At 70.3% G+C, this 56994-nt stretch carries 47 protein-coding genes and 1 riboswitch (2 of these 48 running past the window's edge); of the genes, 20 read left to right on the forward strand and 27 right to left on the reverse strand.

Features of this window, described 5'->3' with window-relative positions:
- A protein-coding gene (locus ACFSOX_RS11930; RefSeq protein ID WP_378478034.1) for a hypothetical protein crosses the window boundary here: on the reverse strand, window positions 1-251 show its start. 340 nt of this gene lie to the left of the window's left edge; the window shows 251 of its 591 coding nt (coding positions 1-251); its start codon is at window positions 249-251; the stop codon falls past the left edge of the window.
- 289 nt (window positions 252-540) lie between these two features.
- Between ACFSOX_RS11930 and ACFSOX_RS11935 the strand changes: the two genes are divergently transcribed.
- From ACFSOX_RS11935 to ACFSOX_RS11955, 5 genes are all read left to right on the forward strand, one after another.
- A complete protein-coding gene (locus ACFSOX_RS11935; protein WP_378478035.1) occupies window positions 541-1068 on the forward strand; it encodes an EF-hand domain-containing protein in 528 nt (175 codons plus the stop codon).
- Between the two features lie 160 nt (window positions 1069-1228).
- Window positions 1229-2326, forward strand: a complete 1098-nt coding sequence (locus ACFSOX_RS11940) for an NADH:flavin oxidoreductase/NADH oxidase (protein WP_378478036.1) — start codon at window positions 1229-1231, stop codon at window positions 2324-2326.
- 54 nt (window positions 2327-2380) lie between these two features.
- Window positions 2381-3805, forward strand: a complete 1425-nt coding sequence (locus ACFSOX_RS11945) for a TIGR03808 family TAT-translocated repetitive protein (protein ID WP_378478037.1) — start codon at window positions 2381-2383, stop codon at window positions 3803-3805.
- A 343-nt stretch (window positions 3806-4148) separates the two neighbouring features.
- Window positions 4149-4385: a hypothetical protein gene (locus tag ACFSOX_RS11950; RefSeq protein ID WP_378478038.1), complete on the forward strand. Its 237-nt coding sequence runs from the start codon at window positions 4149-4151 to the stop codon at window positions 4383-4385.
- A gap of 434 nt (window positions 4386-4819) precedes the next feature.
- A complete protein-coding gene (locus tag ACFSOX_RS11955) occupies window positions 4820-8221 on the forward strand; it encodes an acyl-[ACP]--phospholipid O-acyltransferase (protein WP_378478039.1) in 3402 nt (1133 codons plus the stop codon).
- Between the two features lie 206 nt (window positions 8222-8427).
- On the opposite strand, the gene ACFSOX_RS11960 is transcribed toward ACFSOX_RS11955, so the two are convergent.
- Both ACFSOX_RS11960 and cutA read right to left on the reverse strand, forming a co-directional pair.
- Window positions 8428-10617 carry a TonB-dependent receptor gene (locus tag ACFSOX_RS11960; protein WP_378478040.1) on the reverse strand — a complete coding sequence of 730 codons (2190 nt, stop codon included), beginning with the start codon at window positions 10615-10617 and terminating at the stop codon, window positions 8428-8430.
- 202 nt (window positions 10618-10819) lie between these two features.
- Window positions 10820-11027: riboswitch (cobalamin riboswitch) on the reverse strand.
- 215 nt (window positions 11028-11242) lie between these two features.
- Complete coding sequence (cutA, locus tag ACFSOX_RS11965; protein WP_378478041.1) at window positions 11243-11578, reverse strand: divalent-cation tolerance protein CutA; 336 nt, start codon at window positions 11576-11578, stop codon at window positions 11243-11245.
- Between the two features lie 89 nt (window positions 11579-11667).
- On the opposite strand from cutA, the gene ACFSOX_RS11970 reads away from it, so the two are divergent.
- The 3 genes from ACFSOX_RS11970 to ACFSOX_RS11980 all read left to right on the forward strand — a co-directional run bounded on the left by ACFSOX_RS11970 (window position 11668) and on the right by ACFSOX_RS11980 (window position 13895).
- Window positions 11668-12450: an NAD kinase gene (locus ACFSOX_RS11970; protein ID WP_378478042.1), complete on the forward strand. Its 783-nt coding sequence runs from the start codon at window positions 11668-11670 to the stop codon at window positions 12448-12450.
- 208 nt (window positions 12451-12658) lie between these two features.
- Complete coding sequence (locus tag ACFSOX_RS11975; RefSeq protein WP_111358567.1) at window positions 12659-13207, forward strand: response regulator; 549 nt, start codon at window positions 12659-12661, stop codon at window positions 13205-13207.
- Between the two features lie 13 nt (window positions 13208-13220).
- A complete protein-coding gene (locus ACFSOX_RS11980; RefSeq protein WP_378478043.1) occupies window positions 13221-13895 on the forward strand; it encodes an Hpt domain-containing protein in 675 nt (224 codons plus the stop codon).
- A 96-nt stretch (window positions 13896-13991) separates the two neighbouring features.
- On the opposite strand, the gene ACFSOX_RS11985 is transcribed toward ACFSOX_RS11980, so the two are convergent.
- A complete protein-coding gene (locus ACFSOX_RS11985) occupies window positions 13992-15158 on the reverse strand; it encodes a DUF2336 domain-containing protein (RefSeq protein ID WP_378478044.1) in 1167 nt (388 codons plus the stop codon).
- Between the two features lie 195 nt (window positions 15159-15353).
- Window positions 15354-16697 (reverse strand): transglycosylase SLT domain-containing protein, encoded by a 1344-nt coding sequence (locus ACFSOX_RS11990; RefSeq protein ID WP_378478045.1) that lies wholly within the window; start codon window positions 16695-16697, stop codon window positions 15354-15356.
- A 150-nt stretch (window positions 16698-16847) separates the two neighbouring features.
- Between ACFSOX_RS11990 and ACFSOX_RS11995 the strand changes: the two genes are divergently transcribed.
- On the forward strand, window positions 16848-17333 hold the full coding sequence (locus ACFSOX_RS11995; RefSeq protein ID WP_378478046.1) for a MaoC family dehydratase: 486 nt from the start codon (window positions 16848-16850) through the stop codon (window positions 17331-17333).
- Window positions 17334-17346: 13 nt separating this feature from the next.
- Complete coding sequence (locus tag ACFSOX_RS12000) at window positions 17347-18231, forward strand: HpcH/HpaI aldolase/citrate lyase family protein (RefSeq protein WP_378478047.1); 885 nt, start codon at window positions 17347-17349, stop codon at window positions 18229-18231.
- A gap of 142 nt (window positions 18232-18373) precedes the next feature.
- On the opposite strand, the gene ACFSOX_RS12005 is transcribed toward ACFSOX_RS12000, so the two are convergent.
- The 5 genes from ACFSOX_RS12005 to ACFSOX_RS12025 all read right to left on the reverse strand — a co-directional run bounded on the left by ACFSOX_RS12005 (window position 18374) and on the right by ACFSOX_RS12025 (window position 24173).
- Window positions 18374-19264, reverse strand: coding sequence for an SMP-30/gluconolactonase/LRE family protein (locus ACFSOX_RS12005; protein ID WP_378478048.1), 891 nt, complete (start codon window positions 19262-19264; stop codon window positions 18374-18376).
- Window positions 19265-19273: 9 nt separating this feature from the next.
- On the reverse strand, window positions 19274-20254 hold the full coding sequence (locus tag ACFSOX_RS12010; protein ID WP_378478049.1) for a Bug family tripartite tricarboxylate transporter substrate binding protein: 981 nt from the start codon (window positions 20252-20254) through the stop codon (window positions 19274-19276).
- Between the two features lie 252 nt (window positions 20255-20506).
- Complete coding sequence (locus ACFSOX_RS12015) at window positions 20507-22426, reverse strand: hypothetical protein (protein WP_378478050.1); 1920 nt, start codon at window positions 22424-22426, stop codon at window positions 20507-20509.
- 4 nt (window positions 22427-22430) lie between these two features.
- Entirely contained in the window at window positions 22431-23213 is a 783-nt protein-coding gene (locus ACFSOX_RS12020; protein ID WP_378478051.1) for a hypothetical protein, read from the reverse strand.
- A 15-nt stretch (window positions 23214-23228) separates the two neighbouring features.
- Window positions 23229-24173, reverse strand: a complete 945-nt coding sequence (locus ACFSOX_RS12025; protein ID WP_378478052.1) for a VWA domain-containing protein — start codon at window positions 24171-24173, stop codon at window positions 23229-23231.
- Window positions 24174-24450: 277 nt separating this feature from the next.
- Here ACFSOX_RS12025 and ACFSOX_RS12030 point away from each other — a divergent pair, with 277 nt between their 5' ends.
- The 4 genes from ACFSOX_RS12030 to ACFSOX_RS12045 all read left to right on the forward strand — a co-directional run bounded on the left by ACFSOX_RS12030 (window position 24451) and on the right by ACFSOX_RS12045 (window position 26436).
- On the forward strand, window positions 24451-24984 hold the full coding sequence (locus ACFSOX_RS12030; protein WP_378478053.1) for an isochorismatase family protein: 534 nt from the start codon (window positions 24451-24453) through the stop codon (window positions 24982-24984).
- Window positions 24985-25182: 198 nt separating this feature from the next.
- Window positions 25183-25488 (forward strand): hypothetical protein, encoded by a 306-nt coding sequence (locus tag ACFSOX_RS12035; RefSeq protein ID WP_378478054.1) that lies wholly within the window; start codon window positions 25183-25185, stop codon window positions 25486-25488.
- A 79-nt stretch (window positions 25489-25567) separates the two neighbouring features.
- Window positions 25568-25957 (forward strand): aspartate 1-decarboxylase, encoded by a 390-nt coding sequence (gene panD / locus ACFSOX_RS12040; RefSeq protein ID WP_378478055.1) that lies wholly within the window; start codon window positions 25568-25570, stop codon window positions 25955-25957.
- Between the two features lie 347 nt (window positions 25958-26304).
- Window positions 26305-26436: a hypothetical protein gene (locus ACFSOX_RS12045; RefSeq protein ID WP_378478056.1), complete on the forward strand. Its 132-nt coding sequence runs from the start codon at window positions 26305-26307 to the stop codon at window positions 26434-26436.
- Between the two features lie 80 nt (window positions 26437-26516).
- Here the strand turns inward: ACFSOX_RS12045 and gyrA are convergent, their stop codons facing one another.
- Window positions 26517-29348 carry a DNA gyrase subunit A gene (gene gyrA, locus ACFSOX_RS12050; protein ID WP_378478057.1) on the reverse strand — a complete coding sequence of 944 codons (2832 nt, stop codon included), beginning with the start codon at window positions 29346-29348 and terminating at the stop codon, window positions 26517-26519.
- Between the two features lie 294 nt (window positions 29349-29642).
- Between gyrA and ACFSOX_RS12055 the strand changes: the two genes are divergently transcribed.
- Both ACFSOX_RS12055 and ACFSOX_RS12060 read left to right on the forward strand, forming a co-directional pair.
- A complete protein-coding gene (locus tag ACFSOX_RS12055; protein ID WP_378478058.1) occupies window positions 29643-31043 on the forward strand; it encodes a hypothetical protein in 1401 nt (466 codons plus the stop codon).
- Window positions 31044-31145: 102 nt separating this feature from the next.
- Entirely contained in the window at window positions 31146-31766 is a 621-nt protein-coding gene (locus ACFSOX_RS12060) for a MarC family protein (protein WP_378478059.1), read from the forward strand.
- A gap of 136 nt (window positions 31767-31902) precedes the next feature.
- Here the strand turns inward: ACFSOX_RS12060 and ipdC are convergent, their stop codons facing one another.
- Together ipdC and ACFSOX_RS12070 are read right to left on the reverse strand one after the other, a co-directional pair.
- Window positions 31903-33537, reverse strand: a complete 1635-nt coding sequence (ipdC, locus tag ACFSOX_RS12065) for an indolepyruvate/phenylpyruvate decarboxylase (RefSeq protein WP_378478060.1) — start codon at window positions 33535-33537, stop codon at window positions 31903-31905.
- 133 nt (window positions 33538-33670) lie between these two features.
- Window positions 33671-34162 carry a single-stranded DNA-binding protein gene (locus ACFSOX_RS12070; protein ID WP_378478061.1) on the reverse strand — a complete coding sequence of 164 codons (492 nt, stop codon included), beginning with the start codon at window positions 34160-34162 and terminating at the stop codon, window positions 33671-33673.
- 559 nt (window positions 34163-34721) lie between these two features.
- Here ACFSOX_RS12070 and ACFSOX_RS12075 point away from each other — a divergent pair.
- Together ACFSOX_RS12075 and ACFSOX_RS12080 are read left to right on the forward strand one after the other, a co-directional pair.
- Window positions 34722-35480 (forward strand): outer membrane protein, encoded by a 759-nt coding sequence (locus tag ACFSOX_RS12075; protein ID WP_378478062.1) that lies wholly within the window; start codon window positions 34722-34724, stop codon window positions 35478-35480.
- A gap of 372 nt (window positions 35481-35852) precedes the next feature.
- Window positions 35853-36638, forward strand: coding sequence for an outer membrane protein (locus ACFSOX_RS12080; protein WP_378478063.1), 786 nt, complete (start codon window positions 35853-35855; stop codon window positions 36636-36638).
- Between the two features lie 128 nt (window positions 36639-36766).
- Here ACFSOX_RS12080 and ACFSOX_RS12085 read toward each other — a convergent pair whose 3' ends face one another.
- Both ACFSOX_RS12085 and ACFSOX_RS12090 read right to left on the reverse strand, forming a co-directional pair.
- Window positions 36767-38980 (reverse strand): ComEC/Rec2 family competence protein, encoded by a 2214-nt coding sequence (locus tag ACFSOX_RS12085; RefSeq protein ID WP_378478064.1) that lies wholly within the window; start codon window positions 38978-38980, stop codon window positions 36767-36769.
- A 372-nt stretch (window positions 38981-39352) separates the two neighbouring features.
- Window positions 39353-41035 (reverse strand): glutamine--tRNA ligase/YqeY domain fusion protein, encoded by a 1683-nt coding sequence (locus ACFSOX_RS12090; protein ID WP_378478065.1) that lies wholly within the window; start codon window positions 41033-41035, stop codon window positions 39353-39355.
- Between the two features lie 255 nt (window positions 41036-41290).
- Between ACFSOX_RS12090 and gltX the strand changes: the two genes are divergently transcribed.
- Complete coding sequence (gene gltX / locus ACFSOX_RS12095) at window positions 41291-42751, forward strand: glutamate--tRNA ligase (protein WP_378478066.1); 1461 nt, start codon at window positions 41291-41293, stop codon at window positions 42749-42751.
- A gap of 280 nt (window positions 42752-43031) precedes the next feature.
- Window positions 43032-44339, forward strand: coding sequence for a citrate synthase (gltA, locus tag ACFSOX_RS12100; protein WP_378478067.1), 1308 nt, complete (start codon window positions 43032-43034; stop codon window positions 44337-44339).
- 183 nt (window positions 44340-44522) lie between these two features.
- Here gltA and lpxB read toward each other — a convergent pair whose 3' ends face one another.
- The 12 genes from lpxB to pyrH form a co-directional block, all read right to left on the reverse strand.
- Complete coding sequence (gene lpxB, locus ACFSOX_RS12105; RefSeq protein WP_378478068.1) at window positions 44523-45683, reverse strand: lipid-A-disaccharide synthase; 1161 nt, start codon at window positions 45681-45683, stop codon at window positions 44523-44525.
- Entirely contained in the window at window positions 45680-46555 is an 876-nt protein-coding gene (locus ACFSOX_RS12110) for an LpxI family protein (protein WP_378478069.1), read from the reverse strand. The genes lpxB and ACFSOX_RS12110 overlap by 4 nt, the downstream gene beginning before the upstream one ends.
- A 10-nt stretch (window positions 46556-46565) precedes the next feature.
- Window positions 46566-47375 carry an acyl-ACP--UDP-N-acetylglucosamine O-acyltransferase gene (gene lpxA, locus ACFSOX_RS12115; protein WP_378478070.1) on the reverse strand — a complete coding sequence of 270 codons (810 nt, stop codon included), beginning with the start codon at window positions 47373-47375 and terminating at the stop codon, window positions 46566-46568.
- Window positions 47376-47380: 5 nt separating this feature from the next.
- The gene (gene fabZ, locus ACFSOX_RS12120) at window positions 47381-47842 is read right to left on the reverse strand and encodes a 3-hydroxyacyl-ACP dehydratase FabZ (RefSeq protein WP_378478071.1); all 462 of its coding nucleotides are present in this window, start codon (window positions 47840-47842) and stop codon (window positions 47381-47383) included.
- 10 nt (window positions 47843-47852) lie between these two features.
- Window positions 47853-48929, reverse strand: coding sequence for a UDP-3-O-(3-hydroxymyristoyl)glucosamine N-acyltransferase (lpxD, locus tag ACFSOX_RS12125; protein ID WP_378478072.1), 1077 nt, complete (start codon window positions 48927-48929; stop codon window positions 47853-47855).
- A gap of 261 nt (window positions 48930-49190) precedes the next feature.
- Window positions 49191-51713 (reverse strand): outer membrane protein assembly factor BamA, encoded by a 2523-nt coding sequence (gene bamA / locus ACFSOX_RS12130; RefSeq protein WP_417716677.1) that lies wholly within the window; start codon window positions 51711-51713, stop codon window positions 49191-49193.
- Window positions 51714-51880: 167 nt separating this feature from the next.
- On the reverse strand, window positions 51881-53032 hold the full coding sequence (rseP, locus tag ACFSOX_RS12135) for an RIP metalloprotease RseP (RefSeq protein WP_378478074.1): 1152 nt from the start codon (window positions 53030-53032) through the stop codon (window positions 51881-51883).
- A gap of 57 nt (window positions 53033-53089) precedes the next feature.
- Window positions 53090-54310, reverse strand: a complete 1221-nt coding sequence (gene dxr / locus ACFSOX_RS12140) for a 1-deoxy-D-xylulose-5-phosphate reductoisomerase (protein WP_378478075.1) — start codon at window positions 54308-54310, stop codon at window positions 53090-53092.
- Window positions 54311-54342: 32 nt separating this feature from the next.
- The gene (locus ACFSOX_RS12145) at window positions 54343-55203 is read right to left on the reverse strand and encodes a phosphatidate cytidylyltransferase (protein WP_378478076.1); all 861 of its coding nucleotides are present in this window, start codon (window positions 55201-55203) and stop codon (window positions 54343-54345) included.
- A complete protein-coding gene (locus ACFSOX_RS12150; protein WP_378478077.1) occupies window positions 55200-55973 on the reverse strand; it encodes an isoprenyl transferase in 774 nt (257 codons plus the stop codon). The genes ACFSOX_RS12145 and ACFSOX_RS12150 overlap by 4 nt, the downstream gene beginning before the upstream one ends.
- A gap of 59 nt (window positions 55974-56032) precedes the next feature.
- Window positions 56033-56593 carry a ribosome recycling factor gene (gene frr / locus ACFSOX_RS12155; protein WP_378478078.1) on the reverse strand — a complete coding sequence of 187 codons (561 nt, stop codon included), beginning with the start codon at window positions 56591-56593 and terminating at the stop codon, window positions 56033-56035.
- Window positions 56594-56773: 180 nt separating this feature from the next.
- A protein-coding gene (gene pyrH, locus ACFSOX_RS12160; protein WP_378478079.1) for a UMP kinase crosses the window boundary here: on the reverse strand, window positions 56774-56994 show its 3' end. The gene runs 496 nt beyond the window's last position; the window shows 221 of its 717 coding nt (coding positions 497-717); the start codon falls outside the window, past its right edge; the stop codon is at window positions 56774-56776.

Below are 56994 nucleotides of genomic sequence, written 5' to 3' on the forward strand. Positions count from 1 at the left end.
TTCGGGGTGCCACGCGGCGGCGCCCACTGGTCCGGCAGCCGTCCCTCGCGCATCTCCGCGGCGGCGGCCTTGCTACGACGGATATCGGCCCGCAGCCCCCACAGGCCGACCATCATGGCGAAGGTCGCGGCGCCGAGCACGAGATAATTCCCGCCGTCGCCGCGCAGCAGCATGACGCCCTGAATGCCGACGAGCGCCGCCCCGAACGCGGACGCCCCCACCGTGAAGAAGAATGAAATCAAGCGGATCATCTGGTCGTCCCATCGTGCCGCCGCATCCGAGATCGCCGGCGGGCGCGCCGATCCTCGCGCGCCGAGCCGCCCGGTTGTCAAGCTGGGAGAGTTCCGGGATGTCGTGCCGGATTGACACCGCCGGACAGGTTTCTCCATCGGCCTCGCCGGCGACGAGCGCGCAAGGGCCGACCACGGATCGCTCGGCCGGCCGGCGCGGCGGCGGGAGCCGGAGCCCGGAGACCGGGCGTGCCCAAAAGCTGCCGCCTTGCCGGCGTCACTCGGCCGCGACGGGCGGGAGAGGATCTTCATGCGATACGTGCTTGTGATGGTGACGTGCCTGGCCACGGCCGGCGGCGCCGCGGCGCAGTCCGGCGGCGCGCCGGGCCTACCCGGCGTCTACGACCGCCAGCCCGACCTGCGGGCCGCCAACCGCCCGGGCGAGGATCCGGTCCGCCAGTCGGCCCCGGCCTGGGACGCCAACCGCGACGGTGTCTTCACCTGCGACGAGTGGAAACAGTTCGTCGCCCGCATTTTCGTCAATGCCGACGCCAACCGCGACGGCTTCGTCGACGCCAAGGAGTTCGACGGGCTGCGCCGCGCCGATCCGACGTTCAAGAACGCCGAGTTCGGCTATTTCGACGACAACCGCGACGGCCGCATCGCCCGGGCCGAGTTCGTCGACCGCCCGAGCCCGTTCTTCGCCCGCTTCGACCGCAACGGCGACTGCAAGGTGACGGCCGAGGAGATGCGCGGCGGCGGTGGTGGCGGCGGGCCGAGCCTGCGGCCCAATCTCGGCGGCGGCAGCATGGGCGGCCGAGTCGGCGTTCCGTTCTGAGGCCGCGCCGGCCGACGGCCGGCCCACGGCGTCGGTTGCCCGGTCGAACACGTCCGCGATACGACTGGGTCGTGCTTCGCACGGCCCCTTCCCTGTCTCTGTGCTGTGCTGTGCTGTGCTGTGCCGTGCCGCCCCCTCCCCACCCCGATCGAGTGCCCGCATGACCAGCGCCCTGTTCACGCCCATCGAGATCGCCGGCCGGACCTTCGAGAATCGCATCGCGGTCGCGCCGATGTGCCAGTACAGCGGCGACGACGGCTGCGCCTCCGACTGGCACATGACGCATCTCGGCATGCTTGCGAACTCGGGCGCCGGCCTGGTCGTCGTCGAGGCGACCCATGTCGAACGCCGCGGCCGCATCACCCATGGCTGCCTCGGCCTCTACTCGGACGCCTGCGAGGCGGCGCTCGCCCGCATCGTCGCCCATTGCCGGCGCATCGGAACGGCCAAGCTTGGCGTCCAGCTCGCCCATGCGGGCCGCAAGGCCTCGTCGCAACGCCCCTGGGAGGGCGGCAAGGCGCTGGCCGTCGACCAGGATCCGTGGCCGACCGAGGCGCCCTCCGCACTGCCCTTCGGGCCGGGCTGGCACGTGCCGCAGGCGATGACCGAGGACGACATGGATCGCGTCGTCGCCGCCTTCGCCCAGGCCGCGACCCGGGCGGTGCGGATCGGCTTCGACGCGGTCGAGCTGCACGCCGCGCACGGCTATCTGATCCACGAATTCCTCTCCGCGGTATCGAACCAGCGCAGCGACGCGTATGGCGGCTCGCGCGAAAACCGCATGCGGTTTCCGCTCGCCGTCGCCCAGGCGGTGCGCAGCGGCGTGCCGCGCGACGTGGCGCTCGGCGCCCGCGTCACCGGCCGCGACTGGCTCGACGGCGGCATCGCGATCGAGGAGGCGATCGTCTTCGCCCGTGCCCTGAAGGACATCGGCTACGATTATGTCGACGTCTCCTCGGGCGGCCTCACGGCCGAGGCCCGCAACCCGACCGCGCCCGGCTACAACGTGCCGCTCGCCGCGGCGGTGCGCCACGCGACCGGCCTCGTGACCCGGGCGGTCGGCCTGATCGTCGATCCGAAGCAGGCCGAGGCGATCGTCGCCGAGGGCAAGGCCGACATCGTGGCGCTCGCCCGCGCCATGCTGGACGATCCGCATTGGGGCTGGCACGCCGCCGGCGCGCTCGGCGCCGAGACGCGCCGCCCGCCGCAGTATCTGCGCGCCGGCCCGAGCCTGTGGGCGCCGGCGGCGCACCGCTGAGCGAGATCCGCCGGCGCTGGCGACAGGCCGGCCCGGTGTGGCTATCCTGACCGCATGCAGCAGCACCCGCCCACCACCGGCCCGACCCGCCGTGCCGTGCTCGGTGGCCTCGTCGGCACGGCCGGCCTGGCCGGAGCGGCCGGAGCGGCCGCGGCCCCCCTGCCCGCCGTCGCCCAGCCGCGCCCACCGCGGGCGGCCGCGAACGGACCGGCGTCGGCCTTCGGCATCGACGCGGCGACGCTGGGGCTGCGGCCCGGCAGCCCGGACGACCAGACGCTCGTCCTCCAGCGCGCCCTCGACCGCACGGCGGCGACCGGCGCGCCGCTGGCGTTCCCGCCCGGCGTCTACAAGGTCGGCGGCGTGCGGCTGCCGGACGGCGCACGGCTCGTCGGCGCGCCCGGCGCGGTGCGGTTCCAGTTCCTCGGCGGCGCCTCGCTGCTGTCGGCCGCCAATGTCGGCCGCGTGTCGCTCGACGGCCTGGTGCTCGACGGCGGCGGCCGGCCGCTGCCGCCCGAGCGCGCGCTCCTCCACTGCGAGCAAGTCGATGCGCTGGCGGTGACCAACTGCACTCTTGTGGGGGCGGACGGCACCGCGCTCTACCTCTACCGCTGCGCCGGGACGATCGCGGACAACCGCGTGACCGACACGACCGACGTGGCGATCCAGACCCGCGACAGCCGTGGCCTGGTGATCGCCCGCAACGTCGTCGCGCGGGCCGGCAACAACGGCATCCAAGTGCTGCGCTTCGAGGCCGGCGAGGACGGCACACTGATCGTCGACAACCGGGTGACGGATATCCGCAACCGGGCCGGCGGCCAGGGCCAGTTCGGCAACGCCATCAACGTGTACCGCGCGAACGGCGTGATCGTGCGGGGCAACCGCATCGCCGACTGCGCCTTCTCGGGGGTGCGCGGCAACTCGGCCTCCAACCTGCAGATCGTCGGCAACACGGTGACCAATGTCGGCGAGACGGCGCTCTACTCGGAGTTCCAGTTCGAGGCCGCCGTGGTGGCGAACAACATCGTCGACGGCGCCCAGATGGGCGTCTCGATCGCCAATTTCGCGAGTGGCGGCCGGATCGCCGTCGTGCAGGGCAACATCCTGCGCAACCTCGCACCCGGAACCGTCAATCCGGACCCCGAGTTCCTGCTCGGCGTCGGCATGTATGTCGAGGCCGACACCACGGCCTCCGGCAACGTGGTCGAGCGCGCGAGCGCGGTCGGCATCGCGGTCGGCTGGGGCTCGTATCTGCGCGACGTGTCCGTCACCGGCAACGTGGTGCGCGATTGCGGCATCGGGGTCGGTGTGACGGTGGTGCCGGGCGCGCGCAGTACGGTGCTGGCAGCCAATGTGATCTCGGGCAGCCGCAGCGGCGCCATCGTCGGGCTCGACCACAAGGTGCCGGTCACGGGCGATCTCGCCACCGGCGGGGCCGAGCGCTATCCGCATCTCTCACTAAGTGGCAATAAGGTTTCGTGAGGCGGCCGGCACGGCCGCCATGCCGGATCCCAATGTGTCGCCCACTGTAAATATCGCCCACCAACTAGTCCGAAGTTGCGATGCGGCATCGAAATTCCACGTTCAACCCTGATTTATTGCTGGCGTCGTCTACAGCTTTTCTGTTAGACTAAAGTCCAAGCTGCAGTCGACTTCGCCTCGGCTGGCAGTCTTTCAAAAACAGGCAAAACACCAAGGGGGGTCTCGGCTATCGCGTCGGCGAAGCGCCGAGATCCGAACTGCGTCGGTGCGGCATCCCCACCCGCAAGCCGAACGCAGGGCATGGTGACACCACCGCCAGGACGACAGGGAGGATTTCGTTATGATGAACGGCGGCTACCTCGATACGCGGGGATCCGACAGGTCGTTGTTCGGCAAGCAGCATTGCCCGCGGTGCGCCTATCTTCTGGTGGCGCCGGACGAGTCTCATCACATCGCCGATCGCGTCGTGCGGCACCTGTGGAGCTGCGAGGCCTGCGGCACCGGTTTCAGCACCTGGGTCAAGTTCCAACCCGAGCTCGGCGAGATGCACTGCGTGCCGCAGTGCGCCGAAGCGGCCTGAGCCGATCCCGTCCGGCGGCCCTTGGTCGCCCGCTCGCACACCGAGCGCAGTCCGGCAGGCCCGCCGTCGGGCCCGGCCTGCCGCTGCGGGCGGCGAGATTAGCGTCGTTCGATCTGGGCCTGTGGTTCCGGCCTCGATCGCGCGTTCGATCGCCTAGTCACCCGTAATTCACCCGTAATTCACCCGTAATTGATTGCTGAATCTCCCGGCCTCGCGCCGTGTTCCGGCAGCTCGGCTGTGCGTGGATCGGCCCGTCGGCGCACGGCCCGGACGCCGGCGCGTGCAGGCCGCGTCGTGCGACGGCGGCCCTAAGGTCGGCCCTGCGGCACGTCCCGGCGGTATTGCTCAAACCCGTGAATCCCGGCTAACTCCACGGCCCGATCAAGTGCCCGGCCTCCCCCGACCGGCGGCCGCGCCATCGCACAGGACCGCCGATGTTCTCGCACCTGATGACCACCAGACGGTTCGCCCCCCTGTTCTGGTGCCAGTTCTTCAGCGCCTTCAACGACAACTTCCTGAAGAACTCGCTGGTCTTCCTGATCCTCTACCGGCTGACCGGCTCGAACTCCGAAGCTCTGATCACGCTCGCCGGCGCCACCCTGATCTTTCCGTTCTTCGTCCTCTCGGCGGTCGGCGGCGAGATCGCCGACCGCTACGACAAGGCGATCGTGGCGCGCTGGCTCAAGCTCGCCGAGATTCCGGTGGCGCTGTTCGCCGTGCTCGGCTTCTGGCTGCACTCGATCGCGCTCCTGTTCGTCGCGCTGTTCCTGGTCGGCGTGATCGCGGCGCTGTTCGGCCCGATCAAGTACGGCATCCTGCCCGACCATCTGGAGCGCTCCGAGCTGCCGGCCGGCAACGCGCTGGTCGAGGGCGCGACCTTCCTGGCGATCCTGCTCGGCACCATCGTGGGCGGGCTGGCCGCCAAGGACGGCGGCGACCCGGCGTCGTTTGCCGGGCTGATGATGATCGTCGCGATCCTGTGCTGGCTCTCGGCCCTGCTGATCCCCAAGACCGGACAGGCGGCACCCAACCTGACGATCGACACCAACATCGTGCGCTCGACCACCCGCCTGATGGGCGAGCTGAAGGCCGAGCGGCGGCTGTGGTGGTCGGCCCTCGTGGTCTCCTGGTTCTGGCTCACCGGTGCCATCGCGCTCTCGCTGATGCCGCCGCTGATCAAGACCACGCTGGGCGCCGCCGAGGAGGTGATCACGGTCTATCTCGCCGTGTTCTCGATCGGCATCGCGGCCGGCTCGGCGCTCGCCGCCTGGCTCGCCGCCGGCCGCATCGTGCTCTTGCCGACCGTGCTGGGCGCCGCGCTGCTCGGCATCCTGTGCATCGATCTCGGCTGGTGGATGTCGGGGGTCGCCAGCCCGGTGCAGGGCCGCGGGATCTCCGAGGTGCTCGGCTCGGTGCGCGGCATTCATGTCGGCTTCGACCTGTTCGGCATGGCGGTCGCCGGCGGACTGTTCATCGTGCCGGCCTTCGCGGCCATGCAGGCCTGGGCCGGCGCCGACCACCGCGCCCGGGTGATCGCCGCCAACAACGTGCTCAACGCCGCCTTCATGGTGGCGGCCGGTCTCGGGGTCGCGCTCCTCCAGCTCGCCGGCCTCGCGCCGGCGACGCTGTTCATGCTGCTCGGCGCCGCCAATCTCGTCGTCGGATGGGCGATCTTCAAGACGCTGCCGACCAATCCGGTGCGCGACTTCCTGTCGACCGTCGCGCGCGCGTTCTTCCGCGCCGAGGTGCACGGGCTCGAGAACATCGACAAGGCCGGGCCGAACGCCATCATCGCGCTCAACCACGTGAGCTTCCTGGACGCGCCCTTCGCGCTCTCGGTGCTGCCCAAGGATCCGGTCTTCGCCATCGACTGCCACATCGCCGAGCGCTGGTGGGTGAAGCCGTTCCTGCGCTTCACCCGCGCCATGCCGATCGACCCGACCAATCCGTGGGGCACCCGCCAGCTCATCCACGCCGTGCAGGGCGGCGACAGCCTGATCATCTTCCCCGAAGGTCGCATCACGGTCACGGGCAGCCTGATGAAGATCTACGACGGTGCCGGCCTGATCGCCGACAAGTCCGGCGCCATGGTGGTCCCGGTGCGCATCAAGGGGCTGGAGCAGACGCCGTTCTCGCGCCTGAAGGACCATCAGGTCCGCCGCCGCTGGTTCCCCAAGATCACGATGACGATCCTGCCCCCGGTGCGGATCACCGTCCCCGAGGAGCTGCGCGGAAAAAAACGCCGCGTCGCTGCCGGCGCGGCACTCTATCGCGTGATGTCGGATCTGATCTTCCGCACCACCGAGATGGACTGCACCGTGTTCGAGGCGATGGTGCATGCCGGCGAGTTCCACGGCATGAGCCGCATCGCCGTCGAGGATCCGGTGTCGGGCGCCCTCACCTACAAGCGCATGCTGGTCGGTGCCGCCGTGCTGGGGCGCAAGCTCTCGGTCCATGCCGGACCGGGCGAGTACATCGGCGTGCTGCTGCCGAACGCCAACGGCGCCGCCGTGACGCTGCTCGGCCTGATGTGGGCGGGCCGCGTGCCGGCGATCCTGAACTTCTCGGCCGGGCCGACCAACATCCGGGCCGCCTGCAAGGCGGCGGGCCTCACGACGGTCGTCACCTCGCGCGCCTTCGTCGAGAAGGGCCGGCTCGACCACGTGATCGCGGCGCTCGCCCCCGACTACCGCATCGTCTATCTGGAAGACGTGCGGCCGACCGTGACGACGCTCGACAAGCTGAAAGGCCTGCGCGAGTTCCGGACGCCCATGGTGGCGCGGCAGCCGTCGGACCCGGCCGCCGTGCTGTTCACGTCGGGCTCGGAGGGCGTGCCGAAGGGTGTGGTGCTGTCGCATCGGAACATCCTGTCGAACGCCGCCCAGGCCAAGGCGATCGTCGACTTCGGCTACTCCGACAAGCTGTTCAACGTCCTGCCGGTGTTCCACGCCTTCGGACTGACGGCGGGCTTCATCCTGCCGCTGGTCAACGGCGTGCACGTCTATCTCTATCCCTCGCCCCTGCACTATCGGCTGGTGCCCGAGCTGGTCTACGCGACCAACGCGACCATCATGTTCGGCACCGACACGTTCCTCAACGGCTACGCCCGCACCGCCAATCCTTATGACTTCCGCTCGCTGCGCTACATCTTCGCCGGCGCCGAGGCCGTGAAGGAGGCGACCCGCAAGACCTACATGGAGAAGTTCGGCGTGCGCATCCTCGAGGGCTACGGCGTCACCGAGGCGGCGCCCGTGATCGCGCTCAACACGCCCATGTTCAACAAGTTCGGCACGGTCGGCCGGCTCTTCCCCGGCATCGAGGCACGACTCGATCCGGTCGAAGGCGTCGACGAGGGCGGTCGGCTCTACATCCGCGGGCCGAACGTGATGGTCGGTTACTTGAAGGTCGACAAGCCCGGCGTCATCGAGCCGCCGCCCGAGGGCTGGCACGACACCGGCGACATCGTGACGATCGACGCGGAGGGCTATGTGGCGATCAAGGGCCGAGCCAAGCGCTTCGCCAAGGTGGGCGGCGAGATGATCTCGCTCGCCGCGGTCGAGACGATCGCGTTCGACCTGTGGCCGGACGCCCTGCACGCCGTCGCGACCGTCCCGGATGCCCGCAAGGGCGAGAAGCTGATCATGGTGACGACCCAGAAGGGCGCGACCCGCTCCGACTTCATCGCCTTCGCGAGGTCACGCGGCGCCTCCGAGATGTTAATTCCGGCCGAGTTCGTCCATGTCGAGAAGATGCCGCTGCTCGGCTCCGGCAAGGTCGACAACCTGACGGTCGTCCAGATGGTGCGCGACCGCGCCAAGCTGGAGGGCGCGGCGTAGCGGCACGCCGGCGCCTCCCGAGACCCTCTCCCTGAGGGAGAGGGTCGGGCGTCCGCGAAGCGGACGACCGGGGTGAGGGTTTACGGCGCCATTTGGCTGGCCTCGGCACCCCCTCACTCGGACTTCGCGCCTTCGGCGCGACCCCCGACCTCTCCCCGCTGGGGAGAGGTGAACCTGTCGGCTGCATGAAGCGTGACGACGGCCTTTTAAAAATTCGCCCCGACACGCAGCACGAAGGTGCGGCCCGGCTGCGGATAGGCGTTGTAGACGCCGTACTTGCTGCCGAAGCCGTCCGGATAGGGGCTGGCGACGGCGTAGTCGAAATAATCCGCGTTCAGCAGGTTCTGCACCGCGACCGACCAGAAATAGCGGTCCCATTCGCCGGCGATCTTGGCGTCGAGGATCGTGTAGGTCGGCGTCATCGGCTGGAGGTTGCGGCTGTCGTTGTCCATGCGGCGCGAGCCGACGAAGCGAACGTCGCCGGTGAACACCAGGCGGTTGTCGAGGATGTTCCACACGACGCCGACGCCCGCGGTGTTGCGCGCGACGAGCGGCACGTCGTTGCCGGCATAGACGCCCTCACGGAACACGGCGCGCGTATAGGCATAGCTGCCCTTGAGCCGCACCGTGTCGGAGACCCGCATGGTCGCCAGCGCCTCGGAGCCGTAGCGCCGGGTCGGATCGAGATTCACGTTGGTGGTGGTGAACGGCGAGTAGAAGATCTCGTCGTTCAGATACATGTCGTAGATGCTCCATTGCAGGGCCATCGGGCCGGCCGTCACCTTCACGCCCGCCTCCCAGTCGCGCGACGTCTGGGTCTTGAGCGCGAAGTTGCTCGGCGTACCCCAGGGCGCGCTGCCGATGCGCTCGTCGACATTCGGCACCCGGAAGCTCTGGGCGGTGCGGCCGAACAACGTGAGCTGCTGATTGAACCGGTGCTCGATGCCGATATGCCAGGCCCGGTTGGTCTGGGTGTCGTCGAGCGGGTTCGCCTGCACGACAGTCGGGAAGCCGAAGTAGAGATAGCCGGGCGCCGCCGCGTTCACGGCGTCGCGCGCCGACAGCGAGGTCCGCTGCACGCGGCCGCCGACCGACACGTCGGTGGTCGAGAACAGCGTGACCGTGTTCATCGTGTAGGCGGCGAGCGAGGTCTGGTCGAGGTCGTACTGATGCAGCGGTGCCGCGCCTTCCATCAGGGCGCGCGGCGACGAATAGTCGGTGTGATAGACGTCGACGCCGGTGAGCGACTTCAGCGGCAGGCCGAACACCGTCGTGTCGACCTTCAGGCGCGGCGTCACCGACGAGGTGACGAGCGAGGACTCGAAATAGGACGTGTCGTAGGCGGAACCGATCTGCCGCCGGCAGCCGGTGTCGAAGACCCCCGTGAAGGTGTCGAGGCAGGAGGGGAAATAGGCCGCCTGCTGCTTGCGGACGCGCACGCCGCCGTCGAGGATCAGCTCGGCTCCCGGCGTCATGTCATAGGTCATGCCCGTGGTCGCGGTCGCCTGCTGCTGGTTGGCGAAGTCCCACGGTGTGTTGGTGCCGCGGCGGTCGCCGGCGAGCTGATTGAGCCCGAGCGTCGGGTCGACGCGGCGCCCGGCCGGCAGGCCGAGCACCTGGTCGCTCGCCGTCGTGTTGAGATAGACGCTGCCCCAGTCGCGGGTGTAGCGGTAATCGGCGCCGGCGTTGGTCTGGTGATACCGGCCGTTGTCGCGATAGCCGTCGGAGCGCACCGCGTTGGCGTAGAGGGCGATCGCGTGCGGCCCGCTCGACGCGAAGGCGGTGCCGCGCCCCTCGACCTGGTCGAACGAGCCCCAGGCGACCTCGGCGCGGGCGCCGTTGGGCCGCCCCGTCGCCTTCTTGGTGACGATGTTGATGACGCCGCCGACGGCACCGTCGCCGTACAGCACGCCGCCGGAGTTGCCGCGCGTCACCTCGATGCGCTCGACCGCGTTGATCGGCACCGAGCCCCAGTCGAAGGTCTGCAGGTCGGGCAGGTCGACGCGGCGTCCGTCGATCAGGATCAGGGTGTTCTGGGCGCCCGTGGCGCCGAAGCCTCGGATGTCGACCGTGGCACGCGCCCCGTTGACGCCGCCGTACAGGTTCGAGACCTGGATGCCGGGCTCGCGTGCCAAGATGCCCGGGATCGTCTGCTCCGGCGAGCGCTCGATCTCCTCGGCCGTGATCACGGTCGTCGACGCGCCCGTGATTCCGAGCGCGCTGCCGGTGCCGCCGAGCCGGGTCGCGGTGACATAGAGGTCGGGGAGCGTCGTCTCGGGCGCCGTCGCCTGCTGGGCTCGCGCCGTGCCTGCGAGCAGCATCGCGGTGCCGCCGAGCAGAATCGCGAGGCCGGCGGCGCGGGCCGCCCTACCGCCGTTTGGATGGTCGTGGGTCATTCCTGTCGTCCTTCGCGAAGGGGTCATGCGGTTGGGGTTGCATGAGCCGACGCGAAAGACGCCCGTCCGGCCACCATGGCCGATCGGTGCCTGAACGCTTCACGAGACGAAGCGTCACGAGACGAACGCGCATCGCGGTCCCCGCGCCGGTCACGGTGTCACCGCTGCGAAAGACCGCTCCGTATGGGGCTTCCCGCCCACCGGTTGGGTGACTGTGCGGGCAGGTCTCCTGGCTCGCGGGTCGTCGCTGCATCCGGCCTTCCCGGTCTCCCAGTGGCCATCACGGATGCGGCTCGCCGCTCACAGTTGCGGGTCCAGCCACGGCTTCGCGATCCTCGCGGATGCGCGTTCCGTGTTCCCTCTTTCCTCCCGGCGGTCGCCCGCCGGGAACCAGCACGCGTGCACTTTCGGGCGCACGCCGCCCGAACGTCAATGGTGCATGACACGACCCGATCGCATTAGGCGCAGGAGTGTTGCACGCCGCCCACACCCGTTGGTCACTCCGGGCGCACCGACGGTGCAATCCCGGAAACCGACCACGATCTCGGTGCATGCCCCCGGATTCCGGGTTCGCGCGCTGAAGCGCGCCCTCGGAACGACCTGACGGCGCGCGGTGGACCGCGGCTCACTCCTCCTCGGCGTCCGTCCTGGTCTCCGCCAGGAGCCAGCCGAGATAGGTCTGATCGACGCTCTCGATCGGCAGCACCAGGATGGCCGGCGTCGCGTAGGAGTGGCGCGCCTTGACGGCCGCCCGCACCGCCTCGGCGCGCGACGCCCGGGTCTTGATCAGCATCACCACCTCCTCGCCGCGCGCGATCGCGCCCTCCCAGCGATAGAGCGAGACCATCCCGGGCAGGATGTTGACGCAGGCGGCGAGCCGCGCCTCGACCAGCGCGCGTCCGGTCTCCTCCGCCTCGACAAGCCCCGGAAAGGTCGTATAGACGAACACCACCCGTTCCATCGCCACTCCTTCGCGTCGGCGGCGGTGCGGCGCCGGTATCGCACGAACCGCCGAACGATCCGCCGCACGATCCGCCGCACGAGCCGCGCATGACCCATCTGCCCGCCGAGATCGAGCGGATCGCCTTCGTGGCGAGCCAGACGCCCGAGGCGACGGCCGCCCTGAATCGGCTCGTCCAGCGCTACGGCAATGTCGATCCGCACGAGGCCGACGTCATCGTCGCGCTCGGCGGCGACGGCCTGATGCTCAAGACCCTGCACGTCTTCATGAGCACCGGCAAGCCGATCTACGGGATGCATCGCGGCACCGTCGGCTTCCTGATGAACGAGTATCACGAGCACGGGCTGAAGGAGCGCCTGCACGACGCCGAGGCGACCGTGATCCACCCTCTCGTGATGCGCGCCCTCGACGTCGACGGCATCGGCCACGAGTACCGTGCCATCAACGAGGTGTCGCTGTTCCGCCAGACCTATCAGGCGGCCCGCCTCGACGTCATCGTCGACGGCAAGACGCGGCTGCGCGAGCTCACCGCCGACGGCATCATGGTGGCGACGCCGGCCGGCTCGACGGCCTACAATCTGTCGACCGGCGGCCCGATCATCCCGATCGGCTCGCCGCTCCTCGCGCTCACCCCGATCAGCCCGTTTCGGCCGCGGCGCTGGCGCGGCGCGCTGCTGCCCGACACCGCCGTGGTGACCATCGAGGTGCTCGAGGCGGACAAGCGCCCGGTCGCCGCCGTCGCCGACCACGACGAGGTGCGCTCGGTCAAGCACGTCGACATCCGGATGGACCACGCGGTCGAGATGCTGATGCTGTTCGACCCCGGCCACAATCTCGACGAGCGCATCTTGCGCGAGCAGTTCAGCCACTGAGGCGATGTGGCCGGTCGTTCCGCGGCGCACCACCCGGATCGGCGCGTCGCGCCGTCCGGGCGCGGGCTCCGGTGCGACTCCGGAATGACGCGCCCTGATCGTGACACGCGAGGCATCCGCCCGCCCGATTAACCTAAACCCTTCCTTAAAGCTTCGCGGGCAGGATCGAGCCTGATCTTTCGGGCATCGTGTCAGTCTCGCGTGAGCCATGGTCCGCATCGACTTCAACCGGCTGCGGTTTCTTCTGATCGACGACAACGCGCACATGCGTCGCATCCTGCGCACGCTGCTGCACGGGTTCGGATCGCGCGAGGTGTACGAGGCGGAGGACGGCGCCGCCGGGCTCGAGGCGTTCACGCATAACATCCCGGACATCGTGATCACCGACTGGGCGATGCCGATCTTCGACGGGCTCGAGCTCACCCAGATGATCCGCCAGCCGGGTGCCAACGCCAACCCGTTCGTGCCGATCATCATGCTGACCGGCCACTCCGAGAAGAAGCGCGTGATGGCCGCGCGGGACTGCGGCGTGACGGAATTTCTGGTCAAGCCGATCTCGGCCAACGCGCTCTATCAGCGCATCTTGACCGTGGTCGTGAATCCGCGTCCCTTCATCAAGACCAAGACCTTCTTCGGCCCCGACCGGCGGCGCCTGGTGAACCCGAACTATGTCGGCGTCGAGCGCCGCAAGGGCACGGCGAAGGCGGAGATCATCCCGCAGCAGGCGCTGCTGGAGCGGGTGAAGATCACCGAGTGAACGGGGTGCCCCGATGACGACCGGGCGACGCGGCGGCAAGGCCGGACAACCGACCGGCAAGACGTCGGCCGGCAGATCCTCGGCCGGCCGATCTTCGGCCGACAAGGCTCCGGACGTGCCGAAGGTCACCAATTACGGCGACCATGCCGTGATCGTGCCGAAGAATCTCCTGCGCAAGGCGTGGGCCCGCAACACCGTGCCCGGCCTGCCCGATCCGGTCGCCGACGCCGAGCGCGCGCTCGCCGCGCTGTCCGGCGAGTTCGCCGGCTGGATGGACAACGAGTGCGAGCGCCTCGACGCCGCCCGCAAGGCCGTCAAGGCGAAGGGCTTCGACGCCGAGACCCGGCAGGCGCTGTATCACGCCGCGCACGACATCAAGGGCCAGGCGGCGACGCTCGGCTTTCCGCGCGCCGCCGCCGCGGCGGCGAGCCTGTGCCGGCTGATCGAGCGGACCATCGACAGCAAGCGCATCCCGCTCGCGCTGGTCGACCAGCATGTCGACGCCGTGCGGGCGATCGTGCGCGAGCACGGCACGGCGCGCGCCGAGGTGCTGGCCGACGCGCTGTCGACGAAGCTTCGCGAGATCGTCGACGAGCACCTGAAGAGCGAGAACGGCGGCCGCCTCCCCGACGACGACGAGGTGATGAGCCCGCCGACCGTGCCGCGCAGCGACGGCCCGCAGTCGTGACGAACCGCAGGGTGGGCATGGCGCAACGCGCCTTGCCCACGCGGTCCTCGTGATCGGCGTGTGACGGCACGGGCAACGCGGTCCGCGTCGCCCGCCCTACGCCGCGAGGCGAATGCGCATCAGGTCCGCGACCAGCTCCTGCTCGAGCTTCTCGCAGGCGATCAGCGCCTCCTCGCGGGCCGCTTCGGCAGCGAAGCGGCGCAACAGCGCGAGCAGCGGCTCGACCTCGCCGATGTCGCACTGGCCGCAGGCGGTGAGCACCCGCTCGACCATGCGGCGATGCAGGCGCGCGGCGCCGTCGAGATCGGGCCCCTCGCGCCACGCCTCGAGCGCGAAGCGGAACGCCGGGAAGGTCGAGCCCGGCAGCCCGGCGCGCGAGAAGATCGCGCGGAAGCCGACGCCGGTGCGGTCGTGGATCAACAGGCGGACGCGTCGCAGCGGCAGGCCGGCGAGCTCGGCCAGCGCCTCCTCGAACAGCGCGATGTTGCCGGAGAGGAGCGCGCGGAGAATGAGCCCGGCGGTGAGCTGACCGCTCGCCCGCAGATGCCGCACCAGCGGCGCGGCGCCCTCCTCGCCGGCGCGCGCGGCGAGCGCCACGGTCGCCTTCTCGCAGGCCTCGCGCGCGACCGTGCGGGCGTGGCCGCCGTCCATCCAGGAGCGGCCCGAGACGAAGGCCGCGAGCGTCGCGGAGAGCCGCGCGATCAGCGCCTGGCGGCACGCGACCGGAAGATCCGGCCGCCCCAGCAGCGCCTCGCGCATCGCGCCGAGATCGCCGAAGCGCTCGACCAGACGGGAAAACGACAGCGGCGCGATCTCGGCCTGCGGGTTCTCGATCAGCACCAGGCAGGCCTCGGGACCGGCCACCTCGGCGATCGCGGCGGCGACGGCGCGCGGCAGCGGCGCGCGGCCGGCGATCGCGGTCTGCACGGTGTCGCCGCCCGTCGCGGCGAGGTCGACCAGCTCGGCGTCGATGAACAAGGGCGACGACGCCAGCACCACGGCGGCGATGTCGGGCCGGTCGTGCGCGAGCAGATGGACGACGGTCGACGGCGCCTCGGCGCTCGGCGCCAGCACACCGGCGAGCGCCCCGCGCACCAACGGCGAGACGTCCTCGGCCAGCATCACCAGCACGCCCTCGACGGCGTCGCGCTCGTCGTCCGGCAGATCGGAATAGAGATAGGCCCGTGCGAGGGCGCTGGTCGCCTCGGCTCGCTCGCCGGCGGGCGCGGTGCGGACCCACTGTAGAAACTGGCGGACGATCATGCTGCTGAACCCGACGCGACCGAGGACGACACGGTGGAGACTGTCAGGACCGGCGTCCCCACGAGAGGCCGACGAGTCCCGCCATGCCCCAGCCTACGGGCGCGCCCTTAACAAAGGGTTCACCATAAATCTTTGTGTTTGTTGCTGATTTGTTAACGGCGCCGGGACGCGACGCGGCGTCCTGCCCGCGGCGCCCTACCCGCGGCGACCGAACAGGCCGCCGGCGTTGGTGCCGGGGGCGGAGAACAGCTCCGACGCGCGGCTCGGGTCGGGGACCGCGAGGGACGCCGGTGCGGCCGTGCTCGCCGCCACCGGGGCCGCCGCGACCGGCATCGGCGCGACGGGAGACGGGGCGACAGGAGACGGGGCGACCGGCGTCACGGCGGCCGGCGTGTAGGCGACGGCCGACGACGCGACCGGGCGCGTGGCCGTCGGGGGCGCGGCGGTCGGGGCCACGGTGACGGGGACGACCGTGATCACGGGGGGCCGCGCCGGCGCGACCGCCGGCGCAGAGGCGGCCGGCGCCGCCGGTGCGTTCGCCGCGTAGGCGGAGCGGGCCATCGCCGCCGGCACGGACGCGACCGTTGCCGGTCCCGTCACGGTGCGGGGTGTCGCCTGAGCGGCGACGCCCGAGAGGGCGGCCGCGACATGTGGGCGGGTCGACCACAGGTCGCTGACGATGTCGGCGACGGCGCCGCGCTCCGGGCCGCTCTGGAACAGGCTGTGGAACAGCGGGCCGGTCGCCACGGTGCGGGACGGCTCCGTCTGCAGGTTCACGGCCTCGGTCGCCGGGACGCGCCGCTCACCGCCCTGTCCGGCCGGTGCGACCGACACGACCGGACCCGACACGACCGGACCCGACGCGCCGGAGCGGCCGGCCGTCGCGCCGGTGGCCGCCATCCCGGCCGTCCCGGCGGCAGCGCGGTCGTAGCGCCCCACCAGATTGCCGTAGACCTGCGCGAAGCTGCGCGCCGTGCCGTCGCGCTCGTAGAAGACCGACGGATTGGCGGCGGCGGCGTTGGGGAAAGCCTCGGCGGCGACGCCGCTCGGATTGCGGCTCGCTTCGGTGATCAGCCGGGCCGCCCCGCCCGGTCCGAGGAAATGCGCGATGTAGAGCTCGCCCTCGTTGGGCGGGCGGCCGATCAGCGCCTCGACCTTCTGCGCGTTGCGCTGCGTGAAGGCGCCCGCCATCGCGGCATTGGCGCCGGCGTCGCCGCGCAGATTCATCACCGCCTGGTGCAGGCTCGGATCCGTCACCTCGTAGCGGCCCGACGCGGTCTTGGTGATGGCGTCGGCATAGTGGCCGAAGCCGAGCGCCGTGCCGGCCTCCTTCAGCATCATCAGCCAAGTCTGGTCGATGAACTGGAACAGGCCGCGCGCCGACGATGTCGTCGACGCGGCGTTAGGGTTGAGGTCCGATTCGACCTTCGCCGTCGCCAGCAGATAGTCGAAGCTGGTGCCGGTCGACTGCGCGGCGCCCCGGATGGCGTCGTTGACGGCCCATCCGGAGGTCGAGGAGCTGGTGCCGGAGACGGGCAAGGTTCAACCTGCGGCGCGGGCGCGAGACGGGAGGAAGGACGACACCGCCGAGGCTGCGCCGGTTATGGTAAACAAAGTATGAATCGCGCGCTGTCGCCCGTTCAGGGCCGGAGACGCGGCACGGAGACGAGCCAGAGGGGAACCAGAGGAATGTCCTGGACGACGGCGGTCCGGCACCCGCGTGGCGGGATGTATTTCGACGATTTCGTCATCGGGGAGGTGGTCGAGCATCGCTACCGGCGGACCGTCACCCAGATGGACAACATGCTGTTCTCCAACATGACGCTGAACCCGCAGCCGCTGCACATCGACCGGCACTTCTGCGAGAACGAGACGCAGTGGGGCCGCCCCCTGATGAACTCGCTGTTCACGCTCGGCCTGATGATCGGCATGTCGGTGTCGGACCTCACGGTCGGCACCACCATCGCCAATCTCGGCATGACCGACGTGGTCTTTCCGCATCCGCTGTTCGAGGGCGACACGCTGCGGGCCCAGACCGAGGTGATCAACAAGCGCGAATCGTCGTCCCGTCCGAACGCTGGAATCGTCGAGTTCCACCACCGCGGCTTCAACCAGAACGACAGGCTGGTCGCCGAATGCCGTCGCCAGGTCTTCATGCTCAAGCGCCCCGCCTGAGGAGACACCCTGCATGCGCTCGCTGCTGTTCGTGCCGGCCGACGCCGAGAAGAAGCTCGCCAAGGCCATGGAGTGCGGAGCCGACGCCGTCATCGTCGACCTCGAGGATTCAATCTCGGCCGACCGCAAGGAGGCGGCCCGCGCGGCGGCGGCCGAGTTCGTCGCCGCGGTGGCGGACTGGCCGTCGCGCCCGCGCATCCTGGTGCGGGTGAACGGGCTCGACACCGGCCTCACCGACCAGGATCTCGACGTCGTCATCAAGGCGCGGCCGGACGGGATCATGCTGCCCAAGGCGGAAGGCGGTCCGGCCGTGATGCATCTCGACGCCAAGCTGGCGGTGCGCGAGGCGGTCGCCGGCCTCTCGGACGGCCACGTCGCCGTCTATGCGATCGCCACCGAGACGGCGCATGCGCTGTTCGTCGCCGGCAGCTATCGCGGCGCGAGTCGCCGTCTCGCCGGCCTCACCTGGGGGGCCGAGGATCTCTCGGTCGATCTCGGCGCCGAGGCGAACCGCGACGCCGACGGCCGCTTCCTCGACGCCTTCCGGCTCGCCCGCACGCTCTGCCTCGCCGCCGCCGCCTCGGCCAAGGTGCAGGCGATCGACACGGTCGCGGTCGACTTCCGCGACGAGGCGAAGCTGTGGCGCGAATGCGAGGAGGCGCGGCGCGACGGCTTCACCGGCAAGATGGCGATCCATCCGGACCAGATCGGTCCGATCAATGCCGTGTTCACGCCCGACCCCGCCCAGGTGGCCAAGGCGAAGGCGATCGTCGCCGCCTTCGCGGCGCAGCCCGGCGCCGGCGTCGTCGGCCTCGACGGCGTCATGTACGACCGCCCGCACCTCGTCCGTGCCCAGGCGCTGCTCGCCCGCGCGAAGGAGATCGACGAGACGGCGTGAGCTCGAGGCTACTGATCGGGTCGCCGTCATTCCGGGGCGCGGCGAAGCCGCGAACCCGGAATCCAGCCACCAGCGAGGTGTTCTCCGCTGGATTCCGGGTCCGGCGCTGCGCACCGTCCCGGAATGACAGCCTTCCACCGTCTCACCCCGGCAGCACGGCCTCCAGAATCTGGCCGCTCTCCGAGTCGGTCATCAGGAGGGTGCGGCCGTCCGGCCGCAGCACCGCGTTGGTGAGGGTGCGGCCGGCGCAGCTCCGGATGCGGAAGAGCGGCTCGCCGAGCCGCGACAGCACCCAGGCGGCGCCGTGTCCGGGATCGCAGACGATCAGCCGCCCGAGCGGGTCGACGACCAGCCCGTCCGGCCCGGAGAGGCCGCCCGGGAGCTGGGCGAAGAGCTGCGTCTTCGCCGCCAGTGCCGCCGGCGCCAGCGGCACCCGCCAGATCTGGCCGGCCCGGGTGAGCGCCAGGAAGGCGTGGGTGCCCTCCAGGTTCACGGCGACGCCGTTCGGCGAGGCCGCGTTGCCGATCAGCCGGTCGAGCCGCTCGTCCGGCCACAGCCGGTAGAGCCGGCCGCTCGGATCGTGCAGCCCTGTCTGGCCCTGGTCGGTGAACAGCACCGACCCGTCGGCGAGCAGCGCGAGGTCGTTGAGACCCTTGAAGCTCTCGCTGTTCACCGTGGTGCAGACCGGATGGATGGTCCCGCTCTCCGGATCGATGCGCAGCAGGCCGCGGCGATAGTCGGCGACCAGGAGGCTCCCGTCCGTCCGCACCTTCATGCCGTTCGGCCAGCCGTCGTATTCGTGCACGAGGCTCCAGCGGCCGGCCCCGTCGACGGCGAAGATGCGGCCATAGGGAATGTCGGTGACGTAGAGGGTGCCGTCCGGCGCCAGGCAGGGCCCTTCGAGGAACGAGTCGATCGCGGCGCCGGGCTTGTTGGCGGCGCCCCACTCGGTCGGCCGGGGCTTTCGGAACGTGTCGGGCAGCCGCGCGAAGACACGGCTCTCGACATCGGCGGGCGGGGCGAACCAGCTCATGGCGACAGCCTATTGCAGCTTGATGTCGGCCGCCTTGGCGATGGCGCTCCAGCGGGCGATCTCCGACTCGATCAGCGCCTGCGCCTCGGCCGGCGTATTGCCGACCGCGTCCATGCCGAGCTCGGCGAGACGCTTCTTGGTCTCGGGCTGCGCCAGGCCGGCGCGGATGTCGCGATTCAGCCGCTCGACGACGGCGGGCGGCGTGCCGGCCGGCACGGCGAAGCCGACCCAGAACTTCATCACCATGCCGGGCAGGCCCGCCTCGGCGGCGGCGGGCACGTCGGGCAGCACCGGCGAGCGGGTCTCGGCGGCGACCATCAGGGGCCGGAGCTGGCCGGACTGGATCAACGGCAGCGCGGTCGGCAGCGAGGTGACCAGCACCTGCACCTGGCCGGCGACCAGGTCTTGGAGCACCGCGCCGGCGCCGCGATACGGCACGTGCACGAGGTCTACGCCGGCGAGGCTCTTGAACAGCTCGCCGCCCATATGGGTGTTGGTGCCGTTGCCGCCCGAGCCGAAGAAGTACTTTCCGGGGTTCGCCTTCAGGAGCGCGATCAGCTCGGCGACCGTGTTGGCCGGCAGCTTCGGGTTGACCACCATCACGTGCGGGTTCTCGACCGCGGTCGTCACCTGCACGAAGCTGGTCTTGGCCTCGAAGGGCAGCGTCGGGATCAGCCCGGCCGCGATCGTGTAGAACATCTCGAGCGTCAGCAGCGTGTGGCCGTCCGGCGCCGCGCGGGCGACCGCGCTCCAGCCGACCACGCCGGCGCCGCCGGTGCGGTTCTCCACCACGGTCGGCACGCCGAGCGGCTGACCGGCCGCCTGGGCGACGATGCGAGCGACCGTGTCGGTCGAGCCGCCGGGGGCGAACGGCACCACGAAGGTCACCGGACGCGCCGACGGAAACGTCTGGGCCGGCGCGGAGCCGGGTGACGACGTGACGGCGATCACGCCGGCCGCGAGAGCGAGCGTGCGGACGATCGACAGCATGGCATTCCCCTGGGCAGTCCTGGACGGGATCTTCGACGAAGACGGCGACGAACGAAAGACTCGGCGCGGTGCCGAAGCGGCACGCGAGCGCCGTGCCGCGGCGGCTGCGACGCGAACGAAAAACCGAAATCTAGAATGTGGCGCGGGCGACGGGACGGCGCCTGCGCAGGGCCTCCGTCAGTATGACGGCACGGTCGTGCCTTGCCAATCGCCACGGCCGGGCCGAGCCTCGGTCGCGCCGGTCGCGGCGTGTCAGTCGAGCGGTGTGTCGAACACCGGCTTGCGCGGCTCGGGCGGGCGAAACCCGGGCGACCGAGGCTGGTGCCGCGTCGGCGGCCCGACGGCGCGGGCCGGCCGGGTGACGCCTGTTCGGCCCGTCGTCGCGATCGGCGGCTCGGGCGGCTCCGGCGCCGCCCTGTCGGCCGGTCCGTCGGGCGTCTGGTCGGGCGTGATGCACCGCCACTCGGCCCGGGTCGCCGGCCCTTCGCCCGGTGGCCCTTCGCTCTGCGGCGTCACGGCCGGGACGGCGAGCTCGCGGCCCGCGCAGGCCGGGCGTTCGGCCGCCTTCGCAGGGTCGAGCGCCGGGGTCGGTCCGGCAACGGCCGGCGGCGAAATAGGCGGCGCCGAACGGGCCGGCGCGGGGCTCGGCATCGGATCCGGTGCCGGGCTCGGCACCGGCGGTACGGCAGACGCCCGCCCCGACATCTCGTCCTGCGGACCCGGAGGCTCGCCCGTCGGCGGCACGGCCGATGGTGGTGTTGCGCCCACCGGGTCGGGAGACGGCCCGGGCGACGGCGGCGCCGGCGAGGCGGCGGGCTCCGGCATTGGCGGCGCGGGCTGCGGCACGGCCGGAGTACCGACGACCGTGTCGGCCGGGGTCGGCGGAGGAGCCGCCGGCAACGCCGCTTCGGCCGGCGACAAGGAGACCGATGGCGGCGAGTCGGGAGGCGACGAGGCTGGTGGCGGAGAGGTCGGTGGCGGAGAGGCCATTGGCGTCGCGGCGACGTCCGGAGTTGCGATGCTCGGCGCTGCGATGGTCGGCGCGGCCGGTCCCTCCGCGTCCTGCCGGAGGAGATGCGCGCCGGCCAGATAGGCGACGACGATCGCGGCCGACCAGGCGGCCGGGCGCCACGGCCCGAGCCCGCGCCCTGCTCCGCCGGACGACCCGGCAGGCGGGGCCGAAGGCGACCCGGTTGTCGCAGGAGACGACCGGCCGGACCAGCCGAACAGCCTCCACCCGCCGCCCGCCGCCGGGCGTGCGTCGGGGCGCGCCGGGGCGCGCGGGCCGATCCCCGTCTGCGCCGCGAAGTCGGCGAGGCTCGGCACCGCCTCGACGTCGCCGGCACACAACGCCGCGAAGGCGCGCGCCGCCGGCCGCAGCGGGCGCAGCCGGTCGAGCGCCGCGATCACGGCCGACTTGCGCGGATCCTCGAAATCGCTCTTGCGGAACAGGAGCCCGTTCTCGACCGCGTGCTCGGCATAGAGCCGCGGCGCCATGATCGCGGTCTGCAGCGCGAGATAGATGGCGATCGCCGAGAAGCGGTCGATATGCGGGCCGAAGACCTGCCGGCGGCGGCCGGGATGCTGATAGTTCTGGTGCCCGCTCTCGACCGCCGGCCGCCCCGCCATGGCCGGGACGAACATGCCGTCGTAGTCGATCAGCCGCAGCCGGTCGGCGACCAGGATGTTGTCGTGCTGCAGGTCGCCGTGGGCGAAGCCCTGCTGCTCGGTCGAGGCCGTGAAGGCGAGGATGTCGGCGGCGATCTTTCGCAGCGCCTCCGGCGTGTCGAGATTGGCGCTCACATAGGTATCGAGCGGGACGCCGTCGGCCCAGTCCATCAGCAGGCCGGGATAGCGCACCCCCTCGATCTGCACGGCCTGCGGCAGATACTCGAAGCCGACGAACTGCCGCGGCGTGCGCTCGGTCAGGAACGCCGCGATCGCGGCGTAGCGGTCGGCGCGGTCGGGCACGTGGCGGGTGAACAGCTTCAGCGCCTTCGGCCGGCCGCTCGGATCCTCCAGCGCGAAGGTCGCGGCGTAGTTGCCGGTGAACAGCACCGGTCGGTTGATGCGCTTCATCCGCCGGAACGTCAGCCCGGCGAGCCGCGGATGCACGAAGGCGCGCTTCGCGACGGCGAGCGAGTAGTCGTTGGCGGTCGGCCACCCAGCCATGGCGCTACCCGGTCTCGACGATCATGAGGGTCGTGTCGTCGCGCCGCAGCCGGCCGGCGGCACGCTCCGCGATCACGAGATCCGCGAAGGCCGTCTGGCTGTCGATCGCCTGCAGGCGGGCGAGGCGGGCCGCGGCGTCGCCGAGCAGCCAGGCGCCCAGCGCGTCGGTCATCAGGCAGAACGCCGTCCGGGCGTGCGGCGTGTAACGGCCGACCGTCCAGATGCCGGACTGGTCGAGCAGATGCACGCCGTCGACGACATTGGTGTGATCGGCGGTCGAGAGCAGCACCGGCCGGCGCTCGAACGCCGCCGGCGTCGACAGCGGGAAGGACCGCACCAGCGTCGGCCCCGCGCCCGCGCCGTTCGCGGTGCCGTCACCCTCGCCTGCGGTGTCGGCCGCTCCCGCGGGCGCGCCTTCGGCGACGACGCAGATCGAGTCGCCGATCGCCTGGATCGCGTAGAGATGCTCCTTCGGCCACAGCATCAGGCCGACCAGCGCGGCGTAGCTGCCGCGCCGGTAGGCGTTGCGCCGGTAGGGCGGCCATTTGCGCATGTCGAAGGACTGCTCGTAGGTCGCCCGCGCGCCGGCGAGCAGGGTGCGGTCGAGCGGCGCGTGCGCCACGAAAGCGGCGGCGAGCGCCCGCGCCCATCGCCCGGAGGCGAACGACTCGGTCGCCCCGTCGCACACCGCGAAGGCGGTCGCCGCCGCATTGGCCGCGAAGGCGTCCTCGTTCTCGGACGGCACCTCGGGCTCCTTGGGCACCGACCAGGCACGCACCCGGCGCATCGCCCCACCCGGCCGTCAGGCCGGGCTCGCCTCCTTGGTCGGCTGCGCCGACGCGGGCTGTGCCGAGGCGGGCTGCGCCGACGCGGGCTCCATGGCGACCACCGGCTCGGCGTCGGCCGGCGCGACGTAGACGGGCGCATTGGCCGGCCGCGTGCCGATCTGGAAGAAGCGGGCGATCGTGTCGGTGCCGGCCTTGAAGCCGAAGAAGCGCGAGGTCGCCGTCGTCTCGTAGGACTCGGCGACGGCCGGGCGCAGCGGCTCCGGGATCTCGCTCGACATGCGGAACAGCTTCTTGGCGTAGACGTCGGGCAGCGCCGCCTCGTCGGACGGGAAGACGATCTCCTTGCCGGTCTCCCGGCTGACATGGAGATTGAACAGAAGAACGGCGCCGTCCCAGGTGGTGATCGCCTTGATCTCGTTCGCCACCGGCTCCGGGTCGCCGTCGGTCGGCTCGCCGTCGGTGACGTGGAAGACGATCGGCGGGAACGAGGCGGGATGCTCCTTCACCCAGGCCGCGACGATGTCGCGGGTCTTCTCCAGCGCCTTGACCATCGGGGTGTCGCCGACCGCGACCGGCTCGAACCACACCTCGGATTCGACCTCCTCGTCGCGCATCTTGCCGTCCGGGCCCGGCACCTTGATGGTGACGGTCTCGATCCGCAGCGGCGCGTCGGCGACCCGCGAGATCGGCAGGAAGAAATCGTCGGTGCCCTTCCAGACGTTGCGCACCTCGCCGTCCGAATAGCCGAGCGCGGCGACATGGAAATAGTCGCGCACCTGCTCGTCGCCGCGGGTGCACTGGTTGACCAGCTCGCGCAGCGCGTCGTTGACGCTGCGCGCCAGGAAGCCGGCGAGCGTCCGGCGGGTGTTGTTGAAGGCGTCGTTCATCGACGACGACTGATCGATCACGAACACGAAGGCCGCGGGATGCTTGCGGCTGATCTCGGCATCGTATGGCATGGGCTGAATCTCGCGGTGGAGCGGCAATGCTCCAAGCTGTACCACCCGGGCCGGAGACGGTCGAGCCGCGCGACACCGGATCGGGCGCGCGCCGGGCTGCGGCGGTCTCCTTCCCCGCTCCGCCCGCGGGCTTTCGCGGCCCTGCCTGGACAAACTGCCCCGTGTCGCGCCGGGCGGTTCCGGTCTACTGTCATCGTTCGATTCTACCGGACGTCGATCGCCCGACCGCGGCCGCCGCGCCGCATTTCGGCGGAGAGTCATTTCGGCGGAGAGTGCCGTGCCGACCATCGATCCCAAGCGATCGACCCTCGTGGTCGTCGACTTTCAGGACCGCCTGATGCCGGTGATCGCCGAGGCGGAGACCGCGATCGCCAATGCGCGCCGCCTGCTCGAGGGCGCCGCCTTGGTCGGCATCCCGGTCGTGTTCACCGAGCAGAACCCGAAGGGGCTCGGCCGCACCGTCGCCGGGCTGCCGACCGCCGGCCATCCGGTGATCGCCAAGCAGACCTTCGACTCGCTGCCGGCGCCCGGCTTCCTGCCGGCCCTGGCGCCCGCCCACGCGCTCGTCGTGGTCGGCTGCGAGGCGCATGTCTGCGTCTGCCAGACCGTGTTGGGCCTCTTGGCCCGCAAGCGCCAGGTCTATGTGGTGCGCGACGCCGTCGGCTCGCGCGCCGCCGAGAGCAAGGAGACGGCGCTGCGCCGCATGGAGCGCCACGGCGCCGAGATCGTGACCACCGAGATGGTGCTGTTCGAGTGGGTCGAGTCGGCCGAGCACCCGAAGTTCCGCGACGTCGCCAAGCTGGTGAGATGAGGGGGCGCCGGCGCGATCATATTCGCCGACGCTGAAATCCCGCGGCCGGGCAGGCCGTTGCGAGCCGCCCGCCGGATTTCGGTGCCGGCGCCGCCATCGCCGAACCGTCACGCCCCCGCCCTGGTCCCTGACGATTGCCGCCCGCTTCGTCGCCGATCCTGGCAGCCTCAACGATTCACGCTCGTCGGGGGGCTGAGCATGATCGTCCTGGACTGGATCGTCGCCGCGCTGGTCGGCGGCTTCGTCGCGGCTGCGGCCGTCGAAGCGCAGCTCTATCGCGACCGGAAGACCTCCGGCGCCCGCCCGCGATCGGAGCGGCCGCCGGCGGCGCACGGGCTGTGGAGCGTCGCCGAGGCGGCGTGGATCGGGGCGCACGGCGCGGGGCCGCGTCGGCTCCCCGCCCCGGAGCCCGACCGGCCGGGCTTCGCGACCGCCGGCGCCTACGACGTTCGTGTGCAGTGGGCGCCGGACCGGGCACCGCGGCGGCGTCGACGCCGGCGCTGAGCCGCGGCTCCGGCCTGCGGGCGACCCGGTTGGCACAGCCGCAAAAATCTGGCATGGGAGCGCCGCCGAGGAGCCCCCGATGCATATCCGGATGTTCTGGTCGAAAATCCACCGCGCGACCATCACGCATGCCGACCTCCATTACGAGGGCAGCTGCACCATCGACGCCGACCTCATGGACGCCGCGAAGATCCTGACCAACCAGGAGCTTCACGTGTGGAACGTGACCCGCGGCACGCGCCTCGTCACCTACGCGATCGAGGGCGAGCGCGGCTCCGGCGTGATCTGCATCAACGGCGCGGCGGCGCACGGCAACACGCCGGGCGACCTCGTGATCCTCGCGACCTTCGCCGACATGACGGCCGAGGAGGCGAAGCGCCACGTCCCGACCGTCGTCCAGGTCGACGCCGACAACCGCATCGCCCACATCCGCGACGAGCTCCCCGGCCCGGCGCTGCGGGCGATCTGATTCTTTTCAGCTGCGTCGGGTGGGTAGAGGCGTGAACGCGCCGTGCCCGCGTCGTGCGACGTCGATGACCAGACCGCGTGGGCACGGCGCTTGCGCGCCTATGCCCACCCTACGAGTTTCGATCCCGCACGAACCCGGCGCTCTCCCGCCCGACCATATTCCCCCGCCCGGAATTCTCCCCGCCGCGACGTCGTTTGCCGTCGCGCCACGGTCCCCCGCACCGTCCGTCACCGGCCGACACATCGCGAAATCTCCCCGCGCCGGCCGCGATCCGACACCGCTGCCGCCGGAGTCTTCGGCGACGCTGGCCTGGTTGACGGACCATGACTCGTTCGGGGGGACAGAGCATGATCGAGCCACACTGGATCGCATTGTCGCTGGTCGCCGGCTTCGTGGGGCTGGCCGCGACCGCCTGCATCGTCGAATGGCGCCGGCTCGCGGCGGAGACGCGGCCGGGGGCCGGCTCGAGCCGGATGTGACGACGCGCGGCGACCGCCGCGCCTGATCGCCGCCGGATCCCGGTTCGCGGCGCGTCGCGCCGCGCCCGGCACACGAGCGATCAGGCGCGGTCGCCGTGCCCGTTGCCGTTGTCGCCGTTCTCCTCGGCCTCGCCTTCGGAGAGGCGCTCGACCGAGACGACGCGCTCGCCCTCGGCGGTGTCGAACACGATCACGCCCTGGGTCGAGCGGCCCTTGATCGAGATCTCGGACACGCCGCAGCGGATCAGCTGGCCGCCGTCGGTGACCAGCATGAGCTGGTCGCTCTCCTCCACCGGGAACGAGGCGACGAGCTTGCCGATGCGCGGCCGGATGCCGGCGCGGGTGCGGTTGTCCATGGCGACGATGCCTTTGCCGCCGCGGCCGGTGATCCGGTACTCGTAGGACGAGGTGCGCTTGCCGAAGCCGCGCTCCGACACGGTGAGGACGAACTGCTCGGCCGCCGACAGCGCGACGTAGCGCTCCTCGCCGAGCTGGATGTCGGCCCCCGCGCCCTCGGCGCCCGTGGTCTCCTCGCGCTCCTCGAGCGCCCCGGCTTCCGCGTCGGGCTCGGCCTCCGCGCCGGTGCCACGGCGGACCGCCATGGCGCGCTTGAGATAGGCCTCGCGCTCCTCGCCGGTCGCGTCGACATGGCGCAGGATCGACAGCGAGATGACCTTGTCGTCCTTGTCGAGCGCGATGCCGCGCACGCCCATCGAGGTGCGACCCGAGAAGACCCGCACGTCCGTCACGGGGAAGCGGATGCACTGGCCGATCGCGGTGGTGAGCAGCACGTCGTCACGCTCGGTGCAGATCTGCACGTCGACGATCGCCTCGCCCTCGTGGCCGGTGTCGGCGTCGAGCTTCATGGCGATGATGCCGGAGCGACGCACGTCGGAGAAGTCGGAGAGCTTGTTCCGCCGCACCGTGCCGGAGGTCGTCGCGAACATCACGTCGAGCTCGGCCCAGGTCGTCTCGTCCTCGGGCAGCGGCATGATGGTGGTGATGCGCTCGTCCTGCTCGAGTGGCAGGAGGTTGATCATCGCCTTGCCGCGGGCGTTCGGCGCGGCCAGCGGCAGCCGCCACACCTTCTCCTTGTAGACCCGACCGCGCGACGAGAAGAACAGCACCGGCGTGTGGGTCGAGGCGACGAACAGGCGGGCGACGAAATCCTCCTCGCGGGTCTGCATGCCGGAGCGGCCCTTGCCGCCGCGGCGCTGCGCCCGATAGGTCGACAGCGGCACCCGCTTGACGTAGCCGAGATGCGAGACGGTGACGACCATGTCCTCGCGCTGGATGAGATCCTCGTCCTCCATCTCGCCATCCTGGTCGAGGATGACGGTGCGGCGCGGCGTCGCGAACTTTTCGCGGACCTCCAGCATCTCGGACTTGACGATCGACTGGATGCGGGCCCGCGACCTGAGAATGTCCAGATAGTCCGTGATCTCGGCGGCGAGCTTGTCGAGCTCGTCCTTGATCTCGTCGCGGCCGAGCGCCGTGAGGCGCTGCAGGCGGAGATCCAGGATCGCGCGGGCTTGCGCTTCGGAGAGCCGGAACGTGCCGTCCGGCTGGACCTTGTGGCGCGGGTCGTCGATCAGCTCGATCAGCGGCAGCACGTCGGCGGCCGGCCAGTCGCGCCCCATCAGGGCCTCGCGCGCCTCGTTGGCGTCGCGCGACGCGCGGATCAGGCGGATCACCTCGTCGATATTGGCGACCGCGACGGCGAGGCCGACCAGCACGTGGGCACGGTCGCGCGCCTTGCCGAGCAGGAACTTGGTGCGCCGCTTCACCACCTCCTCGCGGAACGCGATGAACGCGTTGAGGAGATCCTTCAGCGACATCACCTGCGGGCGGCCGCCGTCCAGCGCCACCATGTTGCAGCCGAAGGTCGATTGCAGCGGCGTGAAGCGATAGAGCTGGTTGAGCACCACGTCGGCGACGGCGTCGCGCTTGAGCTCGATCACCACCCGATAGCCGTCGCGGTCGGACTCGTCGCGCAGATCGGCGATGCCCTCGATCCGCTTCTCGCGCACCAATTCGGCGATCTTCTCCACCATGGTGGCCTTGTTCACCTGGTAGGGAATCTCGGTGACGATGATCGCCTCGCGCTCCTTGCGGATCGTCTCGATCTCGGCCTTGCCGCGCATCACGATCGAGCCGCGGCCGGTGTGGAAGGCGGAGCGGATGCCGGCCCGGCCCAGGATCACGCCACCGGTCGGGAAGTCCGGCCCCGGCACGATCTTGATCAGATCCTCGATGCCGAGCGCGGGGTCGTCGATCAGCGCCACGGCGGCGTCGATCACCTCGCCGAGATTGTGCGGCGGGATGTTGGTCGCCATGCCGACCGCGATGCCGCCCGCCCCGTTGACCAGGAGGTTCGGGAAGCGCGCCGGCAGCACCGACGGCTCCTGCTCGTTGCCGTCGTAGTTCGGCCGGAAGTCGACCGTGTCCTTGTCGATGTCCTCGAGCAGCGCCATCGCGGGCCGGGCGAGCCGGCACTCGGTGTAGCGCATGGCCGCGGCCGGATCGCCGTCGACGGAGCCGAAGTTCCCCTGCCCGTCGATCAGCGGCAGGCGCATGGAGAAATCCTGCGCCATGCGCACCAGCGCGTCGTAGATCGCCGAGTCGCCGTGCGGGTGGTATTTACCCATGACGTCGCCGACGACGCGCGCCGACTTGACGTATTTGCGATCCGGCAGGTGCCCCTGCTCGTGCATCGAGTAGAGGATGCGGCGATGCACGGGCTTGAGCCCGTCGCGCGCATCGGGGAGCGCACGCGACACGATCACGCTCATCGCGTAATCGAGATAGGCGCGCTTCATCTCCTCGGTGATGGAGACGGGGCGAATGTCCGATGGGCTCGAGGGCCCGGTCGGACCCGTGCTGCCCGGCGGGGGTGTGTCGTTGTCGGCCAAGTGCGGAGAATCCCGGCGAATCCGTTGCCCTTTAGATAGTCCATCGCGGCTGCGAAAGCCAGTTTCGCGGGCCGCGGCGCACCGATATCTTTCCCTTTGTTCAGAGACAGTTAGCTGGACAGCCCACCGCCCGGGCGACAATCCTGTGACGCGATGCGGCGAGGCGGGCGCGGCAGTCACGCTCGATCCACGATCGCAGACACGCCCCGCATCACATGGTTGTTATTTCGTCTTTTAGCTTCCTTTGATTGAATATGGCGACATCGTGGCGCCACTGTTTTCGGGAGGGTGCGAATGACCGATGGTCGAGACCCTGGGACAGACAGCCGAAATACCGAGAAGAACTCCGGCGGCACCCAACTCCTGCTCTCGATCCAGCAGGACGGTCCGGACTACAAGGTCCACGGCAGTCAGCTCGAAACCGTCGGGGCGAAACTGCGGGGCAAGCCGCATTTCATGGTTCCCCTGACACTCGCCGCCCTGACAGCGCTGTTGGCGGGGACGCTCCAGGTCGTCAATTGGAGCAACACGGTGGCGGTCGAAGACGCCGGGGGCGCTACGGAGCGCGCCTTAAAGGTCACCCAGGAGGTGACGGCCGCGATCGGCCGCCGGCATTATGCGACGCTGACGTTCATTCCGTCGCTGCGTGATCTCGTGCAGCCGAACGGCGAGGCGCATCCGGACACAGTCGTCTGGCCGCATCCCGAGAAAAATCGCCCGTCCGCGGTAGGCTTGGCATCCGAACCGCCAGGTCTCGTCGCGCCGGAGTTGTTTGCAAGTCGCGCCGACCACCCCGGAACATTCCAGAAGCCGATCGTCCAGAGACCTCCACAGCCGTCCGACGAGCCGATCGGAGTCGCATCCCAGTCACCCGCCGGCAGCGGCAATCCACTCGCCCCAGACAGCCCCGGGGTCGCCCCTCGTCCCGTGTCCAACGGTCAGACGGGTCGCGGTGATATTCCGAAGGCTGTTCCGCTCTCGCCGCCATATGTCGCATCCGCGACCGAAGGCGTGATCGCAGTCGACATATCGCCCGATGCTGCTGCGGCGATGGCTCAGTCCCGTCTCGAGGAATGGGAGATCGCACTCAAGAAGCAGCGGTTCGAGGCCTACTACGCCAGCCTCAAGGAATGGAACGAGAGCATCGACCAGAAGCTCACCGACGTCCACTTCGCTCTCGATCAGATGATCTTCGAGGACGCCGGTCAGACGAGCAAGCTGACGCATCAAGGGTTCGTGAAATTCTTCAACACGATGCGGGGCACCGATCAAAACGGGCGAACGATCGCCGCCAAGCGGCTCGACTGCGCGCGCTTGCCCGTTCACGCGAATTTCGGGGAGGAACTCGAGACGATCGGCCTGACCGCCGACAGCCTGAAGATGCGGCTTGCCGGCATCCATTTCTGCTTCATGGAGCTGAACACGATTCTGGACGAGGCGAAATCGAAGAAGCGGAAATGGACGCCGGAGCTCTATTCGGAGATCGTGCTTCGACACGGAAAGATCCGCGAGCTCGGCAGCGAGTTGAATTGTCTGGCGCTGCACCGGGTCGACTATTATCGGGCCAAGCGGGAGCGTTCGTTCATCAACCCGACGTCCCTCGTGTGGCGAATGCTCGGAGGTGTCGAGCAGGACGCCCGTGACCATTTCACGAATGCGATGTCGAAGTGCAGCGGGGTCACGCGCGCGTCGTGACAGCCGGGAGCGCTCGCGACCATGACGGCCTCGACATCGACCATGCCGGTGGACGTTCTTTACTGATTTGACGGCGTCGGAGCTCGGCTCTACGCCCTAGGCATGGATCTCGATTTTCTTCTCTCCGCCGCCGTCACGCTGTTCGTGGTGGTCGACCCGCTCGGGCTGGCGCCGGCCTTCCTGGCCGTCACCGAGGGGCTGCCGGCGGCGGCGCGCACCCGCGTCGGCCTGCGGGCGACCCTGATCGCCGTCGTGGTGCTGGTCGGGGCGGCGCTCGCCGGCGAATGGCTGCTGCACCATCTCGGCATCGGCCTGCCGGCCTTCCGGATCGCCGGCGGGCTCCTCTTGTTCGCCGTCGCCTCCGAGATGGTGCTCGGGGTGCGCATCGAGCGGCAATCCCGCGAGGCCGAACAGGCGATCGAGGAGCGGGTCCGTCACGTCGCCGCCTTCCCGTTGGCGATCCCGCTGATGGCCGGCCCCGGGGCGCTCACCGCGGCCATTCTGCTCGCCGGCCAGGCCGGCAGCCTCGCCCGGCTCGGCCTGCTGATCGGCGTGATCGTCGTCGTCTGCGCGCTGTGCCTCGTGGTGTTCCGCTTCGCCGGCCGGCTGTCGCGGTTCCTCGGCATCACCGGCAATGTCGTGCTGTCGCGCCTGCTCGGCGTCCTGTTGGCCGCGCTCGCCGTCCAATACGTGATCGACGGCGCCAAGGCCGTGTGGGGCTGAGGGAAGCCCTCATTCCGGGGTGCGGACCGTAAGTCCGCGAGCCCGGAATCCATACGCCCGGTGTGGATGGCTCACGAAAGACCGGGGTTATGGGTTCCGGGCTCGCCGCTGCGCGGCGCCCCGGAACGACGGGCTGTCACTGCCGGTCCCGCGCGCTCTTCAGGCCCGAGACGAAGCGGGCGAGCGTGCGGGACGTCACGCCGCGCGGAATCATCGCCTCGATCAGCGAGAAGACGCCGCGACGGGCGACGGCGCGCTCCAGCGCGGCGGCGAGCTCGTTGCGGGTCGAGACCCGCTCGCCATGGCCGCCGAGCGCCGGCGCGGCCGCCGCAAAGTTCCAGTCGGACAGGTCGTTGAACTTCGATTCCGGTTGAAAGACCCGGAGCATCTCCCAGCTGGCGTTATTGAAGACGATCACGATGGGATCGAGGCCGTAGCGCCGGCAGTTGCCCAGCTCCCAGCCGGTCATCTGGAAGGCGCCGTCGCCGACCAGGATCAGCGGCCGCGTCCCGGTCGCCGCCGCGACCCCGATGCCGGCCGGCACGCCGAAGCCCATGCCGGCATAGTAGCCGGGCGCGGCCAGCGCCGTGTTGTCGATCTCCATCGCCGTGAACAGGCAGTCGCCGATGTCGGAGGTCATCGGCATCGGGCCGTGGCGGTCGAACAGGTCGTTGAGGGCGGTGGCGATGTCGGTCGGGGCGAGCGGCCGGTCGTCGGCGACGAGGCCGCGCGGATAGGCCTCGAACGGCGGCAGGCTGCGCGGCTTCGGCGCGGCGTCCCCTTCGGTGCGGGCGAGCAGCGCGCCGACCAGCTCCTCGATCGGCAGCTCCGGATAGACATGGTGGCCGACCCGCACGCTCCGGTCGATCGCCAGCACCGTGTGGCGCCAGTCGAAGCGCTTCTCCGACAAGGCGAAGTTGGTGTCGCACAGGATCACGCCGAAGAGCAGGAGCGCGTCGGCGTCCTCGACCAGCCGGGTGACGGCGGGGTCGCCGGCGCTGCCCAGATAGGTGCCGCGCAGCACGTCGGGGGCCTGCTGCAGCAACCCCCGCCCCATGAAGGTCGTCACCACCGGGATGCCGAGCCGTCGGGCGAGCGTCGCCACAGCCGCCTCGATGCCGTAGCGGCGGACCTCGACGTCGACGACGATCACGGGCGACGCCGCCCGGCCGAGCAGCGCGACGATCTCGGCGGCGCATTCGGCGAGCGCGTCCGGCTCGGCGGCGCGCGGCGGCAGCACCGGCACGGGCGCGACCTCGACGTCGACCATGTCGCGTGGCAGCTCGACATAGACCGGCAGCGACCGCTCGCGGGCGCTGCGCAGCACCCGGGCGATCTCGCCGGGGGCCGTCGCCGGGTCGTCGAGAACCGCCTGGTCGCAAGTGATCTCGCGGAACACCGCGAACTGGGTGTCGACGCTGCGCGCCTGATGGTGAAGAAGCAGGCCGCTCGCCCGCTCGCGCGCCCCCGGCGCGCCGGCGACGACGACGACCGGCGAGCGCTCCGCATAGGCGCCGGCGACCGCGTTGACGACGTTGAAGGCGCCCGCCCCGTAGGTGACGACCGCGACCCCGATGCCGGACCGGTACCGCGCCGCCGCGTCGGCGGCGAAGCCGACGGCCGGCTCGTGGCTGAGCGTGAAGGCCGGCAGGATCGCCGTTTCCTCGACGATCTTGAAGAACGGCAACACGAAATCGCCCGGGATGCCGAACAGCTCCCGGGCGCCGTGGTCCTTCAGGCCCTGCAGGAGGGCGGTGGCGAGTGTCGGCATTCCCGGGCTCCTCGGGCGCGGTCCCGACGCCCTCGGCCGGCGACCGTGCACGGCGATTCGGGAGCGTCACGCTCGGGCCAGGAGAGCACGTTTCGCGCCAGCCCGGGATCCCCAGGGCCGGCGCCGCCGCGGCTCAGAACGGAATGTCGTCGTCGAGATCGTCGCGGCGCGACGCGGCGGCCGGCGCCGGACGCCGCTCGCGGCTCGGCGCCGGGCCGCTGGCGCCGAAGTCGTCGCCGCCCTGGTCGTAGCCGCCGGCACCGCCCCCCTCGCCGCGGCCGTCGAGCATCGTCAGCACCGCGTTGAAGCCCTGCAGCACGACCTCGGTCGAGTACCGGTCCTGGCCGGACTGATCCTGCCATTTCCGTGTCTGAAGAGCACCTTCGATGTAAACCTTCGAGCCCTTCTTCAAGTACTGCTCGGCCACCCGGCAGAGCCCTTCGTTGAAGATGACGACCCGATGCCACTCGGTCTTCTCGCGCCGCTCGCCGGACGCCTTGTCGCGCCAGGTCTCCGACGTGGCGATGCGCAGATTGGCGATCGGCCGCCCGTCCTGGGTGCGGCGAATCTCCGGGTCGGCTCCGAGATTGCCGATGAGAATGACCTTGTTGACCGAGCCCGCCATGCGCCTCTCCACTCCTCACGACGCTTCGCCTTGAAACCACATGGACGACCCGGACGGGACGAACCAGATCGGACGTCGCCGGCCGTCGAGGCGGGCGCGTCGCGGAGCGCGCCACACCCTACCCGTTATCGGCACGGCAACAAGCCGGCGCCGCGGCTTGTCCACACGCCGATGTTCTTTTTATGTTCTTTTAGCGCCGCGCGCCGGCTCGGGCAAGCCGGAGCGGGCTCGCAACACCGGGACGCGCCGTTCGATCACGGGAGCGTGAACAGCGAGGCCGACGGGCGAGCGGCATCCGGTGCCCGGCGGCCCCGCGGCGCTCGGAAAACGAACGTCCACGGTTGCGACTTCGATCGGGGTTTCAGCGCTTTCGTGCGCTCCGAGCCGCGGCGACGCCGAACCGGATCGTGGCATGGACTAACCCGAATGGGAATGACACAAAGCTGCCACAACTCCACGTTCCCGGGCGCTGTGGCATATATGTCACCACGGCCACGGCGATTCCTCCTAGTTTCCGCCTCGGGACTTCGGTGTTTCTTCTCGGAAGGAGGGGCCGTTTATGAAGAAGATCCTGCTCGCTACTGTCGCGGCGCTCGGCTTTGCCGGCGCTGCCTCGGCCGCGGACCTGCCGGCGCGCATGCCGGTGAAGGCGCCGCCGGTCATCGCTCCGGTGTTCTCGTGGACCGGCTGCTACATCGGCGGCTACGTCGGTGGCGCGTGGTCGGCCGACGACTCGACCGCGTATCCCTATACCTCGGGCACCGCCAACACCTACGGCTATGCCTACAACGCCGACTCGAGCTTCATCGGCGGCGGCACGCTGGGCTGCAACTGGCAGCCGGTCGGCTCGCCGTTCGTGCTCGGCCTCGAGGGCGAAGTCGGCTATCTGAGCGTCGAAGGCTCGGCCTACGATCCGCTCCGCGGCACCGGCTACTATGCGTCCAGCAAGGCCGGCGACTGGTACGGCATGATCACGGGCCGTCTCGGCTACTCGTGGGATCGCGCCCTGCTCTACGTGAAGGGCGGCGTGGCCTTCGTCGACGTCGAGAGCACCTACACGATCCCGGGCGCGTCGATCTCGCTCAGCGACACCGTCGCGACCTGGACGGTCGGCGGCGGCCTCGAGTGGGCCTTCGACATGAACTGGAGCCTCAAGGCCGAGTACATGTATATCGGCCTCGACGAGACCCACGCGGGCTGCGCCTCGACGGCGGCCTTCGGCTGCTTCTCGCAGGACGTCGGCGGCATCCACACCGCCAAGATCGGCCTGAACTACCGCTTCGGCGGCTTCGGCGCTCCGGTCGTCGCGAAGTACTGAGCCTTTCGACCTTCTGTCGAGCGGAAGCCCCGGGGAAACCCGGGGCTTTTTGCTTTCGGGCGGCGCGCGCCGATGCCCCGGCTCGCGCGAGCGCCGCCCGACGGCCGGCGACACCGATCGGGCGACGGGATCCGGGTCGGCCGTGGCCGGGTGCCCCATCCGCCGCAGGCTCGATGTCCGGCCGAATCAATGGCAGGCGCCGGGGAGACCCCACCCGCGAGCGGACGAGCCCGAGGGCATGAGTGGGGCTAACCCACGCGAGAAGATGGACATCTTTTCTACTGAGTTCGGGGCTGTGGCGAAAATGTCACCACCCACAACCTGAATCGACCTACAGTGCAGTATCGCTTCTACGAGAGGGGGGGGTTCTCCATGAAGAAGCTTCTGCTGGGTACGGTCGCGCTGATCGCGATCGCCGGGACTGCGAGCGCCGCCGACCTTCGGATGCCCGTGAAGGCTCCTCCGGTCGTCGCGCCCGTGTTCTCGTGGACCGGGTGCTATATCGGCGGCTATGTCGGCGGCGCGTGGCGTGCCGACGACGGCGACACCGTCTACTATGATCGGCTGGGCGTGCGCGCGACGCGCGGCTGGGGCTACAGCGACGACTCGAGCTTCATCGGCGGCGGCACGCTGGGCTGCAACTGGCAGCCGGTCGGCAGCAACTGGGTGCTCGGCCTCGAAGGCGAGATCGGCTACCTGAGCCTGGAGGGCAGCGCGAACGATCCGTCCGTGCTCGTCGTGGCGCCGAACTACATCACGGCGTCGGGCAAGGTCGGGGACTGGTACGGCATGATCACCGGTCGTCTCGGCTACGCCTGGGATCGCGCCCTGGTCTACGTTAAGGGCGGCGCGGCCTTCGTCGACACCGAGACCACGATCGCGGCTCGGGTCGGTGCCAACACGTTCCTGGCCTCGACCAGCGACACGCAGGCGACCTGGACGGTCGGCGGCGGTATCGAGTGGGCCTTCGACATGAACTGGAGCATCAAGGCCGAGTACATGTACATCGGTGTCGACCAGACGCATACGGTGTGCGGCAACGGCGTGGCCTTCGCCACGACCGACTGCTTCGACACCAATGTCGGTGGCATCCACACCGCCAAGATCGGCCTGAACTACCGCTTCGGCGGCGGCGCGCCGGTGGTGGCGCGGTACTGATCGGCGGCCCCGTCGCCGTCGGGTGACGGCTTCTCCGGTCCCAGTGGGAGCCCCGGGTTTTCGCCCGGGGCTTCTGCTTTTTCGGCCCGCGCGACGCGGCCGATCCGCGGGCGCATCGAATCGCGCCGTCAATCCGGATCGACGTCCTCGATCGCCGGCGTGGCGTCGGGCGGCGAAGACGGGCGCGATGCGGACACCGGCGCGGCGCGCAGGGCCGCGGCGACCGGTGCCGGCGACCAGGGTCGGTCGTAACCGGGCGGGCGCGCCCGTGTGATCACAAATCCCTCCCCGGCGCGGCGCAGCGCCAGCGCCCCGGTCTCGGTCAGCGTCGTCCGGTCGATCACGGTGGCGCGGCAGCCCTCCGGCGGATCGCGCAGCGCGACGATCAAGGCCGCACGGGCGCAGTCGTCGGTAAACGACTCCGCGGTGCGCGCCACCGCGACGGCCGAGCCATCCGCGAGGCGGGCGACGCAGCCGGCCGGATCGCAGGCGAAGCCCGCCGCGACCTCGGATCCGTCGGGCGGCCGCGGATCGGCGTCGCCGGCGAGCCAGTCGCGCGCCGCGAAGTTCAGCGATCCGGTGCGCAGCACCGTGAGCCGCCCGTCGACGCCGCGCACCGCCACGGCCTCGGCGCCCGGCGCGATCAGCACGTCGGGCTTTTCGGCCGCACCCGCGAGCAGCATGGCGATCACCAGAAGCCCGGCCCCGCTCCACCGCAGCGGCGTGCGCAGCAGCGCCAGCACGACGAGCCCCGCGGTCGCGACCAGGAGCGCGTCGACCCCGAAGGCCGGCACCCGGCCGACCGCGCCCGGCAGCGCCGCGACCCATTGGGCGACCGTCGTCATCCAGTCGATGCCGGCGCCCATCAGCCGCCACAGCGGACCGTCGAAGCCGAACGGCATCACGACCAGCGCGACGATCCCGACCGGCATCACGAAGCCGGAGACCACCGGCATGGCGCCGAGATTGGCCAGCACGCCGTAGGGCGCGACGCGGTGGAAATGATAGGCCGCGAAGATCGTGGTCGCGAGCCCGGCGACCAGCGAGGCGACGATCAGGGCCACCACCTCGCGGGCGCCCCACAGCGCGAGCCGCGCCCCGAGTTGGCTTCGCGGCGCGGCGGCGAGCCAGGGCATCCCCTTCTCGTAGACGGCGACCAGGGCCAGCGTCGCCGCGAAGCTCATCTGGAAGCTCGGATGCACCACGGCCTCCGGGGTGAGCAGCATCACGGCGAGCGCCGCGACGGCGAGGGTGCGCAGCGTCACGGCGCGGCGGTCGAGCATCACGCCGGCGAGGACGATCGCCGTCATCACGAAGGCGCGCTGGGTCGCCACCTCGGCGCCGGACAGGATCAGGTAGAAGGTCGCCGCGACGAGGGCCGCACCGGCCGCCCATTTCTTGATGGGCCGCGTCAGCGCCAGGCCCGGCACCAACGCGAGACCGGCCCGGAGCACCACGAAGACGAGGCCGGCCACCACGGCCATGTGATAGCCCGAGATCGACAGCACATGGGCGAGGCTCGACACGTACATGGCCTCGTTCACGGACGACGAGATGGCGTCGCGCTTGCCGGTGATCAGGGCCGAGGCGATGGCGCCGGCGTCGCCCGACAGCGCCGCCCGGATGCGGGCGTCGATTCTTTCGCGCAGCGCGTCGATGGCCGCCGCGGCGCGCAGGCCGAGATCCGGCGGGCGCGCAGCCGGTGCCGACCGCACGGTGCCGAGCGCGAAGCCGGAGGCGCCGATGCCGTGAAACCAGAGGTCGCGGGAAAAATCGTAGCCGCCCGGCCGCAGCGGCGCGAGCGGCGGCGACAGGCGCGCCGTCAGCGCCACAGGGGTGCCGACCGGCGGCGCCATGCCCTTGCGCACCGACACCCGCACGCGTTCCGGCCGCACGCCCGCCGCGACCGGCCCGCCGCGCGGCATCTCGAACGAGCCGACGCGCAGCACGATGCGATCGCTCCTCTCGCGCTCCTCGCGCTTCTCGACGAAGCCGGTGAGCTTCGCCCCGAAGGCGGGCTGGCGCAGCACCGGCGCGTCGACCACGCGGCCCCGCACGGTCGCAGCGAGGAAGCCGGCCGCGACGGCGGCGATTCCGATGGCGGCGAACACGGCGGCGCACCGGCGGGTCGCGAGGACGAGGACGAGCGCGGCGGCGAGCGCCGTTGCGGCCGCCCACGAGGCCGGCTCGGTCTCGGCGGCGAAATAGAGGACGATGCCGGCCGCGACGCCGATCGCCAGCCAGGGAAACAGCCGGCCCGGCTCGACCTCGGCGGCCGCCCAGCCGGCGATCGTCCGGCCCGCCGCATGGGCGAGATCGCCGAGCCGGACCGGCAGCGGCACGGGGAAGGCACGGCCGCCCGCCTCCGCCCCGGCCCCGGGCTGCCGTGGGCCGACCGGAAGGACGCCGACGCGCCCGCGCGCCCGTTCGCGCGCCCCAGAGGGCGCCCTGCCCGGCTCCGCCATGCGGCACTCCGCGGTTGGCTGGAGCCACAAGGCTATTCTATTTTTCCGGGAAACTCAGGATGAACACAGCGGAAACGAAGGCAATATACCGGGGCGCCCCGCGCTCCTCCGCGGTCATGCCCGCGCTCGTCGCGGGCATCCACGTCCTTGCGGCGCGGCTCCGGCGAATAACGTGGATGGCCGGGACGAGCCCGGCCATGACGGGTTCGGGGATTGCGATGAAGGATCCGCGCCGGAAGGATCGGGCACTCACCCGCCGCCCTGCACCTTGGCCCAGGTGTCGCGCAGGCCGATGGTGCGGTTGAACACGAGCGCGCCGGGGCGCGAGTCCGCGTCCGGGCAGAAGTACCCCTGGCGCTCGAACTGCACGGCCTGCTCGACCGGCACGTCGGCGAGCGACGGCTCGAGCCGGGCGCCGGTCAGCACCTCGAGCGACTGCGGGTTGAGATCCTCCGCGAAGGTCGCCGGCGTCGGCGCCGGGTTCCTGAACAGGTTGTTGTAGACGCGCACCTCGGCCGGGATCGAGTCGGCGGCCGAGACCCAGTGGATGGTCGCCTTCACCTTGCGGCCGTCCGGGGCGTTGCCGCCGCGGGTCTCCGGATCGTAGCTGCAGCGCAGCTCGACCACCTCGCCGGACGCATCCTTCACCACCTCCTTGCAGGTGATGAAGTAGGCCCAGCGCAGGCGCACCTCGCGGCCCGGCGACAGGCGGAAGAAGCCCTTCACGGGCGTCTCCTGGAAGTCCTCCCGCTCGACATAAATCTCCCGCGAGAAGGTGAGTTTTCGCGTGCCTTTGGTCGGGTCGTCGGGGTGGTTCACCGCCTCCAGCGTCTCGCTCTGCCCCTCCGGATAGTTCTCGATCACCACCTTGAGGGGCTTGAGCACCGCCATCCGGCGCTCGGCCGTGCGGTTCAGCACCTCGCGAATGGAGAAGTCGAGCATCTGCATGTCGACGACGCTGTTGGCCTTGGCGACGCCGATACGCTTGGCGAATTCGCGCAGCGCCTCGGCCGGCACGCCGCGCCGGCGCAGGCCCGAGATCGTCGGCATGCGCGGGTCGGTCCAGCCGGTGACGTAGTTCTCGCGCACCAGCGTGGTGAGCACGCGCTTCGACAGCACCAGATAAGTGATGTTGAGCCGCGCGAACTCGTATTGCCGCGGCTTCGACGGCACCGGCAGGTTCTCGATGAACCAGTCGTACAGCGGCCGGTGATCCTCGAACTCGAGCGTGCAGATCGAATGCGTGATGTGCTCGATCGCGTCGGACTGGCCGTGGGCGAAGTCGTAGCTCGGATAGATGCACCAGGCGTTGCCGGTGCGCGGATGATGCGCGTGGAGGATCCGGTAGAGCACCGGATCGCGCAGATTGATGTTGCCGGACGCCATGTCGATCTTGGCCCGCAGAACCCGCGCCCCGTTCGGGAACTCGCCGGCCCGCATGCGGCGGAACAGGTCGAGGTTCTCCTCCACGGATCGGTTGCGGAACGGGCTGTCGGTGCCGGGCTCGGTGAGGGTGCCGCGGGTCGCGCGGATCTCCTCCTGGGTCTGGTCGTCCACATAGGCCTTGCCGGCCTGGATCAGGTGCTCGGCCCAGCCGTAGAGCTGCTCGAAATAGTCCGAGGCGTAATAGAGGTGCTCGCCCCAGTCGAAGCCGAGCCAGCGCACGTCGCGCTCGATCGAGTCGATGTATTCCTGCTCCTCCTTGACCGGGTTGGTGTCGTCGAAGCGCAGGTGGCAGCGGCCGCCGAACTCGGCCGCGACGCCGAAGTTGAGGCAGATCGACTTGGCGTGGCCGATGTGCAGATAGCCGTTCGGCTCCGGCGGGAAGCGGGTGACGACCTCGCTCCGGCGGCCGGATTCGAGGTCGGCCTGGATGATGTCGCGGATGAAGTCGCGGCCCGCTTCGGCGGCGACCGGTTCGACTGCCGTCATTGTCGCTGTCCTGTGGACGTCGGTGTCCCGTGGTCCCGTGCCGCCGCACGAGTCGCGCGGAGCGGCACACATCCAGGTCTTGTGCCAAATTCGTGACGGGGCGCCAAGGGCGAACGCCCCGCGCGTCCGTCCCCCCATCCGCCGCGGTGTCGCCCGCCTGGCATCCGAAGCGTCGATTGCGCGCCCGCACTTCTGTGCTAAAGGGGCGCGCCCGTGTCCTCGGCCGCGTGCGGCCGACAGCCTCCCGAGAGCCTCGTGTCCGAGACCCGCGTTCCCGACACCGTCGTCACCCGATTCGCCCCCTCCCCGACCGGCTTCCTGCATATCGGCGGAGCCCGCACGGCGCTGTTCAACTGGCTCTACGCCCGCGCCCGCGGGGGCAAGATGCTGCTGCGCATCGAGGACACCGACCGCGAGCGCTCCACCCAGGCGGCGATCGACGCCATCCTGGACGGCCTCGCCTGGATCGGCCTCGATTGGGACGGCGACACCGTCTACCAGTTCGCCCGCGCCGACCGGCATCGCGAGGTGGTCGAGGCCCTGCTCGCCTCCGGCGGCGCCTACCGCTGCTACGCCTCCCAGGCCGAGCTCGACGCCATGCGGGAAAAGGCGCGGGCCGAGGGCCGCACCCGCCTCTACGACGGCACCTGGCGCGATCGCGATCCCTCCGAGGCGCCTCCCGGCGTCAAGCCGGTGATCCGCCTGAAGGCGCCGCTCGAAGGCGAGACGGCGATCGACGACCAGGTCCAGGGCCGCGTCGTCTGGCAGAACGAGAACCTCGACGACCTCGTGCTGCTGCGCTCCGACGGCACCCCGACCTACATGCTGGCCGTGGTGGTCGACGACCACGACATGGGCGTCACCCACGTCATCCGCGGCGACGACCATCTCACCAACGCGGCGCGCCAGAAGCAGATCTATGACGCGCTCGGCTGGGCGGTGCCGACCTTCGCCCACATCCCGCTGATCCACGGGCCGGACGGCTCGAAGATGTCGAAGCGCCACGGGGCGCTCGGCGTCGACGCCTACCGGGCCATGGGCTACCTGCCGGCGGCGATGCGCAACTATCTGGTCCGGCTCGGCTGGAGCCATGGCGACCAGGAGATTTTTTCGACAGACGAGATGATCTCCGCGTTCGATCTGCCGCAGATCGGCCGCTCGCCGGCGCGCTTCGACTTCGCCAAGCTGGAGAGCCTCAACGGGCATTACATCCGCCAGCTCGACGCGCCCACCCTGCTGGCCGAGATCGAGAAGCTCTTGCCCCACTTGGCGCAGGGCGACGAGCTCGCCCGCAAGCTGACGCCGGCGTTGCGTGAAAAACTGCTGCTGGCGCTGCCCGGCCTGAAGGAGCGCGCCAAGACGCTGGTCGACCTGATCGAGCAGGCGCGTTTCGTCTATGCCGATCGGCCGATCGCGCTCGACGACAAGGCCAAGGCGCTGCTGACCGCGGAGGCCCGCGGCGTGCTCGGGCGGCTCGCGACGGCGCTGGCACCGGTCGAGCCGTGGACCGCCGAGGCGACCGAGGCCGCGGTGCGCACCTTCGCCGAGGAGCAGGGCCTGAAGCTCGGTGCCGTCGCACAGCCGTTGCGCGCCGCCCTCACGGGGCGCGCAACCTCGCCGGGCATCTTCGAGGTGCTGGCGACGCTCGGCCGCGAGGAATGCCTCGGCCGCCTGACCGACCAGGCCGGCCTCGCGACAGTCGCGTCCGAGGCCTGACCGGCCGGGGTTCCGGCCGGCCGTTGCCGGATGGTCGTCCGCGATCGATGACCCGGACCGGCCGGCGACCGCTCCGGGCGCTTCCGGCGGCGCCGTCGGGCCCCCATATCGCCTTGTATGTCGGGCGTTTCACTGCCCTTTTTCCGTGCCCATGGCGTCACCTTGCCGCACTGCACGAGATGCGGTACGCAGGGCTCGGCCGGGCGCGGAAGGATCCCCTCGACCGCCCGCCGGCGCGAGCCCGCGTGTGCTCGCTCGACCCCTGACATCCGAGGAGCCTATGGACGCTAAATCGGGCGCCAACACGAAGACCGGGACCCTCACGATCGGCAGCGAGAGCTGTACGTTCCCGATCCATCAAGGGACCATCGGCCCTGATGTCCTCGACATCAGCAAGCTCTACAGCAAGGCCGGCATCTTCACCTACGATCCCGGCTTCACGTCGACCGCGAGCTGCGAGTCGAAGATCACCTATATCGACGGTGACGAAGGCGTCCTGCTCTATCGCGGCTACCCGATCGAGCAGCTGGCCGAGCACGGCGACTTCCTCGAGACCTGCTACCTGCTCCTCTACGGCGAGCTGCCGACCGCCGCCGAGAAGAAGGACTTCGATCTGCGCGTCACCCGCCACACCATGGTGCACGAGCAGATGGCCCGCTTCTATCAGGGCTTCCGCCGCGACGCGCATCCGATGGCCGTCATGGTGGGCTGCGTCGGCGCGCTCTCGGCGTTCTATCACGACTCGATCGACATCTCCGATCCGCACCAGCGGATGGTGGCCTCGATCCGCATGATCGCCAAGATGCCGACCATCGCGGCGATGGCCTACAAATACACGATCGGCCAGCCGTTCATCTATCCGAAGAACGAGCTCGACTACTCGGCGAACTTCCTGCGCATGTGCTTCGCCGTGCCGGCCGAGGAGTACAAGGTGAACCCGATCCTGGCCCGCGCCATGGACCGCATCTTCATCCTGCACGCGGACCACGAGCAGAACGCCTCGACCTCGACGGTGCGGCTCGCCGGCTCCTCGGGCGCCAACCCGTTCGCCTGCATCGCGGCCGGCATCGCCTGCCTGTGGGGTCCGGCCCACGGCGGCGCCAACGAGGCGGCGCTGAAGATGCTGGCCGAGATCGGCAAGCCCGAGCGCATCCCAGAGTTCATCCGCCGCGCCAAGGATCCGAACGATTCGTTCCGCCTGATGGGCTTCGGCCACCGGGTCTACAAGAACTACGACCCGCGCGCCAAGATCATGCAGACGACCTGCCACAAGGTGCTGGCCGAGACGGGCGTCAACGACGACCTGCTCGAGGTCGCCATGGAGCTCGAGCGCGTGGCGCTCCACGACGAGTACTTCATCGAGAAGAAGCTCTATCCGAACATCGACTTCTATTCGGGCATCACGCTCAAGGCGATGGGCTTCCCGACCTCGATGTTCACGGTGCTGTTCGCCCTCGCCCGCACGGTCGGCTGGATCGCCCAGTGGAAGGAGATGATCGAGGATCCGAGCCAGAAGATCGGCCGTCCCCGCCAGCTCTACACCGGCGCGACCCGGCGCGAGTACACCGACATTTCCCGCCGGGTGTGAGGCGGCACCTCGCCGGTCTGCGCGGCCTGATCACGATCCACGGGGCGCCTTCGGGGCGCCCCGTTTCGTTTCGGGCGCGGCGGCGTCGCAGCGGAGACGCCGGGCGCGGTCGCCGAGACCGCTCGCCCGGCACCATGGCGGGACGATCGACGGCACGGTGAGTTGATCAGCGCGCCGCATCCCTCACCGCCCCATCGCCGCGATCACCACGTCGGCGGCGCGTTCGCTCGGGCGGGCCGTGCCGATCTCCATGATCGTGTCGAGCCGGGCGAAGGCGTCGGTCTGGCGGCGACGTTCCGGGGTGTCGCCGAGGAGGGGCGCGAGCGCGGCGGCGAGCGCGTCCGGCGTCGCGGCGCGCTGGATCAGCTCGGGCATCACGTTGTCGCCGAGCACCAGGTTCGCCAGCACGATCGACGGCACCTTGATCATCAGCCGGCCGATCATCTCCTCGATCACCGAGAGCTTGTAGGCGACGACGGTCGGCACGCCGGCGACGGCGAGCTCGAGCGTCACGGTGCCGGAGGCGGCGAGCGCCGCGCGGGCTTGGCGGAACGCGGCCCATTTCTCCTCCGGCGTCGCGACGATCCGCGGGCGCACGACCCAGGAGGCGGTGGTTTCGCGAACCCGCGCGAGGTGATGGGGCGGCGTGGGCAGCACAGCGTCGACCGGCCCGGCCCGCTCCACCAGCGCCGCCAGTGCCTCGCCGAACACGGCGGTATGGCGCGCCAGCTCGCCGCGGCGGCTGCCCGGCAGCGCCAGCACCACGGGCGGCTTCGCCTCGCGGCGAGCGGCCTCCGCCGCGTCCGGTCGCAGCAGCGCCGTCTCGGCCGCCAGCGGGTGGCCCACATAGGTGCAGGCCGGGCCGCCGAGCCTCTCGTGCGCCGCGGGCTCGAACGGGAGGAGCGCCAGCACGTGGTCGACATACGCCGTCATGGCGCGTGCCCGCCCCGGCCGCCACGCCCACACGGAGGGCGACACGTAGTCGACGACCGGCAGCCCCGGCATCGCCCGTCGGACGCGGCGCGCGACCCGGTGGGTGAACTCCGGGCTGTCGATGATCACCAGCACGTCGGGTCTTTCGGCCACGATGGCGTCGGCCGCCGCCCTGATCTTTCCCAATAGCTCGGGCAGCCGCGAGACGATCGCCGTGATGCCGATGATGGCCAGCTCGTCGATCGGAAACAGGCTGTGCAGCCCCTGCCCCGCCATCTCGGCGCCGCCGAGCCCGACGAAGCGCGCCGCCGGCATCCGGGCACGCAGCGCCGCCAGCAGGCCGGCGCCGAGCCGGTCGCCCGACGCCTCGGTCGCCACCACGGCGATGGTCGGTCCGCCCGCCGCCGTCATGGCGACGCCTCCGGCGCGGCGACGCCGACCGCGAACACGCCGGCCGCCTCGGCGCGGCGCGCGATCTCCTGCGGCTCCGCCAGGATGACGCCGCCGGCGGCGACCGCGAGCCCGGCGAGCCCGGCGCGGGCGACGCCGTCGACGGTCCGCGGGCCGACCGTCGGCATGTCGAAGCGGCGATCCTGGCCGATCTTGGGCGCCTTCACCAGCACGCCGACACCGCGCGGCAGCTTGATCCGCCCGACCTCGCGCAGCTCGGCGACGCGGGCCAGCATACGGTCGGTGCCCTCGGCCGCCTCGACGGCAAGCACGTAGCGATCCGCCACCACGACGGCCTGACCGACGTCGAACGGGCTCGTCGCGGCGAGCAGATCGAGGCCGAGCGCAATGTCGGCGTGGTCGCGGACGGTCGGCGCCCGAGTGCCCAAACGGCCTTCCGGCGCCAGGATGTCGGGCGCCACCTCGTGCGCGCCGAGCAGGCGGAAGCCGTCCGCTTCCAGGATTTTGCCGACGCTGGAGAGCAGATGATCGTCGCCGCCGCGGAACGCGCGGACCACTTTCGGCAGAACCTGCACGGTGCCCCAGTCGAGCCGCAGCCCGAACGGCGACGGGCGGGTCAGACCACCGATGACGACGACGTCGCGGCAGCCCTCCTGCCGCATCAGCCTTCGGAACGCGCCGTAGCGGGCGAGCGGCACCCAGTGATGGCGGAACGTCTCGACGACGGCCGGGTCGGCCCAGCCGGTCAGGGCGAACAGCACCACGGGCCGGCCCGTGGCCGCGACCTTGGCGGCGATGTCGCCGGGCAGCCGGCCGCTACCGCAGACCAGGGCGAGGGGCTCGCCCGCTCGTGCTGCGGCCGCGTCCGTCATCGCCCCGCCGTCACGTCGCGGCGCGCAACGCGGCGCGCTTCACGCCCATGGTGAGGGGCCGCGTGCCGGCGCGGATGAAGCCGACGATCTGGCCGATCAGCGGGTCGTCGCCGAGATCGGCGGCGACGAGATCGAGCCGCTCGCGAAACGTGCCCGCGCCGAAGAACAGCGCCTCGAAGCCGCGATGCACCTTGTGGATGTCGGCCTTGGAGAGACCGCGCCGCTTCATGCCGACGACGTTGAGGCCGATCAGCTCGGCCGACTGGCCGTGCACCAGGCCGAACGGGATCACGTCGGCGCGCACGCCGGAGAGGCCGACGATCATGGCGAAGTCGCCGATGCGCACGAACTGGCGCACCGCCGCCTGACCGCCGAACACCACATAAGAGCCGACCTGGACGTGCCCGCCCAGCACGGCGTTGTTGGCGAAGGTGACATGGTCGCCGACCACGCAGTCGTGGCCGACATGCGAGCCGACCATGAAGAAGCAGTGGCTACCCACCCGGGTGAGGCCGTGATCGTCCTCGGTCCCGGTGTTCATGGTGACGCCTTCGCGGATGTCGTTGTCGGAGCCGACCACGAGCCGGGTCGGCCCGCCGCGATAATGGGTCGACTGCGGCGGCGTGCCGAGCGAGGCGAACGGATGGATGGTGTTGCGCTCGCCGATCACGGTGTGGCCCGTGATGGCGACGTGCGAGATCAGCCGCGTTCCGGCGCCGATCTCGACGTTCGGCCCGACCGTGCAGAACGGGCCGACCTCGACGTCGTCGGCGAGACGGGCTCCGTCCGCGACGCGGGCGCTCGGATCGATCATGGGCATGCGGCTCACACTCCCGACAGCACGGCGCTGACCTCGGCCTCCGCGACCAGCTGGCCGGCGACCTTCGCCTCGCCGCGGAACCACCACATGTTGCGCCGGCGCGACAGCTTGGTCATGTGGTACTCGATGGTGTCGCCGGGGGTCACCGGCTTACGGAACTTCACCTTGTCGATGGTGGTGAAGAACACCGTGTAGGGCGGGCGCCCGATCTCGCCGGACAGCACGCAGAGGACGCCGGCGGTCTGCGCCATCCCCTCGATCATCAAGACGCCCGGAAACACCGGCATCTCGGGGAAATGCCCCATGAACTGCGGCTCGTTGAACGTGACGTTCTTGATGCCGATGCCGAACTCGGCGCCGCGGATGTTGATCACCCGGTCCACCAGCAGGAACGGGTAGCGGTGCGGCAGGGACTTCATGATGGCCGAGATGTCGGCCGCCTCCAGCTTCGTGACAGCCTCCGTCATCGCGGCGTCCTCAATGCTTTTCGTCATCTGATCGTTCGGGTTTGTCGCCGCCGCCCTTGCCCTGGGCGAGGCGGTTGATGGCGCGCAGCTCGCGCATCCAGGCCTTGGCCGGCTTGGCCGGGAAGCCGCCCCAGCGCTGGCCCGGCGGAATGTCGGAATTGACCCCGCTGAGCGCCGCGACCTGGGCGCCCTGGCCGATCACCACGTGGTTGTTGGTGCCGGAGCGGGCGCCGAGGACGACGTAGTCCTCCAGCACCGTGCTGCCCGAGATGCCGACCTGGGCGACGATCACGCAGTGGCGGCCGATCAGCACGTTGTGGCCGATCTGCACGAGGTTGTCGATCTTGGTGCCCTCGCCGATCACGGTGTCGCGGGTGCCGCCGCGGTCGATCGTGGTGCCGGCGCCGATCTCGACGTCGTTCTGGATGATGACCCGGCGCAGCTGCGGCACCTTCTGGTGGCCGCCCGGCCCCATCACGAAGCCGAAGCCGTCCTGGCCGATGCGGCAGCCGGGGTGGATGATCACGCGGTCGCCGACCAGGGCATGGGTGAGCGTGACGCCGGCCCCGATGGCGCAGTCGCGTCCGATCCGGACCCCCGGCCCGATCACGGCGGTCGGCCCGATCACGGTGCCGGCGCCGATCTCGGCGCCCGGCCCGACGACAGCACCCGGATCGACCGTGACGCCGGCCTCCAGCCGCGCCGCCGGATGCACCGAGGCGCCGGGCGCGACGCCCTGGCCGCCGAACAGCGACGCCGGCTTCAGGGCGGCCGGATAGAGGGCGCGGGCGACGGCGACGAACGCACGGTGCGGATCCTTCACGACCAGCACGGGCAGGTGCTCGGGCGCGGCGGCGGCGAGCCGCGGCGCGATCAGGCAGGCCCCGGCACGGCTCGCCGCCAGCTCGTCGAGGTAGCGCGGGTTCTCCAGGAAGGCGAGGTCGGACGGCCCGGCTTGGTCGAGGGTCGCGACGTCGCGGATGACGCGGTCGAGCGGCGCCCCGGCCGCCGGCTCGGCGCCGGTCAGCCGGGTGATCTCGGCGAGCGTGAGCGTGGTCGACGGCGAGAAGAAGAACGGTTCGCTCATGGCGGCGACACAGCCCCGGGGTGGCGACGCCGGCGACGGGGCGCGATGGGACGGAGGCGACGACGATCGGCCGGACGAAACATGGCGAGAGGGTTGCCAGTTTCGGTCGGGGCTGACAACGCCCCGATGGCCCTCGCGCCCCGGTTTTTGCGGGAGGCCGAAATGCGACGCCCGAAATGCGACGCCCGGGGCCGTCGGCCCCGGGCGGGTGTCTCGCTCGCCGATCGGGGCCTGCCCGGTCGGCGGGGGATCGGCGCGGCGTCAGAACTTGGTGCCGCCGCCGAACCGGAAGATCTGCTTCTTGTCGTAATCCGCGTAGGAGATCGGATAGGCGAGGTCGAAGCGCAGCGGGCCGAACGGCGAGGCCCAGATCAGGCCGACACCCACCGACGAGCGGATGATGTTGTCGTCGCCGTAGCAGGGCACGTTCGCCATCGGATTCTGGGTGTTGATGGCCTGGCCCGGGCAAGTCATCACCAGGCCGCGCGCGGCCCAGGAGGTCGGCCCCTGATAGTCGAGGAGCTGGCCGGCGTCGGCGAACACCGCGAGCTTCATGCCGAAGTCCTTCGGCGCGAAGAACAGGGGCGTCTGCACCTCGAGGTTCACGGCCCAGTACATCGAGCCGCCGAGGGCGTCCTGGTTGGTGCCCGGCGTGATGTCGCGCGGACCCCAGCCGGCGGTCTGGAAGCCGCGGACCAGGTTCGGGCCGCCCTGGAAGTGGTCGAGCATGCGCAGGCTCTCGCCGCCCCAGCCGGTCGCGAAGCCGCCCTGCACCCGGATCGAGCCGACGATGTCGGGCAGGATCTCGTTGTAGAGCCGGGTGTCGATGGTGGTCTTCGAGTAGTTGACGTCGCCGCCGACGCCGGCGAAGTCCTCGGCCACCGTGATGAGCAGGCCGTTGGTCGGGTTCTTGTTGTTGTCGAGCGTGTTGTAGCTCAGCGTCGCGCCCACGGCCGAGACGAAGACCGGGCCGTTGGCGAGCTCGCGCCGCACCGCCAGCGAAGCCTCGCCGTCGGCGTAGCAGTTCATGTTCGTTCCGACACCCTGGTAGGTCGTCGCCGGGCTCTGGCCGTAGAACAGAGTCGTCGGGAAGGAGTTCACCCAGTCGGGATTGAGGTTGTTACAGTTGTTGTAGGCGTTGGAGAGCTCGATCTCCTGGCGATAGCCGGTGTAGCGCGGCTGGATCGACAGGTTGTCGGTGATCGGGATGCCGAGCTTCAGGTTCCCGCCGAGGGTGCTCGACGTGTACGAGTAGTAGCTCGTCGAGGTCGTCTCCTTGCCGAACACGTCGACGCCGAGCGCCAGCCGCTGACCCATCAGATAAGGCTCGACGAAGGACAATTCGAAGCCGCGCGATCGCTGGCCGTAGGTGATCGACCCACGGGCCACGTGACCGCGGCCGAGCAGGTTGCGCTCGCCGACGCTCACTTCGCCGATGAAGCCATCCGCCGTCGAATAGCCGCCGGAGACCGAGAACTCGCCGGTCGCCTGCTCTTCCACGTCGACGTTCACGATCACCCGGTCGGGCGCCGAGCCCGGCTCGTTGGTGATGCGGACGCTCTTGAAGTAGTTGAGGTTCTTGATGCGCCGCTCGGCCCGGTCGATGAGCGCGCGGTTGTAGGCGTCGCCCTCGACGATGTCGAACTCGCGCCGGATCACGTAGTCGCGGGTGCGGGTGTTGCCGCGGATGTTGATCCGCTCGATATAGGCCCGCTGCCCCTCCTCCATGACGTAGACGACGTTGACGAGCCGGGCGTTGAAGTCACGGTCGCCGCGCGGCCGGATGTTGGCGAACGGATAGCCGAGCTTGGCGACCTCGACGGTGAGATCCTCGACGGTCTTCTCGACCGCGTCGGCATTGTAGACGCCGCCCGGCTTGGTCCGCAGCCGCGCGCGGAGCTGATCGACGTTGATGTTGCGGACCGACGACTGGATCTCGACCGAGCCGAACTTGTAGCGGTCGCCCTCGTCGATCGTGAAGGTGATGACGAAGCCCTTGCGGGACGGGTCGTACTCGGAGATCGCCGAGACCACGCGCACGTCGGCGAAGCCGTTGCGCAGGTAGAAGCGGCGGATCAGGTCACGATCGACCTCGACCCGGTCCGGATCGAAGATGTCGTTGCTCTTGAGCCAGGAGAGCCAGTTGGTCTCGCCGGTCTTGACGACGTCCTTGAGGCGCCAGTCGGAGAACGACTTGTTGCCGACGAAGACGATCTTGGCGACGCCGGTCTTGGCGCCCTCGTCGATCTCGAAGACCAGGTCGACGCGGCCGTTGGGCAACTCGATGACCTTCGGCTCGACGCGCACGTCGTAGCGGCCGCTGCGCTGGTAGATGTCGACGATGCGCTGGGTGTCGGCCTGGACGATGGCGCGCGAGAAGGTGCCGCGCGGCTTGGACTGCACCTCGGTCAGAAGTTGCTCGTCCTTGACCTTGCGATTGCCCTCGAAGGCCACGCGGTTGAGAACCTGGTTCTCCACCACGGTGACGACGATGCGCCCGCCCGACGGGGTGATCCGCACATCCTGGAAGAGGCCCGTCGCATAGAGCGACTTGAGGGCCTCGTCGATCTTCGCGGCGTCGAGACGCTCGCCCGGCCCAGTCTTGAAGTAGGACCGGATCGTATCGGCCTCGACGCGCCGATTGCCCTCGACGACGATCTGCGACGCCGACTGCGCTTGGACCGGCGTGACCGACACGGTCGCGACGACCCCCGCCGTGAACGTCTGAGCGACCATCAAGGCGATCGCGAAAAACGTCCGATTTGCCTTCAACCCCAGTGCCATACGCTATGGGCCCCCAAAAGAATCCCCACCACCGCCCGTCGCGAACGATTCCGCCTCCGCTTGTATCGGCTTTAACCGCCCCTGGGAACAGAGAGTCCCCCCAGACCCTCCATTTGGGCGCCCCCAGTGGCCGTCGCGTCACACATTATGGCGGACTTGTGCGCACATTATGACGTGGCCAAGTGCAGGATATCGTTAAAGGTTGCGAAGATCATGAGCATGATCACGAGGGCGAAGCCGATGCGGAAGCCGACCTCCTGGGCGCGGTCCGACAAGGGTCGTCCGCGGACCGCCTCGATCGCGTAGAAGACGAGGTGCCCGCCGTCGAGCAGCGGCACCGGGAACAGGTTCAGGAGCCCGATCGACACCGACAGCACGGCGGCGAGATGCAGGAGGGCGACGAATCCGGCGGTCGCCACCTGGCCGGACACCTGGGCGATGCGGATCGGGCCGCCGAGCTGGTCGGCACTCTCGCGGCCGACCACGATGCCGCCGATGTAGCCGAGCGTGCGCTCGACGATGAACCAGGTCTCCTCGACCCCCATCCAGGCCGCCCGGAGCGGACCGACCGTCTGGGTCTTGACGTCCCCGGGCGACATCGACCGGGTGATTCCGAGCACGCCCAGGCGATGGACGTTGCCGAAATTGTCCTTCATCTCCTTGAGGGTCGGGACGACGCTCAGGGTCAGCGAGGCACCGCCGCGATCGATCGTGACCCGCAGCGTCTGGCCGGCGGACCCGCTGACGATCCGCTGCATGTCGGAGAACGAATCGATCCACCGTCCGTCGATCGCGCGGACCACGTCGCCGGTCACGAAGCCGGCCGCCTCGGCGGCGCTGCCGGCCTGGATCGAATCGATCCGCGGGGTCGTGACCTGCTTGCCATGCAACATGAAGATGCCGGCAAAAATCACGATGGCGAGTAGGAAATTTGCCAACGGACCGGCCGCGACCACGGCCGCGCGCGCGGCCACCGACTGGCCCGGGAAGGTCTGCCGCTTCTCGGCCTCGGAGAGGCCGGAGAGCGCGTCCTGGTCGGGCACGCTCGCCGCGTTCTCGTCGCCGAAGAACTTGACGTAGCCGCCGAGCGGGATCGCCGAGAGCTTCCAGCGGGTGCCGCTGCGGTCGTCGAAGCCGACGATCTCGGGCCCGAAGCCGATCGAGAAGGTCAGAACCTTGATGCCGTTCGCCTTGGCGATCAGGTAGTGCCCGAGCTCGTGGAAGAACACCACGATGGTCAGCACGAACAGGAACGGGATCAGATAGCCCAGAAAGCCGAGGCCGAGATCGTTCATCGAGGCGAGCAGATTGGATCCCATCACGACCTCGTCGAGGGTTGCGGGACGGATACGACCGTCCACCATTTGTTAAGCTTGCTAGAATGCCTTTGCGGCGATTTCCGGCAAGAGGTCGCGGGCGAGCGATCTGGCCGTATGGTCAACGGCCACCGCCTCGTCCGGATCGGCCGGCTCGCGCAGCACGCCGCGGGCGGCGCTCGCGTCGAGCGTCGCCTCGACCAGGGCGGCGATGTGCGGGAATCCGATCTTGCGGTCCAGGAAGGCCGCGACCGCGATCTCGTTGGCGGCGTTCAGCACGGTCGGCGCCCCCTGCCCGGTCGTCATCGCCGCCTTGGCGAGCCGCAAGGCCGGGAACCGCACCTCGTCGGGCGCCTCGAAGGTCAGGGTGGCGAGCTGGTCGAAGGACAGGCGCGTCGCCCCCGCCATGCGGGCCGGCCAAGCGAGGCAGTGGGCGATCGGCACCCGCATGTCGGGCGGGCCGATCTGGGCCACCATCGACCCGTCCACGAACTCGACGCCGCCATGGACGATCGACTGCGGGTGGACCAGCACGTCGATCTCGTCGGCGGAGGCGGCGAACAGGTGGTGCGCCTCGATGATCTCGAGGCCCTTGTTCATCATCGAGGCCGAGTCGATGGTGATCTTCGGCCCCATCGACCAGTTCGGGTGCTTCAGCGCCTCCTCGACGGTCGCCTGGCGGATCCGCTCGATCGGCCAGGTCCGGAACGGGCCGCCCGAGGCCGTGATGACGATGCGCTTGACCTCGGCCCGGCGGCCGGAGGCGAGCGACTGGAAGACGGCGTTGTGCTCGGAATCGACCGGCAGCACGGTGGCGCCCGCCGCCGCGGCCCGCCGCATGAACAGGGTGCCGGCGCAGACCAGGCACTCCTTGTTGGCGAGCGCCACGATGGCGCCGCGGTCGGCCGCCGCGAGCGTCGGCTTCAGGCTGGCGGCCCCGGTGATGGCGGCCATCACCCAGTCGGCCGGGCGACGGGCCGCCTCGACCAGCGCCTCGGGCCCCGCCCCCGCCTCGATGCCGCTGCCGGAGAGCTCGCGCTTCAGGTCGTCGTAGAGGGCCGGATCGGCGACGGCGGCGAACTTCGCCCCGAGATCGCGGGCGAGAGCTGCGAGCGCCGCGGCGTTCGTCGCGGCCGTCACGGCCTCGACCCGGTAGCGGTCGCGGGCGCGGCGGATCAGGTCGACGGTCGACGATCCGATCGAGCCGGTCGCCCCGAGCAGCGTCACGCTGCGCTCCACGGGGGCGACGGCCGGCGTCATGTCATAGGGAACGGGGCTCATGTCGATACACCGGACCAATCACCAAAGAGCAATCACCAGACCAGCAGCCCGTGCGCCGCACCGTCGACGCCGCCCCGTAACGCCCCGAGCAGGGCGGCCGCGCCGGCGGCGGCCAGAAAGCCGTCGAGCCGGTCCATCAGGCCGCCGTGTCCCGGAATGATACGGCTGGAATCCTTGACGCCGAAGCGTCGCTTGACGGCCGACTCGAAGAGGTCGCCGGCCTGCGAGACGGCGGACAGTACCAAGGCGAGGGCCGCCACGGCGAGGAGATTCGGCACCCCGGCGAGCGCCGCGACGAGAAGTCCGGCGACCACGCCGCCGACCGCCCCGGTGATGCCGCCCGACCAGGTCTTGCCCGGGCTGATCGACGGGGCGAGCTTCGGCCCGCCGAAGGTGCGGCCGCCGAAATAGGCGAGCACGTCGGTCGCCCACACCACCGCGAACAGGAAGAAGATCGCGGCGACGCCCCAGCCCGGATCGGCCCGCAGCACGGCGGGGCCGGCCAGCACCAGGCCGGCATAGGCGAGCCCGCCGACGCACCAGGCGCGCCGCTCGGCGCCCCAGACCGCCATGGCGGCGATGCCGCCGACGAGCACCAGCACGGCGAGCCCGGGCCGCCCCGTGCCGGCGATCAGGCCGGCGATGCCCAACACCCCGGCCCCGATCGCCTGAATCTGGCGGGACAGCCGAAGGATCTCGGAGGCCCACTCCCAGTGCACGCCGATCGCCGCGACGGTCCAGAACAGGACGAACGGCCAGCCGCCGACCAGCACGGCGCCGATCGCGAGCGGCGCCAGCACCACGGCGGAGACGACGCGGATCAGCGTGTCGCTGCGTTTCTTCGGGGAGGGAGCGGAGATCGCCGGGGAGTCGACGTCATCGGGCACGGTCACGGTCCGGCGCCCGCCGCCGCCAGGCCGCCGAACCGACGTTCGCGTCGCCGGTACTCGGCGATCGCGCCCTCGAGGGCGGACTGGTCGAACTCGGGCCAGTAGAGGGGCACGAACACCAGCTCGCTGTAGGCGGCCTGCCACAGGAGGAAGTTGGACAGGCGCTGCTCGCCGCTGGTGCGGATGATGAGGTCGGGATCGGGGATGTCGGGGGCGTCGAGACGCGACGAGATCAGCTCGGCCGTGATCGCCTCGGGCGCGAGGCGGCCGGCCGCGACCTCGGCGGCGAGGCGCTGCGCCGCGCGGGCGATCTCCTGGCGCGAGCCGTAGTTGAAGGCGACGACGAGGACGAGCCCGGTGTTGGCACGGGTCAGTTCCTCGGCCTCGCACAAGAGGCCGGCGATGTCGGGCGAGAGCGTCGTGCGCTCGCCTATCACCCTCACCTTCACGTTGCTCTCGTGCAAGTCGACGAGGTCGTTGCGGATGAAGCGGCGCAGCAGCCCCATCAGGTCGCTGATCTCGGAGGGCGGCCGCGACCAGTTCTCCGACGAGAACGAGAAGATGGTGAGGATGCCGATGCCGAGCGCGCCGGCGGCCCGCACGGTGCGCCGCAGCGCCTCGACGCCCCGACGATGGCCTTCGCGACGGGGCAGGCCGCGCTGCGCCGCCCAGCGCCCGTTGCCGTCCATGATCAGGCCGACGTGACGCGGTGCGGCGCAGCCCGACCCGGGCGCCCCGCGCACCGCCTCCGACGTCGTCACGGCCGTGGACATGGCTCGGCTCCGGGCGCCCCGATCACAGCGTCTCCGCCCCCTCGTCCCGCGCGAAAAGGCTAGACCGTCATGACCTCTTTTTCCTTGGCGGCGAGCGTGTGGTCGATGTCGGCGATCGCCTGGTCGGTGGCCTTCTGGACCTCCTCGGACATGCGCTCGTGATCGTCGCGGCCGATCTTGCCGTCCTTGTCGAGCTTCTTCAGCAGCTCCATGCCGTCGCGCCGCACGTGACGCACCGCGACGCGGGCGGTCTCGGCATACTTGTGCGCGACCTTCACCAGCTCCTTGCGGCGCTCCTCGTTGAGCTCCGGCACGCGCAGGCGGATCACCTGGCCCTCGGTGTTGGGCGTGAGGCCGATATTGGCGGCGACGATCGCCTTCTCGACCGCGTGGACGGCCGACTTGTCCCACACCTGCACGCTGATCAGCCGCGGTTCCGGCACGCTGATCGAGGCGAGCTGGTTGAGCGGCATGTGGCTGCCGTAGACCTCGGCCTGGACGTGATCCAGGAGCGCCGTCGAGGCGCGGCCGGTGCGCAGGCCGCCGAGCTCCTGCTTGAGCACCCCGATGGCGCCCTGCATGCGGCGCTTCAGCTCGTTAATGTCGTAGGTTTCGCTCATCGACATTTCTCCAGAAGCGACGGCGCGGGATCCGAGCGGGACTCGGATTCGTCTGGCGCGCCGCTCGCCATGAACAGTGCGAACCTTGCGAACGCCGCGGGCGTCGCGGTCCAGTCTCCGGTCTCGTGCCCGGTCTCGTGCCCGGTCTTGCCGCCGGCCGGGGGCGCGTGCCCGCGCATCTCAGCCGCCGACGATGGTGGCGCGACCGGCGCCTCGCAAGACCGACTCGATGGCCCCGGGTTCGCGGATCGAGAACACGATGATAGGGATGCGATGGTCCCGGGCAAGGGAAAACGCGGTCAGATCCATGACCCCGAGGCGCTTCTCGATGGCCTCGTCGAGACCGAGACGGTCGTAACGCACCGCGGCCGGATCGCGCTTGGGATCGGCGCTGTAGACCC

The sequence above is a fragment of the Rhodoplanes azumiensis genome (assembly GCF_042682915.1).
Taxonomy (GTDB): domain Bacteria; phylum Pseudomonadota; class Alphaproteobacteria; order Rhizobiales; family Xanthobacteraceae; genus Rhodoplanes; species Rhodoplanes azumiensis.

What these genes read in the sequence shown, in the direction of transcription:
- ACFSOX_RS11935 (WP_378478035.1), top strand. Translation starts at nt 541, where the DNA reads ATGCGATACGTGCTTGTGATGGTGACGTGCCTGGCCACGGCCGGCGGC.
- ACFSOX_RS11940 (WP_378478036.1), top strand. Translation starts at nt 1,229, where the DNA reads ATGACCAGCGCCCTGTTCACGCCCATCGAGATCGCCGGCCGGACCTTC.
- ACFSOX_RS11945 (WP_378478037.1), top strand. Translation starts at nt 2,381, where the DNA reads ATGCAGCAGCACCCGCCCACCACCGGCCCGACCCGCCGTGCCGTGCTC.
- ACFSOX_RS11950 (WP_378478038.1), top strand. Translation starts at nt 4,149, where the DNA reads ATGAACGGCGGCTACCTCGATACGCGGGGATCCGACAGGTCGTTGTTC.
- ACFSOX_RS11955 (WP_378478039.1), top strand. Translation starts at nt 4,820, where the DNA reads ATGTTCTCGCACCTGATGACCACCAGACGGTTCGCCCCCCTGTTCTGG.
- ACFSOX_RS11960 (WP_378478040.1), bottom strand. Translation starts at nt 10,617, where the DNA reads ATGACCCACGACCATCCAAACGGCGGTAGGGCGGCCCGCGCCGCCGGC.
- cutA (WP_378478041.1), bottom strand. Translation starts at nt 11,578, where the DNA reads ATGGAACGGGTGGTGTTCGTCTATACGACCTTTCCGGGGCTTGTCGAG.
- ACFSOX_RS11970 (WP_378478042.1), top strand. Translation starts at nt 11,668, where the DNA reads ATGACCCATCTGCCCGCCGAGATCGAGCGGATCGCCTTCGTGGCGAGC.
- ACFSOX_RS11975 (WP_111358567.1), top strand. Translation starts at nt 12,659, where the DNA reads ATGGTCCGCATCGACTTCAACCGGCTGCGGTTTCTTCTGATCGACGAC.
- ACFSOX_RS11980 (WP_378478043.1), top strand. Translation starts at nt 13,221, where the DNA reads ATGACGACCGGGCGACGCGGCGGCAAGGCCGGACAACCGACCGGCAAG.
- ACFSOX_RS11985 (WP_378478044.1), bottom strand. Translation starts at nt 15,158, where the DNA reads ATGATCGTCCGCCAGTTTCTACAGTGGGTCCGCACCGCGCCCGCCGGC.
- ACFSOX_RS11995 (WP_378478046.1), top strand. Translation starts at nt 16,848, where the DNA reads ATGTCCTGGACGACGGCGGTCCGGCACCCGCGTGGCGGGATGTATTTC.
- ACFSOX_RS12000 (WP_378478047.1), top strand. Translation starts at nt 17,347, where the DNA reads ATGCGCTCGCTGCTGTTCGTGCCGGCCGACGCCGAGAAGAAGCTCGCC.
- ACFSOX_RS12005 (WP_378478048.1), bottom strand. Translation starts at nt 19,264, where the DNA reads ATGAGCTGGTTCGCCCCGCCCGCCGATGTCGAGAGCCGTGTCTTCGCG.
- ACFSOX_RS12010 (WP_378478049.1), bottom strand. Translation starts at nt 20,254, where the DNA reads ATGCTGTCGATCGTCCGCACGCTCGCTCTCGCGGCCGGCGTGATCGCC.
- ACFSOX_RS12015 (WP_378478050.1), bottom strand. Translation starts at nt 22,426, where the DNA reads ATGGCTGGGTGGCCGACCGCCAACGACTACTCGCTCGCCGTCGCGAAG.
- ACFSOX_RS12020 (WP_378478051.1), bottom strand. Translation starts at nt 23,213, where the DNA reads ATGCGCCGGGTGCGTGCCTGGTCGGTGCCCAAGGAGCCCGAGGTGCCG.
- ACFSOX_RS12025 (WP_378478052.1), bottom strand. Translation starts at nt 24,173, where the DNA reads ATGCCATACGATGCCGAGATCAGCCGCAAGCATCCCGCGGCCTTCGTG.
- ACFSOX_RS12035 (WP_378478054.1), top strand. Translation starts at nt 25,183, where the DNA reads ATGATCGTCCTGGACTGGATCGTCGCCGCGCTGGTCGGCGGCTTCGTC.
- panD (WP_378478055.1), top strand. Translation starts at nt 25,568, where the DNA reads ATGCATATCCGGATGTTCTGGTCGAAAATCCACCGCGCGACCATCACG.
- ACFSOX_RS12045 (WP_378478056.1), top strand. Translation starts at nt 26,305, where the DNA reads ATGATCGAGCCACACTGGATCGCATTGTCGCTGGTCGCCGGCTTCGTG.
- ACFSOX_RS12055 (WP_378478058.1), top strand. Translation starts at nt 29,643, where the DNA reads ATGACCGATGGTCGAGACCCTGGGACAGACAGCCGAAATACCGAGAAG.
- ACFSOX_RS12060 (WP_378478059.1), top strand. Translation starts at nt 31,146, where the DNA reads ATGGATCTCGATTTTCTTCTCTCCGCCGCCGTCACGCTGTTCGTGGTG.
- ipdC (WP_378478060.1), bottom strand. Translation starts at nt 33,537, where the DNA reads ATGCCGACACTCGCCACCGCCCTCCTGCAGGGCCTGAAGGACCACGGC.
- ACFSOX_RS12070 (WP_378478061.1), bottom strand. Translation starts at nt 34,162, where the DNA reads ATGGCGGGCTCGGTCAACAAGGTCATTCTCATCGGCAATCTCGGAGCC.
- ACFSOX_RS12075 (WP_378478062.1), top strand. Translation starts at nt 34,722, where the DNA reads ATGAAGAAGATCCTGCTCGCTACTGTCGCGGCGCTCGGCTTTGCCGGC.
- ACFSOX_RS12080 (WP_378478063.1), top strand. Translation starts at nt 35,853, where the DNA reads ATGAAGAAGCTTCTGCTGGGTACGGTCGCGCTGATCGCGATCGCCGGG.
- ACFSOX_RS12090 (WP_378478065.1), bottom strand. Translation starts at nt 41,035, where the DNA reads ATGACGGCAGTCGAACCGGTCGCCGCCGAAGCGGGCCGCGACTTCATC.
- gltA (WP_378478067.1), top strand. Translation starts at nt 43,032, where the DNA reads ATGGACGCTAAATCGGGCGCCAACACGAAGACCGGGACCCTCACGATC.
- lpxB (WP_378478068.1), bottom strand. Translation starts at nt 45,683, where the DNA reads ATGACGGCGGCGGGCGGACCGACCATCGCCGTGGTGGCGACCGAGGCG.
- ACFSOX_RS12110 (WP_378478069.1), bottom strand. Translation starts at nt 46,555, where the DNA reads ATGACGGACGCGGCCGCAGCACGAGCGGGCGAGCCCCTCGCCCTGGTC.
- lpxA (WP_378478070.1), bottom strand. Translation starts at nt 47,375, where the DNA reads ATGCCCATGATCGATCCGAGCGCCCGCGTCGCGGACGGAGCCCGTCTC.
- fabZ (WP_378478071.1), bottom strand. Translation starts at nt 47,842, where the DNA reads ATGACGGAGGCTGTCACGAAGCTGGAGGCGGCCGACATCTCGGCCATC.
- lpxD (WP_378478072.1), bottom strand. Translation starts at nt 48,929, where the DNA reads ATGAGCGAACCGTTCTTCTTCTCGCCGTCGACCACGCTCACGCTCGCC.
- bamA (WP_417716677.1), bottom strand. Translation starts at nt 51,713, where the DNA reads ATGGCACTGGGGTTGAAGGCAAATCGGACGTTTTTCGCGATCGCCTTG.
- rseP (WP_378478074.1), bottom strand. Translation starts at nt 53,032, where the DNA reads ATGGGATCCAATCTGCTCGCCTCGATGAACGATCTCGGCCTCGGCTTT.
- dxr (WP_378478075.1), bottom strand. Translation starts at nt 54,310, where the DNA reads ATGAGCCCCGTTCCCTATGACATGACGCCGGCCGTCGCCCCCGTGGAG.
- ACFSOX_RS12150 (WP_378478077.1), bottom strand. Translation starts at nt 55,973, where the DNA reads ATGTCCACGGCCGTGACGACGTCGGAGGCGGTGCGCGGGGCGCCCGGG.
- frr (WP_378478078.1), bottom strand. Translation starts at nt 56,593, where the DNA reads ATGAGCGAAACCTACGACATTAACGAGCTGAAGCGCCGCATGCAGGGC.